Source organism: Xenophilus sp. (assembly GCF_044462705.1).
GTDB classification, from domain to species: Bacteria; Pseudomonadota; Gammaproteobacteria; order Burkholderiales; family Burkholderiaceae_C; genus Xenophilus; species Xenophilus azovorans.
Genome location: NZ_JBIQNC010000006.1, coordinates 1 through 47,628, shown reverse-complemented (window position 1 = coordinate 47,628; position 47,628 = coordinate 1). Strand labels below are relative to the sequence as shown.

General features: G+C 71.4%; 50 protein-coding genes. 17 read left to right on the top strand and 33 right to left on the bottom strand.

Annotated elements, in window-relative coordinates:
- Positions 1-86: 86 nt before the first annotated feature.
- Positions 87-1,154 carry an LLM class flavin-dependent oxidoreductase gene (locus ACIY1X_RS02545; RefSeq protein ID WP_399677758.1) on the bottom strand — a complete coding sequence of 356 codons (1,068 nt, stop codon included), beginning with the start codon at positions 1,152-1,154 and terminating at the stop codon, positions 87-89.
- Positions 1,155-1,362: 208 nt separating this feature from the next.
- Positions 1,363-2,349 carry a Bug family tripartite tricarboxylate transporter substrate binding protein gene (locus ACIY1X_RS02540; protein ID WP_399677756.1) on the bottom strand — a complete coding sequence of 329 codons (987 nt, stop codon included), beginning with the start codon at positions 2,347-2,349 and terminating at the stop codon, positions 1,363-1,365.
- Between the two features lie 260 nt (positions 2,350-2,609).
- On the opposite strand from ACIY1X_RS02540, the gene ACIY1X_RS02535 reads away from it, so the two are divergent.
- From ACIY1X_RS02535 to ACIY1X_RS02495, 9 genes are all read left to right on the top strand, one after another.
- On the top strand, positions 2,610-3,566 hold the full coding sequence (locus ACIY1X_RS02535; protein ID WP_399677754.1) for a LysR family transcriptional regulator: 957 nt from the start codon (positions 2,610-2,612) through the stop codon (positions 3,564-3,566).
- Between the two features lie 277 nt (positions 3,567-3,843).
- On the top strand, positions 3,844-4,614 hold the full coding sequence (locus tag ACIY1X_RS02530) for an enoyl-CoA hydratase/isomerase family protein (RefSeq protein WP_399677753.1): 771 nt from the start codon (positions 3,844-3,846) through the stop codon (positions 4,612-4,614).
- A gap of 4 nt (positions 4,615-4,618) precedes the next feature.
- Positions 4,619-6,760, top strand: coding sequence for an acetate--CoA ligase family protein (locus tag ACIY1X_RS02525; protein ID WP_399677752.1), 2,142 nt, complete (start codon positions 4,619-4,621; stop codon positions 6,758-6,760).
- Between the two features lie 8 nt (positions 6,761-6,768).
- Positions 6,769-7,974, top strand: a complete 1,206-nt coding sequence (locus tag ACIY1X_RS02520; protein WP_399677750.1) for an acyl-CoA dehydrogenase family protein — start codon at positions 6,769-6,771, stop codon at positions 7,972-7,974.
- Positions 7,971-8,933, top strand: a complete 963-nt coding sequence (locus ACIY1X_RS02515; protein ID WP_399677749.1) for an acyl-CoA dehydrogenase family protein — start codon at positions 7,971-7,973, stop codon at positions 8,931-8,933. Before ACIY1X_RS02520 ends, ACIY1X_RS02515 begins: the two co-directional genes overlap by 4 nt.
- A gap of 14 nt (positions 8,934-8,947) precedes the next feature.
- The gene (locus tag ACIY1X_RS02510; protein ID WP_399677747.1) at positions 8,948-9,709 is read left to right on the top strand and encodes an SDR family NAD(P)-dependent oxidoreductase; all 762 of its coding nucleotides are present in this window, start codon (positions 8,948-8,950) and stop codon (positions 9,707-9,709) included.
- A 20-nt stretch (positions 9,710-9,729) separates the two neighbouring features.
- On the top strand, positions 9,730-10,935 hold the full coding sequence (locus tag ACIY1X_RS02505; RefSeq protein ID WP_399677745.1) for an SDR family NAD(P)-dependent oxidoreductase: 1,206 nt from the start codon (positions 9,730-9,732) through the stop codon (positions 10,933-10,935).
- Positions 10,932-11,687, top strand: coding sequence for a carboxymuconolactone decarboxylase family protein (locus ACIY1X_RS02500; RefSeq protein ID WP_399677743.1), 756 nt, complete (start codon positions 10,932-10,934; stop codon positions 11,685-11,687). Before ACIY1X_RS02505 ends, ACIY1X_RS02500 begins: the two co-directional genes overlap by 4 nt.
- A 39-nt stretch (positions 11,688-11,726) precedes the next feature.
- Positions 11,727-12,641, top strand: coding sequence for a LysR family transcriptional regulator (locus ACIY1X_RS02495; protein WP_399677741.1), 915 nt, complete (start codon positions 11,727-11,729; stop codon positions 12,639-12,641).
- Between the two features lie 4 nt (positions 12,642-12,645).
- On the opposite strand, the gene ACIY1X_RS02490 is transcribed toward ACIY1X_RS02495, so the two are convergent.
- From ACIY1X_RS02490 to ACIY1X_RS02475, 4 genes are read right to left on the bottom strand one after another with little or no spacing between them, the layout of a single operon-like run.
- Complete coding sequence (locus ACIY1X_RS02490) at positions 12,646-13,866, bottom strand: CaiB/BaiF CoA transferase family protein (RefSeq protein WP_399677739.1); 1,221 nt, start codon at positions 13,864-13,866, stop codon at positions 12,646-12,648.
- Entirely contained in the window at positions 13,866-14,843 is a 978-nt protein-coding gene (locus tag ACIY1X_RS02485) for a Bug family tripartite tricarboxylate transporter substrate binding protein (protein WP_399677737.1), read from the bottom strand. Before ACIY1X_RS02485 ends, ACIY1X_RS02490 begins: the two co-directional genes overlap by 1 nt.
- Position 14,844: 1 nt before the next feature.
- Complete coding sequence (locus tag ACIY1X_RS02480) at positions 14,845-16,014, bottom strand: acyl-CoA dehydrogenase family protein (protein ID WP_399677735.1); 1,170 nt, start codon at positions 16,012-16,014, stop codon at positions 14,845-14,847.
- A complete protein-coding gene (locus tag ACIY1X_RS02475; protein ID WP_399677734.1) occupies positions 16,011-17,168 on the bottom strand; it encodes an acyl-CoA dehydrogenase family protein in 1,158 nt (385 codons plus the stop codon). Before ACIY1X_RS02475 ends, ACIY1X_RS02480 begins: the two co-directional genes overlap by 4 nt.
- Positions 17,169-17,295: 127 nt before the next feature.
- Between ACIY1X_RS02475 and ACIY1X_RS02470 the strand changes: the two genes are divergently transcribed.
- Positions 17,296-18,093, top strand: a complete 798-nt coding sequence (locus ACIY1X_RS02470; protein ID WP_245610675.1) for an IclR family transcriptional regulator — start codon at positions 17,296-17,298, stop codon at positions 18,091-18,093.
- Here the strand turns inward: ACIY1X_RS02470 and ACIY1X_RS02465 are convergent.
- Positions 18,090-18,980 (bottom strand): SMP-30/gluconolactonase/LRE family protein, encoded by an 891-nt coding sequence (locus ACIY1X_RS02465; RefSeq protein ID WP_399677732.1) that lies wholly within the window; start codon positions 18,978-18,980, stop codon positions 18,090-18,092. The genes ACIY1X_RS02470 and ACIY1X_RS02465 overlap by 4 nt on opposite strands.
- Before the next feature lie 41 nt (positions 18,981-19,021).
- Positions 19,022-19,981: a Bug family tripartite tricarboxylate transporter substrate binding protein gene (locus tag ACIY1X_RS02460; protein WP_399677730.1), complete on the bottom strand. Its 960-nt coding sequence runs from the start codon at positions 19,979-19,981 to the stop codon at positions 19,022-19,024.
- 169 nt (positions 19,982-20,150) lie between these two features.
- Here ACIY1X_RS02460 and ACIY1X_RS02455 point away from each other — a divergent pair, with 169 nt between their 5' ends.
- From ACIY1X_RS02455 to ACIY1X_RS02445, 3 genes are all read left to right on the top strand, one after another.
- Positions 20,151-20,390: a hypothetical protein gene (locus ACIY1X_RS02455; RefSeq protein ID WP_051953102.1), complete on the top strand. Its 240-nt coding sequence runs from the start codon at positions 20,151-20,153 to the stop codon at positions 20,388-20,390.
- Positions 20,387-20,713, top strand: a complete 327-nt coding sequence (locus tag ACIY1X_RS02450; RefSeq protein ID WP_038204657.1) for a cell division protein ZapA — start codon at positions 20,387-20,389, stop codon at positions 20,711-20,713. Before ACIY1X_RS02455 ends, ACIY1X_RS02450 begins: the two co-directional genes overlap by 4 nt.
- Positions 20,714-21,022: 309 nt before the next feature.
- Entirely contained in the window at positions 21,023-21,838 is an 816-nt protein-coding gene (locus ACIY1X_RS02445) for a sulfite exporter TauE/SafE family protein (protein ID WP_038204654.1), read from the top strand.
- Here ACIY1X_RS02445 and ACIY1X_RS02440 read toward each other — a convergent pair.
- The 3 genes from ACIY1X_RS02440 to ACIY1X_RS02430 are packed head-to-tail and all read right to left on the bottom strand — an operon-like array spanning position 21,835 to position 24,741.
- Positions 21,835-22,836, bottom strand: a complete 1,002-nt coding sequence (locus tag ACIY1X_RS02440) for an alpha/beta fold hydrolase (RefSeq protein ID WP_399677728.1) — start codon at positions 22,834-22,836, stop codon at positions 21,835-21,837. The genes ACIY1X_RS02445 and ACIY1X_RS02440 overlap by 4 nt on opposite strands.
- Positions 22,833-23,741, bottom strand: a complete 909-nt coding sequence (locus ACIY1X_RS02435) for a VOC family protein (RefSeq protein WP_399677726.1) — start codon at positions 23,739-23,741, stop codon at positions 22,833-22,835. The genes ACIY1X_RS02440 and ACIY1X_RS02435 overlap by 4 nt, the downstream gene beginning before the upstream one ends.
- Before the next feature lie 13 nt (positions 23,742-23,754).
- Positions 23,755-24,741: a Bug family tripartite tricarboxylate transporter substrate binding protein gene (locus tag ACIY1X_RS02430; protein WP_399677724.1), complete on the bottom strand. Its 987-nt coding sequence runs from the start codon at positions 24,739-24,741 to the stop codon at positions 23,755-23,757.
- Between the two features lie 99 nt (positions 24,742-24,840).
- Here ACIY1X_RS02430 and ACIY1X_RS02425 point away from each other — a divergent pair, with 99 nt between their 5' ends.
- Positions 24,841-25,860, top strand: a complete 1,020-nt coding sequence (locus tag ACIY1X_RS02425; protein ID WP_399677722.1) for a helix-turn-helix domain-containing protein — start codon at positions 24,841-24,843, stop codon at positions 25,858-25,860.
- A gap of 4 nt (positions 25,861-25,864) precedes the next feature.
- Here ACIY1X_RS02425 and ACIY1X_RS02420 read toward each other — a convergent pair whose 3' ends face one another.
- Entirely contained in the window at positions 25,865-26,572 is a 708-nt protein-coding gene (locus tag ACIY1X_RS02420; RefSeq protein WP_399677721.1) for a sulfite exporter TauE/SafE family protein, read from the bottom strand.
- Between the two features lie 158 nt (positions 26,573-26,730).
- Positions 26,731-28,167, bottom strand: coding sequence for an oxygen-independent coproporphyrinogen III oxidase (hemN, locus tag ACIY1X_RS02415; protein ID WP_399677720.1), 1,437 nt, complete (start codon positions 28,165-28,167; stop codon positions 26,731-26,733).
- A 185-nt stretch (positions 28,168-28,352) separates the two neighbouring features.
- On the opposite strand from hemN, the gene fnr reads away from it, so the two are divergent.
- A complete protein-coding gene (fnr, locus tag ACIY1X_RS02410) occupies positions 28,353-29,072 on the top strand; it encodes a fumarate/nitrate reduction transcriptional regulator Fnr (RefSeq protein WP_038204810.1) in 720 nt (239 codons plus the stop codon).
- A 15-nt stretch (positions 29,073-29,087) separates the two neighbouring features.
- On the opposite strand, the gene ACIY1X_RS02405 is transcribed toward fnr, so the two are convergent.
- The 16 genes from ACIY1X_RS02405 to ACIY1X_RS02330 all read right to left on the bottom strand — a co-directional run bounded on the left by ACIY1X_RS02405 (position 29,088) and on the right by ACIY1X_RS02330 (position 41,694).
- Positions 29,088-29,279 (bottom strand): 2-hydroxymuconate tautomerase, encoded by a 192-nt coding sequence (locus ACIY1X_RS02405; protein ID WP_032490131.1) that lies wholly within the window; start codon positions 29,277-29,279, stop codon positions 29,088-29,090.
- 18 nt (positions 29,280-29,297) lie between these two features.
- The gene (gene dmpH / locus ACIY1X_RS02400) at positions 29,298-30,086 is read right to left on the bottom strand and encodes a 2-oxo-3-hexenedioate decarboxylase (RefSeq protein WP_399677718.1); all 789 of its coding nucleotides are present in this window, start codon (positions 30,084-30,086) and stop codon (positions 29,298-29,300) included.
- Between the two features lie 11 nt (positions 30,087-30,097).
- Positions 30,098-31,135, bottom strand: a complete 1,038-nt coding sequence (gene dmpG, locus ACIY1X_RS02395) for a 4-hydroxy-2-oxovalerate aldolase (protein WP_399677717.1) — start codon at positions 31,133-31,135, stop codon at positions 30,098-30,100.
- Between the two features lie 20 nt (positions 31,136-31,155).
- Positions 31,156-32,079 (bottom strand): acetaldehyde dehydrogenase (acetylating), encoded by a 924-nt coding sequence (locus ACIY1X_RS02390; protein WP_399677716.1) that lies wholly within the window; start codon positions 32,077-32,079, stop codon positions 31,156-31,158.
- A 19-nt stretch (positions 32,080-32,098) separates the two neighbouring features.
- Positions 32,099-32,881, bottom strand: coding sequence for a 2-oxopent-4-enoate hydratase (gene dmpE, locus ACIY1X_RS02385; protein ID WP_399677715.1), 783 nt, complete (start codon positions 32,879-32,881; stop codon positions 32,099-32,101).
- 7 nt (positions 32,882-32,888) lie between these two features.
- On the bottom strand, positions 32,889-33,737 hold the full coding sequence (locus tag ACIY1X_RS02380; protein WP_399677714.1) for an alpha/beta fold hydrolase: 849 nt from the start codon (positions 33,735-33,737) through the stop codon (positions 32,889-32,891).
- 185 nt (positions 33,738-33,922) lie between these two features.
- Positions 33,923-35,377 carry a 2-hydroxymuconic semialdehyde dehydrogenase gene (locus ACIY1X_RS02375; RefSeq protein ID WP_399677713.1) on the bottom strand — a complete coding sequence of 485 codons (1,455 nt, stop codon included), beginning with the start codon at positions 35,375-35,377 and terminating at the stop codon, positions 33,923-33,925.
- The gene (locus ACIY1X_RS02370) at positions 35,374-35,829 is read right to left on the bottom strand and encodes a heme-binding protein (RefSeq protein WP_399677712.1); all 456 of its coding nucleotides are present in this window, start codon (positions 35,827-35,829) and stop codon (positions 35,374-35,376) included. Before ACIY1X_RS02370 ends, ACIY1X_RS02375 begins: the two co-directional genes overlap by 4 nt.
- On the bottom strand, positions 35,829-36,773 hold the full coding sequence (locus ACIY1X_RS02365) for a catechol 2,3-dioxygenase (RefSeq protein WP_399677710.1): 945 nt from the start codon (positions 36,771-36,773) through the stop codon (positions 35,829-35,831). Before ACIY1X_RS02365 ends, ACIY1X_RS02370 begins: the two co-directional genes overlap by 1 nt.
- Position 36,774: 1 nt before the next feature.
- A complete protein-coding gene (locus ACIY1X_RS02360) occupies positions 36,775-37,158 on the bottom strand; it encodes a 2Fe-2S iron-sulfur cluster-binding protein (protein WP_399677790.1) in 384 nt (127 codons plus the stop codon).
- Positions 37,155-38,219 (bottom strand): NADH:ubiquinone reductase (Na(+)-transporting) subunit F, encoded by a 1,065-nt coding sequence (locus tag ACIY1X_RS02355; RefSeq protein WP_399677709.1) that lies wholly within the window; start codon positions 38,217-38,219, stop codon positions 37,155-37,157. The genes ACIY1X_RS02360 and ACIY1X_RS02355 overlap by 4 nt, the downstream gene beginning before the upstream one ends.
- A gap of 12 nt (positions 38,220-38,231) precedes the next feature.
- Complete coding sequence (locus ACIY1X_RS02350) at positions 38,232-38,588, bottom strand: phenol hydroxylase subunit P4 (RefSeq protein ID WP_399677708.1); 357 nt, start codon at positions 38,586-38,588, stop codon at positions 38,232-38,234.
- Positions 38,585-40,156, bottom strand: a complete 1,572-nt coding sequence (locus tag ACIY1X_RS02345) for an aromatic/alkene/methane monooxygenase hydroxylase/oxygenase subunit alpha (protein WP_399677706.1) — start codon at positions 40,154-40,156, stop codon at positions 38,585-38,587. The genes ACIY1X_RS02350 and ACIY1X_RS02345 overlap by 4 nt, the downstream gene beginning before the upstream one ends.
- A gap of 26 nt (positions 40,157-40,182) precedes the next feature.
- A complete protein-coding gene (locus ACIY1X_RS02340) occupies positions 40,183-40,452 on the bottom strand; it encodes an MmoB/DmpM family protein (RefSeq protein ID WP_038204808.1) in 270 nt (89 codons plus the stop codon).
- 22 nt (positions 40,453-40,474) lie between these two features.
- On the bottom strand, positions 40,475-41,467 hold the full coding sequence (locus ACIY1X_RS02335) for a phenol hydroxylase (RefSeq protein ID WP_399677705.1): 993 nt from the start codon (positions 41,465-41,467) through the stop codon (positions 40,475-40,477).
- A gap of 29 nt (positions 41,468-41,496) precedes the next feature.
- A complete protein-coding gene (locus ACIY1X_RS02330) occupies positions 41,497-41,694 on the bottom strand; it encodes a phenol hydroxylase subunit (protein ID WP_399677703.1) in 198 nt (65 codons plus the stop codon).
- Between the two features lie 282 nt (positions 41,695-41,976).
- Here ACIY1X_RS02330 and ACIY1X_RS02325 point away from each other — a divergent pair, with 282 nt between their 5' ends.
- Both ACIY1X_RS02325 and ACIY1X_RS02320 read left to right on the top strand, forming a co-directional pair.
- On the top strand, positions 41,977-43,668 hold the full coding sequence (locus tag ACIY1X_RS02325; protein WP_399677702.1) for a sigma 54-interacting transcriptional regulator: 1,692 nt from the start codon (positions 41,977-41,979) through the stop codon (positions 43,666-43,668).
- A 6-nt stretch (positions 43,669-43,674) separates the two neighbouring features.
- Positions 43,675-44,433 (top strand): GntR family transcriptional regulator, encoded by a 759-nt coding sequence (locus ACIY1X_RS02320; protein WP_399677700.1) that lies wholly within the window; start codon positions 43,675-43,677, stop codon positions 44,431-44,433.
- Between the two features lie 23 nt (positions 44,434-44,456).
- Here the strand turns inward: ACIY1X_RS02320 and ACIY1X_RS02315 are convergent, their stop codons facing one another.
- From ACIY1X_RS02315 to ccoP, 4 genes are read right to left on the bottom strand one after another with little or no spacing between them, the layout of a single operon-like run.
- Positions 44,457-44,699 carry a hypothetical protein gene (locus ACIY1X_RS02315; RefSeq protein ID WP_399677698.1) on the bottom strand — a complete coding sequence of 81 codons (243 nt, stop codon included), beginning with the start codon at positions 44,697-44,699 and terminating at the stop codon, positions 44,457-44,459.
- 12 nt (positions 44,700-44,711) lie between these two features.
- Positions 44,712-44,984 carry a FixH family protein gene (locus tag ACIY1X_RS02310; protein WP_038204544.1) on the bottom strand — a complete coding sequence of 91 codons (273 nt, stop codon included), beginning with the start codon at positions 44,982-44,984 and terminating at the stop codon, positions 44,712-44,714.
- Between the two features lie 28 nt (positions 44,985-45,012).
- Positions 45,013-46,470, bottom strand: coding sequence for a cytochrome c oxidase accessory protein CcoG (ccoG, locus tag ACIY1X_RS02305; RefSeq protein ID WP_399677696.1), 1,458 nt, complete (start codon positions 46,468-46,470; stop codon positions 45,013-45,015).
- 11 nt (positions 46,471-46,481) lie between these two features.
- Positions 46,482-47,399, bottom strand: a complete 918-nt coding sequence (ccoP, locus tag ACIY1X_RS02300) for a cytochrome-c oxidase, cbb3-type subunit III (RefSeq protein ID WP_399677694.1) — start codon at positions 47,397-47,399, stop codon at positions 46,482-46,484.
- Between the last annotated feature and the right edge of the window lie 229 nt (positions 47,400-47,628).

Sequence of the window (47,628 nt, the reverse complement as noted above, 5' to 3'; positions counted from 1 at the left end):
GGTGACCACGGCCACCCTGCCGCGCAGGGCGTCATCGGCGAAGGGGGCGGGACTGTTCATGGACGTGCGCAGCGAATTGGGCCCGCTCAGACCGACACCGCGTTCATCGAGTCGACCTCCTTGCGGATGGCCGGGATGATCCGCTCGCCCCACAGCTCGATCTGGCGCAGCATGGTCTTCTGGTCGAAGTCGCCCAGCTGCGTCTGCAGCGCGATGTGCTTCGGGCGCAGGATGCTGATCTCCTCCAGCATCTTGTCGATCACCTGGTTGACCGGGCCCACCGGCAGGTTCTTGCGCAGCTGCTCGAAGCTCGGGTCGGTGGGCGACGGCACTTCCTTGACCATATAGCCGTCGTCGGACTGGGCGCGGCGGAACTTCAGGCTCTCGGAGATGCGGCGCTGGAAGCGCGCGTTGTCCAGGTAGGCATCGATCTCGGCCTGGTTGTCGGAGGCGAAGGCGCAGCGCAGGAAGCCGAACTTCACGTCCTCGTCGAGGCTGGCGCCGTTGTCCTGCGCCACCTTGTCCAGCCGCTCGCGCAGGGCGGCGATGGCGTCGTTGCCGTTGAGCAGCGCCGTCACGAACAGGTTGTGCCCCTCGCGCACGCCGCGCCCCAGGGTGACCGGGTTGCCGGAGGTGATCCACAGCGGCGGCATGGGGCCCTGCACCGGGCGCACGGCGATGGAGCTGGGCGGCAGCTTGAGGTACTTGCCCTCGTACTCCACGATCTTCTGCGTCAGGCCCTTGGGGATGATGTCCAGGAACTCGTTGTAGATGGCGCCCGACTCCTCGATCTTCACGCCGAAGCGCTCGAACTCGAACTCCTGGTAGCCCGAGCCGATGCCCAGCTCCAGCCGGCCGTTGGACACGGTGTCGACGAAGCCCACCTCGGCCAGGAAGCGCGCCGGGTGGTACAGCGGCAGGATGCACACGGCCGTGCCCAGGCGGATGCGCTGGGTCTTGGCCGCCATGTGCGCCACCATCATCAGCGGCGAGGGCGAGAGCGAATAGTTGTTGAAGTGGTGCTCGGCGTACCAGGCGGTGTCGAAGCCGGCCTGCTCGGCCACCACCGTCTGCTCGATCGAGTTCTGGATGACCTGTTGCGAGCTCTGGTGATAGCCGCGCTGCTGCGCCAGGATGAATACGCCGAATTCCATGGTCTCTCCGCGTCAAAGGGGGATGAATGCGATGAGGGAAATTCTCCCGGCGGGCCCTGCGATCGAGAATACGGAAGGTGCGTGGTTCAGTCCTGCAGAAAGTGCAGGAGCCAGCCGCGGCGAAGCTGCCGCAAGGGGCGCTCCTCCAACGACAAAACCGGGCTCGCGGGCCCGGTTCTCCATGGCATGCGCTGCGTGCGCGGCGCGCCTACTTGTCCTTCAGTTCCGTCATCCTCGCCAGCCCCTGCCAGATGGCGGCATCCCTCTGGATGGAGGCCGCGAACTCCTTCGCGGAGCGGCTCGGCGGCACCACCATGTTCTGCCCTTCGATCCGCTGGCGGACCTCGTCGGTCTTCTGCAGGCGGTTGATCTCCGCGTTGAGCCGGTCGATGACCGCAGCGGGCGTGCCCGCCGGCGCGAACACGCCGTACCAGCCGTCGGCCTCGAACTTGTAGCCCTGCTCCGCCAGCGTGGGCAGGTCCTGCGTGGCGGGCCAGCGCTGCGAGCCCGTCTGCCCCAGCCCCACCAGCCGGCCGGCGCGCATGTGCGGGATGGGCGACGCGATGTCGGTGAAGCCGACGCTGATGTTGTTGGCCATGATGTCGCTCACCTCGGTGACCAGCGTCTTGTAGGGCGCGTGCGGCATGTCCAACCCGTAGTGCGCCTTGATGCCTTCCATCGCGAGGTGGCCGGACGAGCCGGTGCCCCACGAGCCGTAGGCGAGCTTGCCCGGGTTGGCCTTGGCGTAGGCCACCATGTCCGCCAGGTTCCTGAAGCCCGTGCCGGGGTTGGCGACCAGCAGGATGCCCGCCGCGCCGACCTGCGTGATGGGCACCAGGTCCTTCTCCGCGTCGTAGGGCAGCTTCGGATGGATCACCGGGTTGATGAGGATGGAGGACGACGGCGCGAACAGCAGCGTGTAGCCGTCGCCCGCCGCCTTGGCCACGGTGTCGCAGGCGATCAGGCCGTTGGCGCCCGGCTTCGGGTCCACCACGATGGGCTGCTTGAGCACGCGCGAGAGCGGGTCGGCGATGAGGCGGGCGAAGATGTCGCCGCCCGCGCCGGCCGAGCCGGCGACCACCAGGCGGATGGGCCGGCCCGGCCAGGCGTCCTCGCTGGCGAAGGCACGGGCGCCGGCGCCCAGCAGCATGCCGCCCAGCAGGACGGTGCGTCGTTGGAGGGGGGTGTGGCTCATGCGGTCTCCTGAGGGGGCTGTATAAGAATCGAGGCCATCAAATGCTTTTTTCAATTCCATTTCTTTTACAATGCGGATTTCCGGAAACCGGATGCCCGGTGGCCTGCCGCAAGAAAAAATGATGGAATTCCCTGCGCGGATTTCAATTCAATTCGCTGCCCCTGAAAACGGCGTCCGCGCGGTCTGCCGAATTCTAGGGAGCCAACCGGAAACGGTTACTGCAGAAACTGCAGATCAGAACTGCGAGAACTGGAGGATGTATGGATAAGCTGCGGGCGATGGAGCTCTTCCTCTCGATCTCCCAGACCCGGAATTTCTCCGAGACGGCGCGCCGCTTCGGCATCTCGGCCACCGGGGTGTCGCGCATGATCACGGAGATCGAGGACCAGATGAAGGTCAAGCTCCTGCTGCGCTCCACGCGCCAGGTGACGCTGACCGAGTCGGGGCAGGAATACGCCCGCCAGCTGGAAGACATCCTGTGGCGCATCAAGGAGCTGCAGGCCAACGTCACCGCCATCAGCAGCGCGCCGCAGGGGCAGTTGCGGGTGCACTCCCGGGTGATGTTCGGGCTGGGGGTGCTGCCCCCGCTGGTGGCGTCGTTCCGCAAGCTGTACCCGGCCATCCACATCCAGCTCACGCTGACCGAGGCGCCGGTGGACCTGCGGCGCGACCAGTTCGACATCGACTTCCGCATCTCGCCGCCGGTGGAGGCCGGCGTCAAGCGGCGGATGCTGTTCCAGAGCGAGCGCTACCTGGTGGCCGCTCCCTCCTACCTGGCCGACCGGCTCGCGCCGCGCGTGCCGGAGGACATCCTGGCGCACGAGTGCCTCGCCTACCAGTTGCCGGGCGATCGCTACACGTGGCTGTTCAAGCAGCAGGACGCGGTCAACGAGATCGTCTTCCAGCCCCGCCACGTCAGCAACAGCGGCATCGCCCTGCTGGAACTGGCGCGCCTGGGCGAAGGCCTGGCGCTGCTGGACGACTACACCGTGCACAACGACATCCGCCTGGGCCGCCTGGTCCGGGTGCTGGACGACCATCGCATCAGCAACAAGGGCTTCGACGAGGGGATGTACGCCACCATCCTCGACACGCCCATCATCCCCGCCAAGATCCGCCTGTTCCTGGATTTCGTGGCCGAGCACGTGGCCGGGCGCGAGCTGCGCTTCGTCGCGCATGGCCGCACGGCCGGGCTGGACCCGCAGCCCGCCGGTTAATTCGGCGCGCCTGCCGCGTCAATTGAATTGAATTCCCGCAATTCAATTCAATTGAATTTCCCCGATTCCTGCATTTTCTGCAGGACACTCCCGCGGATTGGTTGGAAATCAATTCCAGCCCGATTTCTATAATCCGCCGGAAATCGACACCGAGACAAAGCCGCGCAAATCCATGCGCCCGCCCGGAGCCGGCGGGCCGCGCTCCGTTTGTCGAACACGTGTTCCCCGACCAGCCCTGCGCCGCGGCAGGCTGGCCTTCTTTTGCCTGGAGGTGCGTATGAGTGATGAGTGGGTTCGTTTGGAAGTGGCCGACGGCGTCGGCCTGGTCACGCTGGACCGCAAGCCGGTCAATGCACTGAACCGGGAGATGCGGCGCCAACTGGTGGCCACCTTCGACGCCATCTCCGAGCGCGAGGACGTCCGCTGCGCCGTGCTGACCGGCACCGGCAGCGTGTTCTGCGCCGGCGCCGACCTGAAGGACCGCCCCAACCCCGACGTCGCCGGCGACTTCCTGGAGCACAACCGCATCACCCGCGAGACCGGCAACGCCATCCGCGAATGCGCCAAGCCGGTGATCGCCGCCATCAACGGCGCGGCCCTGGGCGCGGGCTTCGGCCTGGCGGCGGCCTGCGACATCCTGTACGCCTCCGAGAACGCCACCGTGGGCATGCCCGAGATCAACGTCGGCCTGGCCGGCGGCGCCTCCATGCTCAAGACGCTGTTCGGCCGCTCCACGCTGCGCCGCATGTTCTTCACCGGGCAGCGCCTGAGCGCGCACGACCTGCTCAAGCGCAACGTCATCGAGGACGTGGTGGCCGAGAAGGACCTGCTGCCCGTGACCATGGCGCTGGCCCGCGAGATCGCCTCCAAGGCCCCGCTGGCCATCGCCTACGCCAAGCGCGCCGCCAACATGGTCGACCTGATGCCGCAGCGCGACGCCTACCGCTTCGAACAGGAGTTCACCGTGGCGCTGTCGAAGACCGAGGACGCCCGCGAGGCGCGCATGGCCTTCCTGGAAAAGCGCGCACCCGTGTTCAAGGGGCGCTGAACCCATGCCCGCCCCGCTCCAGCAAGCCCCCGGCGCCGGCCTCGACGCCTTCTTCGAGGCCGATGCCGTGGCCGTCGTCGGCGCCTCCGACGACGTCACCAAGATCGGCGGCCGCCCGGTCCAACTGCTGCGCAAGTACGGCTACGCCGGCGCCGTCTACCCGGTCAACCCCAAGGGCGGCACCATCCAGGGCCTGCCGGGCTACGCCTCGGTCCTCGACACGCCGACGGCGCCCGCGCTCGCCATCCTGGCGGTGCCGGCGCCGGCCGCGCTGCAGGCAGTGCGCGACTGCGCCGAGCGCGGCGTGCGCGGCGTGATCGTGCTGTCGGCCGGCTTCGCCGAGGCCGGCCCCGAGGGCGCCGCCCTGCAGGCCGGGATGGTGCGCGTGGCGCGCGAGCACGGCATGCGCCTGCTGGGCCCGAACTGCCTGGGCGCGGTCAACGTGGCGAACAGTCTGGTGGGCTCCTTCTCCATCGCGCTGGAGCAGAGCATGCCGCCGGCCGGCCAGGCGGGCATCGTCTCGCAGTCCGGCAACATCGGCAGCCTGACCATGCGCAACATGGCCAGCCGCGGCCTGGGCGTGAGCCGCTTCATCGCCACCGGCAACGAGGCCGACGTGGACGTCGCCGACGGCATCGCCGCGCTGGCGCAGGACGACGCCACCCGCATCATCCTGTGCTGCATGGAGACCTGCCGCCACGCCGGCCGGCTCGCCGCGGCGCTGGAGATGGCGCGCGCGCGGAACAAGCCGGTGATCGTGCTGAAGATCGGCGCCACCGAGCAGGGCCAGGCCGCCGCCGCCTCGCACACCGGCGCGCTGACCGGCTCCGACGCGGTGTTCGACGCGGTGTTCCGCCGCCACGGCGTGCTGCGCGTGCGCTCCTTCGAGGAACTGCTCGACGTGGGCCATGCCGCCGCCCTGCTCGGCCCCGAACGCCTGCCCGCCACCGACGGCGTGACGCTGGTGGCCGCCTCCGGCGGCTTCGGCATCATGATGGCCGACGCGATGGTGCAGGCCGGCATGACGCTGCCCCCGCTGGCCGAGGCCACCCGGGCGCTGATCCGCGAGGCCGTGCCGACCGCCGGCACCCACAACCCGGTCGATGCCTCGGCGCAGATGTCGGCCCGGCCCGACATCCTGCTGAAGATGCTGAGCGCGCTGCAGGGCGACGCGAGCGGCAGCACGCTGGTGCTGCTGCTGGCGCTGTCGCTGTACAACCCGCGGCTGCGCGGCGTGTACCTGGAGGCGCTCTCGAAGATCCGCGCCAGCCACCCCGACCGCTTGCTGGTCATCATCAGCCAGGGCCCGCCCGACGCGGTGGCCGAGATCAACGCGCTGGGCATCCCGGTGTTCCCCAGCATCCCGGCGGCCGCCACCGGCATGGCCGGGCTGGTACGGCTGGGCCAACTGGCCGCCCTGCCCCCAGCCGCGGCCTACAGCGGCCCGGTCGACGCGGTCGATCCAGCCGTGTTCCGCAACGAGTTCCATGCCAAGAAGGCGTTGGCCACGGCGGGCATCAGCGTGCCGCGCGAGGAAGTGGTTGCCAGCGCCGACGAAGCCGTGCGCAGCGCGCGGGCCACCGGCTACCCGGTGGTGCTGAAGATCGCCTCCGAGGACATCGCCCACAAGACCGAGATCGGCGGCGTCGCGCTGGACCTGGCCGACGACGAGGCCGTGCGGCAGGCCTACGGCCGCCTCATGGACAACGCCCGCACCCGTGCGCCCGCCGCGCGCCTGGACGGCGTGCTGGTGGCGCCGATGGTGCGCGGCGGCGTGGAGCTGATCGCCGGCGTCTCGCGCGACCCGGTCTTCGGCCCGGTGGTCATGGTCGGCTTCGGCGGCATCTACGCCGAGATCCTCAAGGACGTGGCGGTGCAGGTCGCGCCGGTGTCCGAGGAGGAGGCACTGCACATGATCCGCGGCCTGCGCATGTTCCCGCTGCTCGACGGCGCGCGCGGCCGGCCCAAGGCCGACGTGGCCGCCGCCGCGCGCACGGTGGCGCGGCTGTCGGAATTCGCCTGCCGCCACGCCGCCGACGTGGCCGAGATCGACATGAACCCCATCCTGGTCCGGCCCGAGGGCGAAGGCGTCCTGGTCCTGGACGCCCTGATGGTCCCCACCCCGCGCAACACCCCCGCACCCTGAGAGACCCCATGCACACGGAAAAGCATCCGGCCCTGGCGGCGGCGGCCGAAGGCCCGGCCGCCTATCGCCAGTACGCGCGCCAGTGGCTGCGCTCCCACCTGCCCGAGCACATGCGCGCGGACAGCCTCGACTATCGCGCCCCCACGCTGGACGAATGCCGCGCGTGGGAAGCCTCGATGTACGAGGCCGGCCTGGCGGGCATGACCTGGCCCACCGCCTACGGCGGCATGGGCCTGACGCTGCGCGAGCACCTGATCGTGAACAAGGAGGTGGGCGCCCTGCTCATGCCCGAGAGCGTGAGCTCCATCGGCAAGGAGCTGGCCGGCCCCATCATCCAGACCGTCGGCACGGAGGAACAGAAGCAGCAGTTCCTGCCGCGCATCCTGGCCATGCAGGATTACTGGTGCCAGGGCTTCTCCGAGCCCGACGCCGGCTCCGACCTGGCCCGCCTGCGGACCAAGGCCGTGCCCGAAGGCGACACGTGGCGCATCAACGGCCAGAAGATCTGGACCAGCGGCGCGGCCAAGGCCCACTACTGCCTGCTGCTGACGCGCACCGGCACGGTGGCCGACAAGCACCGCGGCCTGCTGATGTTCGCCGTGCCCATGGACACGCCCGGCATCCGCGTGGTGCCGATCAAGTCGATCGACGGCAAGGAGTCCTTCGCCGAGGTCTTCTTCGACAACGTGGTGGTGCCCGACAGCGCGCGCCTCGGCGCGCCCGACGAGGGCTGGAACGCCGCCATCCGCGTGCTGTCGATCGAGCGCGCGACCAACCGCATGTACCGCGCCTGGCGCTTCGAAGCCGAACTGCGCCACCTCGTCGCCGCCTGCAAGTCGGACCCGGCGCTGGCGAAGCTGCTGGACGACGGCCACCACCAGCGCCGCATCGGCGAGGTGCTCGGCCAGATCGACGCCCTCAAGGGCCTGGTCGAGCACACGGTGGACCGGATGACCGCCGGCGCCAGGATCGGCGCGCGCGGCTCGCTGACCAAGCTCTTCTGGTCCGAGTGCCACCAGGCCTTCATGGGGCTGGCGCTGTCGCTGGTGTCGCAGGTCACGCCGCGCTCCAGCCCGCAGGCCCGCCGCGCGCGCAAGGCCTTCGCCAACGCCTACCTCTACGCCCGCGCCGAGACCATCTACGCGGGCACCACCGAAGTGCAGCTGGACATCATCGCCCAGCGCATCATGGATCTGCCGAAGGACCTGGCATGAGCATGCAAGACAACGACCTTCAGCCCGATGAGTTCGCCCAGGCGGCGGCCGAGGCCATCGCCGACGCACAGACCCGCGGCTTCCGCGAGACGGGCCGGGTGCTGGCCGCCGCGGGCCTGTGCGGCGTGTGCGCGGCCGAGGAGGCCGGCGGCCTGGCGCTGGGCATCGAATTCGCGCTGCCCATCGTCACCGAGGCCGGCCGGCTGCGCCTGCAGTGGCCGCTGCTCGAAACCCTGCTGATCGCCAAGGCGCTGGGCACGTCGCCGCTGGCCGCCGAGCTGTGCAGCGGCGAGCGCGCCGCCACCTGGGCGCTGCAGGGCAGCCTGCAGGACGGCTTCGCGGGGCATGCGCGCCACGCGCAGCACTGCGACTGGGTGCTGGTGGCCGACGGCCGGGGCGGCGGCGCCCTGCTCGACCTGTCCAGCGTCGAGACCGAGATCGACGAGGCGCTGGACCCGGAACATCCGCAATGCTTCCTGATGCTGGAAGGCGCCAAGGTGCTCGCCGAACTCGACGCCGCCGCCTTCGCCGCGCTGCAGCGCGACCTGCAGATCCTCGTCGCCGGCTGGGTCCACGGCGCCGCCGAAGGCGCGCTCGCCACCACGGCGGGCTACATGGCCACCCGCGTGCAGTTCGGCCGCCCGCTGTCGGCCAAGCAGGCGGTGCGCCACCACCTGGCGAAGATGCGGCTGCTGCAGGAGGCCGCCGGCGCCGGCATCCGGCGCGTGCTGCGCGCCGACGAGTTCGGCGGCGAGCGCGGCACCCGGGCGGTGCTGTCCCAGGCCCTGGACAGCGCGGCCTTCGTGCTCGAGAAGTCCATCCACCTGCACGGCGGCATGGGCTTCACCTGGGAAGTGCCACTGCACCACGCCCTGCGCGAAGTGCGCAAGTTCGACGCCGCCTTCGGCGCGGGCGCCCTCGCCCGCCAGGCCGGCCGGGACTTCATCCAATCCGTGTGAGCCAAGGAACCGACATGCATCAGGACCTGCAGGGGCGCGTCGCCCTCGTCACCGGCGCGGGCGCCGGCATCGGCCGCGAGACGGCCTGCCAGATGGCGGCCCGCGGCGCCGTGGTCTGCGTGAACGACCTGAAGGATGAGTTCGTCGCGCCCGTGGTCGAGGCCATCCGCGCCGGCGGCGGCCAGGCCTTCGGCATCGTGCAGAACATCGCCAGCCGCGAAGGCATCCGCGAGGCGATCCAGCGCGCCGCCGAGCACGGCGGCGGGCGCTTCGACATCTTGGTCAACAACGCGGCCTGGGTGCGCTACCAGGCCATCCCGGACATCCTGCCGGAGACCGTGGAACGCATGCTGGACGTGGGCTTCCGCTCGGTCATCTGGAGCCTGCAGGAAGCCGTGGCGGTGATGGACCCCGAGCGCGGCGGCGCGATCGTGAACGTGGCCTCGGTCGCCGCGCTGCGCTCGGCGCCGAACTCGGTGGTGTACTCCGGCATCAAGTCGGGCATCCTGGGCATCACGCGCGCCGCGGCGGCCGAACTCGGCGCCCGCCGCATCCGCGTCAACGCCGTGTGCCCCTCGGCCGTGCCCACCGAGGGCACGCAGCGCAACCGCAACGCCGAGCGCGACGCCGCCCGCATCGCCCGCACGCCGCTGGGCCGGCTCGGCACGGTGGAGGACATCGCGCGCGCCATCTGCTTCCTCGCCAGCGACGAGGCCGGCTTCATCACCGCGCAGGCGCTGACGGTGGACGGCGGCGTCACGCTCACCAACATCTGACGCGCGCAGCAGCACCGCCCATGCAGACGGTCCTGATCACCGGCGCGGCCTCCGGCATCGGCCGCGAGGCGGCGCGGCTGTTCGCCGGCGCGGGCTGGCAGTGCGTGCTGGTCGACCGCAACGAAGAGGCGTTGGCCGCCCTGGGCCGCAGCCTGCCCTGCACGGCGGCATCGGCACACGCGCTGCGCGCCGTCGACCTGACCGACGCGCGGCAGGTCGCCACGCTGGGCCAGGGCACGCCCGCGCTCGACGCCCTCGTCAACAACGCCGGCATGTCCGACCCGTCCGGCACGCCGCTGGCCGAGCAGGACGCGGCGCAGCTTGGCCGCCTGCTGGCCCTCAACCTGGCGGCGCCGGCTGCGGTGATCGACGCCTGCGCGCCGCTGCTCGAACCGGGCGCGCGCGTCGTCAACGTGGCCTCCGGCGCCGGCCTGCATGCCATCCCCTGGCGCGGCGCCTACAGCCCGAGCAAGGCGGGCCTGATCGCGCAGACCCAGGCGCTGGCGCAGGCGCGGCCCGGCTGGTGCGTGACCGTGCTGGCGCCCGGCTTCGTGCGTACCGAACTGGTGGACGGGCTGATCCAGGCCGGCCGCATCGACCCGGCGCGCGCGGTGGGCAAGATCCCGCTCGGGCGCATGGCATCGCCCGCCGAGATGGCGCAGGCACTGCAGTTCCTGTGCAGCCCCGGCGCCCTGCCCCTGAGCGGGCAGGTGCTGGCGGTGAACGGCGGCTCCTCCATCTACGGCGGCAGCCAGGGCTTTGCGCCCGCCACGCTGGCGCCGCTGCCCCAGGACACGCCGCTGCAACTGGAAGTCTGCGGCGGCGATGCCGCCCCCTGGCAGGCCGTGGCGCCGGCCGCCGCCGGGCAACCGCACTACGCGGCTTGCCTCGACCTCTCGCCGCTGCGCGGCGGCGCAGGCAAGCTCCTGCACGCGGTGCATGCCGCCGCCGCGCGCTTCGCGGCCCGCCATGCGCAGCAGGCCAGCCTCACGCTGCTGCTGCCCGCCGTGGCCGCGGGCCGCTGGCAGGACGCCGGCGACGGCGCGGCGGCCCGCATGCTCGTGGCCACCCTGGCCTGCGAATGGGGCGGCCGCGCCCTGCGCATCAACGCCTTGCAGGTGCCGGCCGACCTGGACCCGCCCGCGCTGCACGCCCTGCTGCGCTATGTGGCCGGGCCCGCCGCGCAGTACCTGACCGGGCAGACCCTCGTCTGCGCATCCCGATGAACACCACCACCGACGACCCCCTCGACGCCGAGCGCGCGCGCATCAAGGCGCTCTTCATCGCCGAACGCGGCTACTGGCGCCCGTGGACCGAGACCATGCTGCAGGCCTGCCCCGGCTTCGTGCAGCAGTACGCGAACTACGCCGGCTACCCGGCGCGCACCGGGCCGCTGAGCGAGCGCATGGTGGAGCTGATCTACGTGGCGCTCGACGCCTCGGCGTCGCACCTGTTCGAGTCCGGCCTGCAGACCCACATGGCGCGGGCGATCGCCTGCGGCGCCAGCGAGGCGGACATCGTCGACGTGCTGCACCTGGTGGCGGTGCAAGGCGCCGCCAGCGTGTGCCAGGCCGCCGACATCCTGGCCGAACTCGCGGACCCGCCCGCGGCGGCGCCGATCGACCCCGCGCTGCAGGCCCGCATCGACCGGCTCGGGCCGGCGCACGCCCTCCCCCTGGCCGGCGTGGCGCGGCTGGATCCCGGCTACGCGCAGGTGCTGCTCGACTTCGTCGAACAGGGCCGGCCCGGCGCGGGCCTGGGCGATGCGGAGCGCAGCCTGGTGCAGCTGGCGCTGCATGCCTGCTTCACGGCCTTCAACCCGGGCGCGGTGCGCCGGATCGCCGCCACCGCGCTGTCGCAGGGCGCGGCGCCGGCCGAGCTGCTGCAGGCCGTCCAGATGGGCGCCCACCTGGCCGTCCACGGCACCGCGCTGGGCGCCCGCGTCCTCCAGGCCAGCCGCACATGCCCGCAGGAATGACTTGACGACAACGCCCCTCATGCGGTGGAGTGCGCGCCCATGAAGGCCCTCGATTCGCTTCGCATCTTCGTCGCCACGCAAAGAAAAGGCAGTCTCTCGGCGGCGGCCCGCAGCCTCAGCCTGTCGCCGGCGACCATCTCGCGGCGCATCAGCGCGCTGGAGGAGGAACTGGGCGTGAAGCTGGTCGACCGCACCAGCCGCAACCTCAAGGTGACCGAGGCCGGCCAGGCCTTCCTGGAACGCGCCGAGGTCGTTCTGGAGGCGATGGCCGAGGCGCAGCAGGCCGCGCTCGACGCGCGCCAGCGGCCCGAGGGGCGCCTGCGGGTGCACTCGCGCACCCACATCGGCCTGCGCGTGGTGGCGCCGCTGCTGCCGCGCTTCGCCCAGGCCTACCCCGACATCCGCGTGGAGATCGAGCTCTCGGAGCATCCGGTCAACCTGGTGGAGCAGGACTTCGACATCGACATCCGCACCGGCAAGTCGGCCGACTCGGGCTTCGTCATCAAGCGCCTCCTGTCCAGCGACGAGGTGCTGGTCGCCAGCCCCTCCCTGGCCCGGGCCTACGCGCGCCTGCGGCACCCGAGCGAGCTGCCGCAGCTGCGCTGCCTGACCTACCGCCGCGAGCACGAGCAGACGACCTGGCGCTACATCGACGCGGCCCAGGGCGGCCAGGAGCAGGAACTGGCGATCCAGGGCGTGCTCAGCGCCAACAACGGCGAGCTGCTGCGGCTGGCCGCCATCGGCGGGATGGGGGTGGCCCTGCTGTCGGAGGCGACCGTGCGCAGCGACCTGCGGGACGGCACGCTGGTGCGGCTGCTGCCCGACTACCGCTTCGCCGTGCGCGGCTTCTCCAACGGCATCTTCGCCGTCTTCCGCCACAGCCGGACGCTGCCGCTGAAGGTGCGGGCCTTCGTCGACTTCGTGGCCGACGCGCTGAAGAACGAAGGCGCCTAGGATCTCAGACGACGCCGGCCTCGCGCAGCGCCGCGAGCTGCACCTCGCCGAGGCCGAGCGCGCCGTACACCTCGCGGTTGTGCTGGCCCGTGCGCGGCCCGGTGGCGGGCGGCGGCGCGGGCCCGCGCCCCACGAAGCGCGGCACCGGCGCCGGCGCCGGCACGCCTCCGAATTCCTCGTCCGGCAGGTCGATGAAGGCGCCGCGCTCGCGCATGTGCGGGTCGGCCTGCAGGTCGGCGATCGAGAACACCTTGCTGTAGGGCACGTCCTCCCTGTCGAGCAGCGCGGCCAGCTCGTCGAAGGTCCGGGCGGCGCACCAGTCGGCCAGGATCCGGTCCAGCGCCTCCAGGTGGCGCAGGCGCGCCGCGTTGTCGCAGAAGCGGTCATCGCTCAGCAGGTCCTCGCGGCCGATCGCGCGGCAGATGCGCGCGAAGATCGGCCCGCCGGTGCCCACCAGCGTGAACCACACGCCGTCGGCCGCGCGGAACACGTTGGAGGGCGCGGTGTAGGTGGCGCGCGAGCCGGTGCGCCCGCGCACCACGCCGCCGATGCGGTGCTCCGCCGCCAGCGGATCGAGCAGGCGCGCCATGGCCTCGGTGGCCGAGAGGTCGATCTCGGCGCCCCTGTACTGCTGCGGCGGCGACGCGTTGCGCTCGGCCAGCGCGGTGCTGATGGCGAAGGCGCCGAACAGGCCCGCCACCACGTCGCCCAGCGGATAGTTCATGTGCTGCGGCGGGCCGCCCGGCTCGCCGGTCAGGTGCGTGAAGCCGCTCATCGCCTCGAAGATGCGCGCGAAGCCGGGACGCCGCGCGTAGGGGCCGGTCTGGCCGAAGCCGGTGAGGCGCAGCACGATCAGGCGCGGGTTGGCCGCATGCAGCGTGCCGGTGTCCAGGCCCCATCCGTCCAGCGTGCCGGTGCGGAAGTTCTCCACCAGCACGTCGAAGCTGGCGACGAGCCGCAGGAACAGCGCGCGGCCCTCGGGCTTGCGCACGTCCAGCGAGATGCCCTTCTTGCCGCGGTTGGCGGTCTTCCAGAACAGCGGGTGGCCCTCGTGCACTGGCGTCAGGCCGCGCAGCGGATCGCCGCCGGCGGGCAGCTCCAGCTTGACCACCTCGGCGCCCATGTCGCCGCACAGCGTCGCGGAGAAAGGCGCCGCCAGTACGGTCGCCATGTCCAGGATGCGCACCCCGCGCAGCGGGCCGCCTCCCTGCGATTGCCCTTCCATCAGTTGCCCTTCAGGTCCACGCGCCCGAGCACCGGGTCCCAGGCCTTGCGGTCGGCCGCGATGCGCCTGTCGTACGCCGCCACCGACGGGTCCAGCGGCGCGGCGCCCAGCTTGGCCAGCTTGTCCCGGAGCGAAGGCAGCGCCATGGCCTTGGCCAGCGCGGCGCGCAGCGGCGCCAGGGCGGCGTCGGGCGTGCCCTTGGGTGCGACGATGCCCATCCACAGGCCGCTGTCCAGGCCCTGCAGGCCCAGCTCGGCGAAGGTGGGCACGTCGGGCACGGAGGGCGAACGCGTGCGGCCGGTCTGCGCCAGGATGCGGATCTGGCCGCCGTTCATGTAGGGCAGCGTGCCGCCCAGGTTGTTGCACATCACCGGGATGTGGCCCGCCATCACGTCGCTCACCGCCGGCGCGTTGCCCTTGTAGGGCACATGCTGCAGCCGGGTGCCGGCCTGGTGGTTCACCATCTCGCACACCAGGTGCGACGGCGTGGCCACGCCGGCGGACCCGAAGGACAGCTGGCCCGGCTTGGCCTTGTCCGCGGCGACGAGGTCGGCCAGCGTCCGGTAGGGCGTCGCCGCGTTCACGGCGATGACGTTGGGCAGGTCGGCCACCAGGCCGACGGCGGTGAAGTCGTCCACCGGATGCCAGTTCAGGCCCTTGTGGACATAGGGCAGGAAGATGTTGGTCAGGCCCGCCATCAGCAGCGTGTAGCCATCGGGCGCGGACTTGGCCACCAGCTCCGAGCCGATCAGGCTGCCGGCGCCGGCCCTGTTCTCCACCACGACCGGCTGGCCCAGGGCCTTGCCCATCTCCAGCGCCACCTCGCGCGCCACCAGGTCGGTGCTGCCCCCCGCCGGGAAGGGCACCACCAGCTTCACCGGGCGGTCGGGAAAGGCGGCCGCGGCCAGCGATGCGGCCAGGCCCAGCGCCAGGCCGGCGGCCAGGCGCGCAAGCGTCTTCTTGAGCGAATGCGTCATGTCAGTCTCCAGAGGTTCTTGGTTCCAGGTTTCGCGAGAGAAAGCGCCGGCCCAGCGTCGCGCGGTGCAGCTCGGAGGCGCCGTCGTAGATGCGGAAGGGCCGCAGCTCGCGCAGGATCAGCGCGACGGGCGAGTCGTCCTCCGACATGCCCAGCGCGCCGCACATCTGCGCCGCGCGGTCGGCGATGCGGTTCAGCGCCTCGGAGACGAAGACCTTGGTCATCGCCGACTCGGTCTTCACCGCAAGGCCCTCGTCCATGCGGCGCGCGCAGTCCAGGCTCATCAGGCGGCTGGCATGCAGGTCGATGTGGCAGTCGGCCACCATGGCCTGGATCTGCTGCAGGTCGGCCAGGCGGTCGCCGAAGGACGAACGCTCGCGCACGTAGGCCTGCGCGGCTTCCAGCGCGCGCCGCGCGCGGCCCATGAGCCGCAGGCAGTGCGACAGCCGCGCCGGCTCCAGCCGCTGCTGCGCGTACACGAAGCCCCGGCCCACCTCGCCCAGCACCGCGTCGGCCGCCACGCGGCAGGCGGTGAAGCGCAGCTCGCCGTGGCCGCCCACCGCATACGGGTCGATGGCCCGGATGGCGCGCACGCATTCCAGCCCGGGGTTGTCCATGTCCACGATGAACTGCGTGGGGCCCTCGCCGGTCTGCGCCAGCACGATGCAGAAGGCCGCGCCCACCGCGCCGGTGATGAACCACTTGTGGCCGTCGATCACCCACCCGCCGCCCTCGCGCCGCGCGGTGGTGCACAGCATCGACGGGTCGGAGCCCGCGCCCGGTGCCGGCTCGGTCATGGCGAAGCAGGAGCGCATGCGGCCTTCGGCCAGCGGCCGCAGGTAGCGCCGCTGCTGCTCCGGCGTGCCCTGGCGCAGCAGGCTGATCATGTTGGGCTGGTCGGGCGCCGCGCAGTTGAGCGCGGCCGGGCCCAGGTAGCTGCGCCCGGCCTCCTCGAACACCGCGGCGCGCTCCACCCAGGACAGGCCCAGCCCGCCCTGCTCCACCGGCATCTGCGGCAGGTACAGGCCCAGCTCGCGCGCGACGGGACGCAGCTGCGCCAGCGCGGCGTCCAGCGCCGCCGGGTCGTGCACGTGCGCCTTCGATTCGAGCGGGATGCAGTGCCGCTCGACGAAGCGGCGCACCCGCGCGACGAGGTCCACCCGGCCGCTCATCGCCCGTCCGCCTCGCGCAGCGCCAGCCTGGCGATGTTGAGCTGGTGGATCTGGCTGGTGCCCTCGTACAGGCGGAACAGGCGCACGTCGCGGTAGTAGCGCTCGATGGGGCTGAAGTCGGCCACGTAGCCGGAGCCGCCGAACATCTGCACCGCGCGGTCGGCCACGCGGCCGCACATCTCGGAGGCGAAGTACTTGCACATGGAGGCCTGCAGCGCCACGTCCTCGCCGCGGTCGCGCGCGCGCGCCGCCTCCAGGATCATGGAACGGGCCGCGAAGATCTCGGTGCGGCAGTCGGCGATCATGGCCTGCACCAGCTGGAACTCCGCCACCGGCTGGCCGAACTGGCGGCGCCGCGCAGTGTGCGCGATGGCCAGGTCGAGCATGCGGATGGCCGGCCCGGTGCACAGCGCCGCCAGGTGCAGGCGCTGCTTGTTGAGCACCTTCATCACCGTCTGGAAGCCGGCGCCCTCGCGCCCTCCGATGAGCTGGCCGGCGTGCACGCGGCAGCCTTCGAAGCGCACGTCCGACACGAAGGAGCCGGCCTGGCCCATCATGCGGTAGGGCTCGCCGGTCGAAAGACCCGGGCCGCGCTCGACCAGGAAGGCCGACACGCCCTTGCTGCCCCGGGTGCCCTCTTCCGTGCGGGCGATGACGGTGAACACGTCGGCCACCGGCGCGTTGGTGATGAAGCGCTTGCTGCCGTCGAGGACGTAGTGCTCGCCCTCGCGGCGCGCGGTGGTCTGCACGTTGCTCGCCTCCGAGCCGGCCTCGGGCTCGGTGAGCGCCAGGCAGCCGGTGAGCTCGCCGCTGGCCATGCGCGGCAGCCAGCGCCGCTTCTGCGCCTCGGTGCCGTCGGCCACCAGCGCCTCCGAGCCGATGCCGGTGTTGGTGCCCACGCGGGCGCGCAGCGCCACCGACGACTGCGACAGCTCCATCGCGCACAGGACCAGTTCCTCGGTCGTGAGGCCCAGGCCGCCGTAGGCCTCGGGAATGCTCCAGCCGAAGTAGCCCTTGCGGCGCAGCTCGTCCACCACGTCGGGCGGGATGTCGTTGTCGCGGCTGACGCGCTCTTCCAGCGGATGCCAGCGTTCGCGCACGAAGGCGCGGATGTCGCCCAGCAGGGCTTCGATGCGGTCGTCGTCTCGGATCATGGTGGGCGCGACTGTATGGAGAAGGTCCACAATCACCGGCACTGCGTTTCAACTATTGAAATTCCGATCCGCTTCCATGGCCCGCCCCGCCCAGAATCGCCGCCAGGCCCACCCTCCCCACCAAAGCATGAAGGACCACCAGGACCTGAGGCGCCTGCGCGATGAAGACCCCTACTTCGCCGGCACGCTGGCCAAGGGGCTGCTCATCCTGCAGACCTTCGTGAGCGATCCGCGCGCGCACGCCAACAGCGAATTCGCGGCCAAGCTGGGGCTGTCGCGCCCGACCGTCTCGCGCCTGTGCCGCAGCCTGCTCACCATGGGCTTCCTGGACCATGACGAGCGCCTCGACCGCTACTTCATCGGCCCGGCCGCGGTGGCGCTGGGCTACCCCTACGTGATCAACACGCCCATGCTGGGCCTGGTGCGGCCGGCCATGCAGCAGCTGGCCGACCGCATCGAGGGCGCGGTGTCGGTGGGCGTGACCATGGACCTGGACGTGGTCTACCTGGAGACCTGCAGCCACGAGGACGGCACCCTCAAGCGCCCCGGCGTGGGCGCGGTGCGCGGCATCGTGGAGACCGCGATGGGCCGCGCCTGGCTGGCCCAGCTGCCGGCGGGCGAGCGGCAGGCCTTCCTGGCGCGCGCGAAGCGCGAGCGTCCCGACGAAGTCGCCCGCTGCGGCGAAGGCGTGCGCGAAAGCCTGGCGCACTACGCCAGGCGGGGCTTCGCGATCAACCTGGGCGACGCCGGCTTCGGCGTGCTGGCGGTGGGCGTGGCGGCCCGCATGCGCTACGGGCCGCGCCGGCTGCTGTTCAACTGCGCGGTGCCGGGCTTCCGCTGGAAGAAGGCGCAGCTGCTCGAGACCATCGGCCCGGGCCTGCTGCAACTGGTGAGCGCGGCGGACCGGCAGTCGGGGCTGCGCTAGGCGGCAGCACCCCGGTAGCGCTGCGGCGCCAGCCCCGCCGCGGGCAGGTCCTCGATCAGGAACAGGCCGCCGTCCTGCGGCTGGCGCCCTTCCAGCCGGGCGCTGCGCGAGATGGAGGTGAGGTACAGGCGGTCGAGGCGCGCGCCGCCGAAGCACAGGCTCGTGGGATAGGTCGGCGGGGCCTCGATCAGCCGCTCGATCCGCCCGTCGGGCGCCACGCGGGCGATGCGCGCCGCGCGGGCCAGCACCGTCCACAGGAAGCCCTGCGCGTCCACCGTCGCGCCGTCCGGACCGCAGTCGAATTCGCCGGTGGCGAGGAAGAGGCGCTTGTTGCGCAACGGCCCGTCGGGGTCGTAGTCGTAGGCCCAGATGACGCGCTCCAGACTGTCGCCCACGTAGAAGGTGCCGCCGTCGGGGCTGAAGCACGGGCCGTTGACGAAGCCGTTGTCGTCGGCGAGCTGCTCGATGCGGCCGTCGTCGGCGCGCAGGCGGTAGAGCCCGCCGCGCACGCGCTCCCCGGGCGCGCGCCCCATGTGCATGGTGCCGGCGACGAAGTGGCCCGCGGGGTCGCACTTGCCGTCGTTGAAGCGCACCTGGGGGTCGTCCACCGGGATCGTGCCCAGTTCCCGCAGGGAGCGCGTGGCGAAGTCGTAGCGCGCGAAGCTGTTGCGCAGCGCCACCACCACGGCGTCGCCGCCGCACGGCGCGATGGAGCCGACGGGCGCCGGCAGGTGGTGCCGCTCCGGCGCTCCGCTGCCGGGATGCAGCCGCCACAGGCGGCCGGCCAGCGCGTCGATCCAGCACAGCGACTGCGCGTCCTCCAGCCAGCACGGGCTTTCGCCGAGCTGGTCCTTCGTCTCGCCGATTCTGCGGATGCGGACGTTCATGGCGTGAGGCTGCCGGCCATCGAACGCAGCCGGCGGCCGCGTCAATGCATCTGCTTGGGCAGGTTCAGGCGCTGCAGGATCGGCACCCAGCGCTCGGCCTCGGCCTGCACGTACCGGCCGTACTGCTCCGCCGTGCCGCCCCGCGGCTCCATGCCCATGGCGCGCGCGCGCTCGATGAACTCCGGGTCGGACAGCAGCCGGTTCACCTTGCGGTTCAGCTCCTCGACCGCGCCGCGCGGCGTGGCCGCCGGCGCCGAAAGGCCGTACCAGAGCAGCGCCTCGATGTCGTAGCCCTGCTCCTTGAAGGTCGGCGCGTCGGGCATCTGCGGCATGCGCTTGGCGTCCATGACGCCCAGCACGCGCATCTTGCCGGCGCGGATGTGCGAGAGCGGCCCGGTGATCGAGGTGCCCTGGATGTCGATCTGGCCGCCCAGCAGCGCCTGCAGGCCGGGCGTGTCGCCGTTGAAGGGGATGTGCGTGGTGCTGATGCCGGCCATGCCCTCGAAGGCGACGGGCGCCAGGTTGGTCAGGATCGAGGCCCCGGGCGAGCCGCGGTTGATCTTGCCCGGGTTGGCCTTGGCGTAGGCCACCATGCCCTTGATGTCCTTGTACGGCAGGTCGGTGCGGCCCACGACGATGGTGGGCTGGTAGGCGACCTGAGTGACGGGCACGAAGCTCTTCGCCGGGTCGTAGGGCAGCTTCTCGTACATCACCGCGTTGGTGACGAGGGTGCTGAGCGAGGTCAGCAGCACGGTGGTGCCGTCGGGCCGGGCCTGCGCGACGTAGCTGGCCGCGATGATGCCGCTCGCGCCGGGCTTGTTCTCGACGATGGTCTGGGTGCCCTGCCGGGTCAGCTCGGCCGCCAGCAGCCGCGCGTACTGGTCGGTGCCGCCGCCGGCGGCGAAGGGAACGACGATCCGGGTGGCCTGCTGGGCCTGGGCGGCGCCGGCGAAGGCCGCCAGTCCCACGACCAGGCAGCCAAGGTATTTGGGGAGGCGCATCGGCCTGTCTCCTGACTTCGATGTAGATCAAATTCAGTCTAAGCGGCGCCCCCGGGTGCCATGCGGACAGGAAATGAAAAGATGCTTTGTAGATTCTGCACGCATCCGCCGCTGCCACGCGCCGCCGCCAAGGGGGGCGTCCGGAAGCAGCCACCTACAATGCCGCCCCATGCCCGCCCCCAGCCCCATCGATCAGATCGCCGAGCGCGTGGAACGGCTGCTCGTGCGCCACGAGGAGATGCAGCGCACCAACGCGCTGCTGACGCAGCAGGTCGACGCGCTGACGCGCGAGCGCGATGCGCTCAAGGCGCGGCTGGCGGCGGCGCGCACCCGCATCGACGCGATGCTCGAACGGCTGCCGGCCGAAGACGGCGGCGCCCCCGACCTTCATCCCGACGACACGCCGTGAAACAGATCGAAGTGCAGATCATGGGCCAGAGCTACCTGCTCGGCTGCCCCGAGGACGGCGAGGCGCAGTTGCGCGAGGCCGTGCAGCGCGTGGACGCCGCCATGTGCGGCATCCGCGACGCCGGCAAGGTCAAGGCGCGCGACCGCATCGCGGTGCTGGCCTCGCTCAACATCGCCTTCGACCTGGCGCAGCGCGAGCGCGAGCTGGCGGCCGCGCCGGCGCAGGCCGCTACTGCCGGCGACCCGGATGCGGATGCGCAGCGCGCCGCCCAGCTCGTCCAGAAGCTGGACCAGGCCCTGGCCGGCGACGGGCTGCTGCTGTAGGCCGCCGCCGCGCACACGCCGGCGCGTCCTTGTCAAGCCTGTACGCCGCGCGCCCCGCGGGTAAAATCGAGGGCGTCTGCGGTGCATGCCGGGCTTTATATTTCCTTGAACCAATGCTCTACGGAGCCCGGGCTTGGTACATCGCTTGGCAGGCGTGATCGTCTCGCGTCAGACGAACCCAATGCCTTGCTGCCCTCGCCCACCTGAACCCTGCGTTCAGGATGACGGTCCGGTGGCACCAGCAGACACCTTCTTCCCACGGCCCGCCCCTCGATGGCGGGCCGTTTTCTTGTGGAGAGCGCCCCGCACATGCCGATCGAACCGCTGCTCGTCGTCGAACTCGCCCTGCTCGGCCTGGCCACCGGCTTCCTGGCCGGCCTGCTGGGCATCGGCGGCGGCATGCTGATGGTGCCCTTCCTCACCTTCATCCTCGGCCACCGCGGCGCACCGGCCGACCTGGCGGTGAAGATGGCCATCGCGACCTCGATGGCGACCATCATCTTCACGTCCGTCTCCAGCGTGCGCGCGCACCACAGGCGCGGCGCGGTGCGCTGGGACATCGTGGCGCGCCTGGCGCCGGGCATCGTCCTCGGCAGCCTGCTGGGCAGCCTGGGCGTGTTCGCGCTGCTCAAGGGGACGGCGCTGGCGATCTTCTTCGCCCTGTTCGTCGGCTTCTCGGCCACGCAGATGTTCCTGGACAAGAAGCCCAAGCCGACGCGGCAGATGCCGGGCACCGGCGGGCAGCTCGCCGCGGGCGGCGTGATCGGCTTCGTCTCCGGCCTGGTCGGCGCGGGCGGCGGCTTCATCAGCGTGCCCTTCATGACCTGGTGCAACGTCGCCATCCACAACGCGGTGGCGACCAGCGCCGCACTGGGCTTCCCGATCGCGGCCGCCAACGTGGCCGGCTACGTCGTCTCCGGCTGGTCGCTGCAGGGCCTGCCGGCGGGCTCCTTCGGCTACATCTGGCTGCCGGCGCTGGTGGTCATCGCCGTGTGCAGCGTGCTGATGGCGCCGCTGGGCGCGAAGGCGGCGCATGCGCTGCCGGTGTCCAAACTCAAGCGCGTGTTCGCCAGCATCCTGTACCTGCTGGCGGCGTACATGCTCTGGAAGGGCCTGAGCGGCTAGGACGCCGGCAGGAAGAATTCCGCCAGCGTTTGGGCGAACCACCCGGGCGCGTCCAGGTGGACGAGGTGCCCGGCGCCGTCGGCATAGGCGCGCTGCCCGTGCCGGCCCAGCAGGCGGCATGCCTCGTCGAACAGGGCGGGCTCGACGATGCCGCTGAGCAGCCGGTCGGCCTCCATCACCAGCGCCGGCTGCCGCACCCGCGCCAGGTGGTCCGCGTGGCCGAAGCCCGTGTTGAGCCGGCCCTGCACCACCTCGCACGGCGCGTTCACGTCGACCTCCGACAGCGCGATCGCCATCTCGCGGGCCGCGCCGGCCGGATAGAAGTCCGCCACTGCGGGCTGCCTGCCCTCTTCCTCGTAAGCGGCCCACGCCGCCGTCAGGCGGGGCTCCGAAGCCGCAGGCCCCAGCAGCCGGCGAAGGCGCTCCAGCGTGCGGGCGCGCTCCTGCCGCGTCGCATGCACCTTCGGCCGGATGACCGGCATGGCGGCGATGCGCGCCGCCAGGGCCCCGACATCGCCCTGCGCCGCCTCCATCGCCTCCACCACGCGGGCGAAGCCGGGCCGCATCCAGTGCGCGTCCCAAGCAGGCGCCTCCGTGACGAACAGCGGCGCATCCTCCAGGCAGATGGCGCGCACGCGCCGCGGGTGATGCACGGCGAGCCACAGCGCGATCAGGCCGCCCAGGGAATTGCCGCTGATGCAGGCCGGCTCGTCGAAGGCATCGGCCAGCAGCGCGGCCACGTCGCGGCCGTAGTCCGGCACGGCATAGCGGCCGTCGGCCGTGGGGCTGGACAGCCCGTGCCCGGCCAGCGACACGAGATGGACCCAGAAGCGCTCCGCCAGCGGCGGCGCCACCGCCGCGAAGCCGGACCACGGGTCCATCAGCCCCGGCAGCAAGACCAGCGGCGGGCCGTTGCGCGGGCCGCGCACGCAGTGCGCCCGGCGCCCTCCCTCCAGCGCCACGAAGGCGTGCTCGAAGCCGGGCGGCGGCGCCGTCATGCCGGCGCTTCGGAGAAGGCGTAGGCCACGCCGCAGCCGAAGGCCGGCGGCACCAGCAGGCCGGAGCCGGCGCGCACGAAGGGAACGCCGTTGCCGGACATCACCCGCGCCGCCTGGTCCAGCGAATCGACCTGGACATGGATGGACGAATGGCACGGCATCGCCACGTCGCCGAGCGCGTCCCGCAGGTGCTCGGCAAAGGCGCTGCGCCGCATGACGACGAAGCGCAGCGGGCCGCGCCGCACCTGCAGGCCGCCGGCCCCGGCCGCCACGCTCTCCTGCCCGTAGATGCGCTGCAGCATCGCCGGGCTGGCCTCGAAATCGGCGTCGTCCACCGCCACGGTGCAGGCCGTCCAGTGCCGCGCCGTGTTCGCGTGGCGCCGCCAGGCGGGCCGCTCGTAGTGCGTGAAGTCCAGCATCTTCGCCGCGTTGAAGGGATAGACCCACGGATGCGACTGCGGCACGACGACCTCGAAGTGGATCAGGTCGCGCTGGCCCGTCTCCGGGTCCTGCCAGTCGAAGCGCTGCCCGATCACCGGCGAGAAGTCGAAGCCCTGCGCGGTCCACCACGCTCGCAAGGCCCTCAGGTCGGCCGGGCTGACCACCAGCATCGCGAAGCCCTGCGGACCGCCCAGCACCTCGCGCATCGCGGGCATGGCGTGCGGCACGTCGCAGTAGGCCAGTTCGAGCATGTTGGTGGTGTCGGGCACCAGCGGCTCGAACAGCACCAGGTGGTTGCCGCCGCGCCCGCCGGTGCGGCCGCCGCCCATCGGGTCGTTGGTGCGGTAGGGCGAGGTGGTGAAGCCCAGCCGGCCCATCGCCGCGCGGGCCGCGGCCAGGTCGTCCACCTTGAGCATGAGGTGGTCCAGGTCGAAGTGCGGCACGGGGCCGGGCTGCGTCTGCATGGGTCCGGCTCCGTCAGTCGAGCTGCAGGCCCAGCGCGCGGGCCACGGGGCCGAAACGCTGCAGGTCGGCCTCCATGCGCTGCGCCATCGCGGCCGGCCCGCGCTGCGCCACGGGCTCGAAGCCGAAGGTGGCGAGGCGCTCGCGCACGCCGGCGTCGTCCAGCGCGGCCGAGAACGCGCTGTTCAGCCGGTCGATCACCGGCTGCGGCGTGCCGGCCGGCGCCGCCACCGCGAACCACACGCCGAAGCTCATGTCCCGGAAGCCCAGCTCCGTCAGCGTCGGGATGTCGGGCATCGCGGCCAGCCGCGCCGGCGCGGTGCTCGCCAGCACCCGCGCGCGGCCGCTGCGCGCGAACTGCAGGAAAGGCGCGATGCCGTCGAAGGCCAGGTCGACGTCGCCGGCCATCGTGCCGGTCGCCAGCTCGGAACTGCCCTTGTAGGGGATGCGCGTGGTGCGCACGCCAGCCGACTGGTCGAACAGCCCCTGGGCGACGTGGGCGAGCATCGCCGCGACGCCGGCGTTGACCTTGCCCGGCTCGGCGCGGGCGCGCGCCACCAGGTCGGCCACGCTGCCGATGCCGGAGTCGGCGCGCGTCACCAGCACGATCGGGCTGGCGATGGTCAGCGTCACCGGCGCGAAGTCCTTGCGCGGGTCGTAGGGCAGCTTCCGGTAGAGCGCCTGGTTGAGCACGTAGGTCTGGTCGATGCTCCACAGCAGCGTGTAGCCGTCCGGCTGCGCCTTGACCAGTTCCTGGGCGCCGATCAGGGAGTTGCCGCCCGGCTTGTTGTCGACGACCACGCTCTGGCCGAGCTGCTCTTCCAGCTTGCGCGCCACCACGCGGGCCGTCACGTCGCCGCCGCCGCCGGCGGGAAAGGGCACGATCATGCGCAGCGGCCGGCTCGGGTAGTCCTGCGCGCCGGCCGGCGGCGCGGCGAAGGGCAGCGCGATGCCGATCGCGAGGGCGATGCGCCACCAGACGCGGGATGAGAGGGGCTTCACCGTTTCTTGACCTCCAGGACGACAGCAGGCATCGTGTCTGCTGCGAGCGACTATAGGAACGGCCACGCGATCGTCACGATGCAGAAGCAACGGACTTTGGTGCAGAAGCAACCGCCCCATCTCCTGACCGAGGCGCAGTTCGACGCACTGGTCGCGCACTCGCGCTGGCGCGGCGGCTTCGCCTTCGGCGGCAACGTGTACGACGCCGACGCGCGCTGGCCGCTGGGCGGCGGCCGCGTACGCTACCTGCGCGTGGAGCCCTTCGCCGGCATCCACGCCCTGTACTGCGAGTTCGACGTGGGCAGCGACATGCAGGTCACGCTGGCGCCGCGCGACGACGTGCTGGCCTCCTTCTTCCTCGACGGCTGCCTGTCGGGCAGCACCGTCGGCACCGGGCAGGACGACCTCGAGTTCCGTCCCTGCCACACCATGGTGCGCATGCCCAACCGCGCCGGCGGCTACGCCATCCGCATTCCCGGCGCGCAGCGGCACCGCTTCGTGCAGATCCGCTTCGAGCGGCCGCGCCTGCTGGAGTGGCTGCGCACCACCGGCGCCGGGCTGTCGCAGCGCACGACCCGCCTGCTGGGCGAGGAGCGCCCGCTGGTGCTGTGCAACGCCGCCTGGAGCGCGGCCACCGGGGCGGCGCTGCGCGAGCTGTCGGCATGGAACAGCGACGACGCGGCCTTCGCGCCGCGCTTCATGGCCCGTTCGGTCGAGCTGATGACGCTGCTGTCGCGCGAGTTCGAGTCGCTGCTGGAGGGCGCGCGCAGCCGGCCGCCGTCACGGACGCCCGGCGCGGGCCGGGTGCAGGCCGCCCGCCGGCTGATCGACGCCAGCCCCGGCGAGGCCTGGAGCGTCGACGCCCTCGCCCGCCGCCTGGCCTGGAACGCCACCAGCCTGCAGGGCGCCTTCCGCCGCGACACCGGGCTGAGCGTCCACCGCTACGTGAAGGCGCAGCGGCTGGCGCTGGCCCAGCGGCTCCTGCGCAGCACGCGCCTGCCCATCGCGGACGTGGCGGCCGAATGCGGATGGTCCTGCGCCGGGCGCTTCGCCCAGGCCTTCCAGCAGCATGCGGGCGTGGCGCCGGCGGCCTTCCGCCGCGGCGACGGGCCGCCCTGAACCCTCAGCCCAGGCACCAGGCCATGAAGGCCCGGCCGGAGGGCGTGCCGTGCAGCAGCATCCACAGCGCGCTGGCCGCCAGCGCCCCGCCGGCGATGCGTACGCCCCATTCGCCGCGCAGGGTGGCGGCGCCGGCCTGCGCGCCGCGCCAGCCGGCGTTGGCCAGGCGCAGCCAGAGCCAGGGCCCCGCCAGCAGCCACAGGCCGCTGCCGAGCGCGAACAGCGCCATGCTGCCGGCGCCGGCCCAGGCGTCGCCCGCCAGCGCCGCGACGAGCAACGCCGACCAGAGCAGCCCGCAGGGCAGCAGCGACCACAGCGCGCCCAGCAGCAGCGGCCCGCTGCGCGTGGCGCCCAGGCGCCGCACCTGCCGCCAGACGCCGCGCGCCGGGCGGTCCAGCCAGACGGGCTGGCGCGCCCGCAGCAGCAGCGCCAGGCCCAGCACCAGCGCCGCGACGTGCAGCAGCGTCCACAGCGGCTGCAGCGCCGCGACCTGCCCGCCCAGCCAGCCCAGCCCCTGCACCGTGGCCGCTGCCAGCGCGCCCAGCGCCGAGTAGCCGGCCAGCCGCCCGGCCTGGAAGCCCCACAGCGCCCGCCCCCGGTGCGCGCCGGCCGCCTGCCCCAGCCCGGCGCAGGCCGCGCCGCACATGGCCACGCAGTGCGGACCGCCGGCCAGGCCCATCAGGAAGACCGTCGCTGCCAGGGAGACGTTCATACCAGCGATGCGCCCCTCGCCCGGCCCGCCACACTCCGAAGGCCGCGGAGCAGGCCATGCGGGAACACGCGCGGAACCGGCTTGGCCGGGCCGCGGCGTGTGCCCCCTGGAAGGGGGTTGGCGAAGCGGAACGAAGTCCGCGAAGACTGGGGGTGCATTCAAATAATCCGCGAGAAGCGCGAGCGCGCCCGGTCGGCCTGCAGGTAGCGGTCGAACACCATCGCGATGGCGCGCACGAAGAACCAGCCGGTGGGCGTGACCTCGATGGCGTGCGCATCCACCCGCACCAGGCCCTCGTCGGCCAGCGACTGCAGCGCCTCCAGTTCGGCCGCGAAATGGCGCCGGAAGTCGATCAGGTGCGCCGCGCCCACCGCCTCGAAGTCCACCCGCCCCTGGCACATCAGGGCCATGATGACGGTGCGCCGCAGCAGGTCGTCGCGCGTCAGGGCCAGGCCCCGCACCACGGGCAGGCGGCCCTGGCCGATCAGGTCGTAGTACTCCTCCAGCGACTTGGCGTTCTGGCTGTAGGTGGCGCCCACGCGTCCGATCGCCGACACGCCGAGGCCGATGATGTCGCAATCCGGCTGCGTGCTGTAGCCCTGGAAGTTGCGGTGCAGCCGCCCCTGCCGCCGGGCGACGGCCAGCGTGTCGTCGGGCAGCGCGAAGTGGTCCATGCCGATGTAGCTGTAGCCGGCCTCGGCGAAGGACGCGATGGCGCGCGAGAGCATGTCGACCTTGGCGCCGGCAGGCGGCAGTTCGGCGGCGTCGATGCGGCGCTGCGGCTTGAAGCGCTCGGGCAGGTGGGCGTAGGCGTACAGCGCGATGCGGTCGGGTCGCAACTCGCCCACCTGGGCCAGCGTCCGCTCGAAGGACTCGGCGTTCTGGCGCGGCAGGCCGTAGATCAGGTCGACGTTGATCGAGCCGAAGCCCAGGCGCCGCGCGGCCCCCACCAGGGCGAACACCTCGGCCGCCGGCTGCACGCGGTGCACCGCCTTCTGCACGTCCGGGTCGAAGTCCTGCACGCCGAAGCTCAGCCGGTTGAAGCCCAGTTCGGCCAGGCGGGCCAGCCGCGCCTCGTCGACGGTGCGCGGGTCGACCTCGATGGAGTATTCGCCCTGCGGCGCGAGGGCGAAGGCCTGGCGCAGCATGTCCATCAACTGCCCCAGCTCGCCGTCGTTCAGGAAGGTGGGCGTGCCGCCGCCCAGGTGCAGCTGGCTGACCGGCGCGCCCTGCCCCAGGTGCTCGACCTGCAGCGCGATCTCGCGGCGCAGGTACTGCAGGTACTCGCGCCCCTTCTCGTGCCGCTTGGTGACGATCTTGTTGCAGGCGCAGTAGTAGCACAGCGAGTGGCAGAAGGGGATGTGGACGTACAGCGACAGCGGCAGGCCCGCCGCGCGGCCGGCCTGCCGGCGCTGGGCCAGCGCCTGGGCGTAGTCGTCGGCGCCGAAGGCCTCCACGAAGCGGTCGGCCGTGGGATAGGAGGTGTAGCGCGGGCCGGGCACGTCGAAGCGGCGCAGCAGCGCCGGGGACAGCGCGGGCTCGGCGGCCGCCGCAGCGGGGGCGGCGGGAGAAGGGTGGAGGGTCAGCGGACTCATCGTGGCGGCCGGGGTGGGCAAAGCTCCCGTGGCGGGGTACCCTCGCACTGTGCGGCGGTTGGGCTTCGGCTTGTTTGACCTGGATCAATCCGCTGGAGGATTGCGCGCGCACAATGCCGTCGAGGGCCGCGGATCCGCGCCTCGTGCCCGTCGGCGCCACCGTCGGACCGACTCACCTGATGACCATGACGCCCGAAAAGATCAAAGTCGCCTGCTCGAACTGCAACCTGCGGGAGCTTTGCATGCCGGTGGGCCTGCAGCCGACCGAACTGGAGCGCATCGACGACCTCGTGGCCACGCGGCGCAAGGTCAAACGCAAGGAGACGCTGTTCCGCAACGGCGAGCGCTTCTCGGCGCTCTACGCCATCCGCACCGGCGTCTTCAAGACCCAGGTGACGGCCGAGGACGGGCGCGACCAGGTCACCGGCTTCCAGATGGCCGGCGAGATCATCGGCCTGGACGGCATCGTCAACAACCACCACACCTGCGACGCCGTGGCGCTGGAGGACGCGGAGGTCTGCGTGATGCCCTTCGACCGCATCGAGGAGCTGTCGCGCGAGGTCACGGCGCTGCAGCGCCACGTGCACCAGATCATGAGCCGCGAGATCGTGCGCGAGCACGGCGTGATGCTGCTGCTGGGCAGCATGCGCGCCGAGGAACGCCTGGCCGCCTTCCTGCTCAACCTGGTGCAGCGCCTGCACGCGCGCGGCTTCTCGGCCAGCGAACTGGTGCTGCGCATGACGCGCGAGGAGATCGGCAGCTACCTGGGCCTGAAGCTGGAGACCGTGAGCCGCACGCTCTCCAAGTTCGTCGAGGACGGCCTGGTCGAGGTGAACCAGCGCCACGTGCGCATCCTTGACGCGGATGCGCTCAAGCGGCTGGTGAACCCCACCGTCTGCGCCTGATGCGGCGCCTGCCGGCTAGCGCCCCAGTTCCTTGGCGCTGACGCCGGCGATGCCCCAGTTCTCCTTGGGCACCTCCTGGATCCAGACGCGCACGTTGGCCATCGGCGCGCCGGTGGCCTCCACCAGCGCCTGCGAGACCTTCTCGATCACCGCCTTCTTCTGCGCCTCGGTGCGGCCTTCGATCATGTAGATCTGGGCGAAGGGCATGGTCGTGCCTCCCTGCGCTCAGGCGAAGCGCAGCCCGACGCTGCCCATGCCCTGCACGCGCAGCGTCACCGCGTCGCCGGCCTCCACCGCCACCGCCTCGGTGGCGCCGCCCGAGAGGATCAGGCTGCCGGCAGGAATCTCCCTGCCCTGCCGGCCCAGGTGGTTGGCCAGCATGGCGACCGCGGCGGCCGGGTGGCCCAGCACCGAGGCGCCGGCCCCCAGCGCCACCGGCGCGCCGTTCTTCTCCAGCACGATGCCGACGGTGCGCAGGTCCACCTGCTCGGGCCGCAGCGCCCGGCCGCCGACCACGAAGCGCGCGGCCGAGGTGTTGTCGGCCACCACGCTCTTGAGGTCGAACTTGAAGTCGCGGTAGCGGCTGTCGATCACCTCGATGCCGGGCAGCACGAAGTCGGTGGCCGCGAGCACGGCGCCGATGTGGCAGCCCGGCCCCTTGAGCGCGTGCTTGAGCACGAAGGCGATCTCGGGCTCGACCTTGGGGTGGATCAGCCCGGCCGTCTTCACCGCAGCGCCCTCGGGCACGCTGAACGCGTCCACGAGGAAGCCGAAGACGGGGCTGTCCACGCCCATCTGCTTCATCTTGGCGTGCGAGGTCAGGCCGGCCTTCAGGCCGACCACGCGCGCACCGCGGGCCAGCTTGCGCGCGAGGATCGCGTCCTGGATCGCGTAGGCGTCGTCCCAGTCCATGCCGGGATGCTCGTCGGTGATCTTGGGCGTGTCCCGCGCCTCCAGTTCGCAGGTCTCCAGGTGGGCGGCGAGCTGGTCGATGGTGTTCCTGTCGAGTGCCATGCGCCTCCCCTTCAGGCAGCCAGCAGGCCGCGTTCGCGCGCCAGGGTCAGCGCGGTGTCCTCGATCATGTCCTCCTGCCCGCCGACCATGCCGCGCCGGCCCAGCTCCACCAGCAGCTCGCGCGCGGGCACGCCGTACTTCTTCTCGGCGCGCTTGGCGAACAGCAGGAAGGAGCCGTACACGCCGGCATAGCCCAGCGTGAGCGCATCACGGTCGATGCGGATCGGGAAGTCCATGATCGGCACCACCAGGTCGTCCGCCACGTCCTGGATCTTCCAGAGGTCGACGCCGGTGACGATGCCCATGCGCTCGCACACGGCCACCAGCACCTCCATCGGCGTATTGCCGGCGCCGGCGCCCAGGCCGGCCGAGGCGGCGTCGATGCGGTTGGCGCCGGCCTCGATGGCGGCGATGGAGTTCGCCACGCCCATCGCGAGGTTGTGGTGGCCGTGGAAGCCCAGCTCGGTTTCGGGTTGGAGCGCGGCGCGCACGGCGGCGATGCGCTCCTTCACCTGCTCGGGCAGCAGGTAGCCGGCCGAGTCGGTCACGTAGATGCAGTTGGCGCCGTAGCCTTCCATCAGCCTGGCCTGCTTCACCAGCCCCTCGGGGCTGTTCATGTGCGCCATCATCAGGAAGCCGACCGTGTCCATGCCGAGCTTGCGCGCGGCCGTGATGTGCTGCTCGCTCACGTCGGCCTCGGTGCAGTGGGTGGCGACGCGAATGGTGGCGACGCCCAGGCCGTGTGCCATCTTCAGATGGTCCACGGTGCCGATGCCGGGCAGCAGCAGGGCCGACACCTTCGCCTGCTTCATCAGCGGGATGACGGCGCCGAGGTACGCCTCGTCGGTGTGCGCCGGGAAGCCGTAGTTGACCGAGCTGCCGCCCAGTCCGTCGCCGTGCGTGACTTCGATCAGCGGGATGCCGGCGGCGTCCAGGCCGCGGGCGATGTCCTTCATCTGCTGCAGGCTCATCTGGTGGCGCTTGGGGTGCATGCCGTCGCGCAGCGTCATGTCGTGCAGGGTGACGCGCTGGCCTTCAAGTTGGCTCATGGGGTTCTCTCCTCGTGGGTTCAGGCGGCGGCGGCTTCGGCGGGCTGCAGCGCCAGCCGGCCGGCCAGCAACGCCTCGGCAAACATCTCGGCGGTGCGCGCGGCGGCGGCGGTCATGATGTCCAGGTTGCCGGAGTACTTGGGCAGGTAGTCGCCCAGGCCCTCGACCTCCAGGTAGATGGAGACGCGCTGGCCGTCGAACACCGGGCCGTTGACGATGCGGTAGCCGGGCACGTACTTCTGCACCTCGCGCAGCATCTGCTCGACGGAGGCGCGGATCTCGGCCTCGCGCGGCGCGCCTTCGACCAGGCAGTGCACGGTGTCGCGCATGATCAGCGGCGGCTCGGCCGGGTTGATGACGATGATGGCCTTGCCCTGCTTGGCGCCGCCCACCTGGGCCACGGCGCCGGCGGTGGTGCGCGTGAACTCGTCGATGTTCTTTCGCGTGCCGGGGCCGGCGCTGCGCGAGGAGACGGTGGCGACGATCTCCGCGTAGTCCACCGGCTGCACGCGCGAGACGGCGCGCACCATCGGGATGGTGGCCTGCCCGCCGCAGGTGACCATGTTGACGTTCATGGCGCCGGAGTCCAGCAGGTCCGCCAGGTTGACGGGCGGCACGCAGAAGGGGCCGATGGCCGCGGGCGTGAGGTCGATCATCAGCGCACCGCGCTCGTTGACCTTGCGGCTGTTCTCGGCATGCACGTAGGCGCTGGTGGCGTCGAACACGATCTGCACGCCGTCGGCCTCCAGGTGCGGCAGCAGGCCGTCCACGCCTTCCGCCGTCGTCTTGATGCCCAGTTCGCGGGCGCGCTTGAGCCCGTCGGATTCGGGGTCGATGCCCACCATCCACACCGGCTCCAGCACCGGGCTGCGCTGCAGCTTGGCCAGCAGGTCGGTGCCGATGTTGCCCGGCCCGATCAGGGCGCACTTGATCTTCTTGCTCATGGGGAGTCCTTCGTTGGAATCAGATGAAGCGCACCGAGCAGCCGCCGATGCCGCCGATGGTCACGCGCAGGTTGTCGCCGGCCTTCACCGGCACCATCGCGGCGAGCGAGCCGGACAGCACGACCTCGCCGGCCTCCAGCGCGATGTCGAGCGCGCCGAGCGTGTTGGCGAGCCAGGCCACGGCGTTGGCCGGATGGCCGAGCGCGGCGGCGCCGGCGCCGGTGGCGACGATCTCGCCGTTCTTCTCCAGCACCATGCCGCAGGTGCCCAGGTCCACCTCGCGCGGATCGACCAGCCGGTCGCCCAGCACGAACACGCCGCAGCTCGCGTTGTCGGCCACGGTGTCCTGGATGCGGATCTTCCAGTCGCGGATGCGCGAGTCGACGATCTCGAAGCAGGCCATCACGCCCTCGGTGGCGGCCAGCACGTCGGCCGCCGTCACGCCCGGGCCCTTGAGCGTCTTCTTCAGCACGAAGGCGATCTCGCCCTCGGCCTTGGGCTGGATCAGCGAGGCGGCGGGCACGGCCTCGCCCTCGTTGTAGACCATGCCGTCGGTGAGCCAGCCGAAGTCGGGCTGGAACACGCCGAGCATGTCCATCACCGCCTGCGAGGTGACGCCGATCTTCTTGCCGACCACGCGCTCGCCGGCCGCCAGGCGGTGCGAGAGCATGCGCTGCTGGATGGCGTAGGCGTCCTCGATGGTGAGGTCGGGGTGGCGGCCGCTCAGCGGCTCGATCGCGCGGCCCTCGCGCAGGGCGGCGTACAGCTCGTCGCCGAGCGCGTCGTGGAGTTCGTTGCTCATGGTGGTGTCAGTCCGCAAGAGGATGGGGTTCGTCGGCGGCGGCTTCGGCCAGGAAGTCGCCGACCAGCCGCGCGAAGCGCGCCGCGTGCTCGATCTGCGTCCAGTGGCCGCAGCGGCCGTACACGTGCAGCTGCGCGCGCGGGATCCAGTCGGCGAGGGTCAGCGAGGTCGCGAGCGGGATCACCCGGTCCTCGCGGCCGTGCACCACCAGCGTCTCGTGCGGCAGGCGGCGGATGTCGGCCTCGCGGCTGGCCAGCGCATCGACCCAGCGCTGGCGCGGGGCCGGAAACATGGCGGCGAAGGACTCCTGGACACCGGGCCGGATGCTGGCCTGGTAGCGAAGCTGCGCCAGTTCGTCGTTCACGAGGCCGCGGTCGAAGGCGAAGATGTCCAGCAGCGCACGCATGTTCGCGATCGACGGCGTGTAGCCCCACACCGCGTCCAGCCCCGGCGTGATGGCGAAGGGCACGCCCACGCTGCCCATCAGCACCAGCCGCCGTACGCGCGCCGGGTGGCGGATCGCCAGTGCCAGCGCCAGTCCGCCGCCGAAGGAGTTGCCGACCAGGTCGGTCCGCTCGATGTCGAGCGCGTCGAGCAGGCCGACCGCCTGACGCACCCAGGCGTCCATGCCGTAGGCGAAGCCCGGCGGCCGCTCGGTGTAGCCGAAGCCCACCATGTCCGGCGCGATCACGCGGGCGCGCCGCGCCAGCTCGGGCATCACCAGCCGCCAGTTGGCCCAGGCCGACACGCCGGGCCCCGAGCCGTGGATCAGCAGCACCGGCGCGCCCTGCCCCAGGTCGTGGTAGTTGGTGCGCAGGCCCGCCGCATCGACGCTGCGCGCGATCTCAGGGTTCATGTCAGTTCTCCACGGCGCGGCGCACCACCCGCAGGGCATGAAACGGGCGTTTCAAGCCGACGAGCGCAGCGAAGTCCTCAGGGCACCCGAGGAACTGGCTTGGCCAGGCCGCTGGGTGCGCCCCCCTCCAAGCCGAAGGCGCCAGAGAGGGGGGAGCCGCGAAGCGGCCTGGGGGGTGTTTCATTTCAGAGCTTGATGCAGACATTCTTCTGCTCCGTGTAGAACTCCAGCGAGTGCACCCCGCCCTCGCGCCCGATGCCCGACTGCTTGGCACCGCCGAAGGGCGTGCGCAGGTCGCGCAGGAACCAGGAGTTGACCCAGGACAGCCCCACCTGCATGCGCTGCGCGACGCGGTGCGCACGCGCCAGGTCGCGCGTCCAGATGGCGCAGGCCAGGCCGTAGGCGTTGTCGTTGGCCTTGGCGAGCACTTCCTCCTCGGTGTCGAAGGGGGCGATGTGGCAGCAGGGCCCGAAGATCTCTTCCTTGATGACGCGCGCCGTCTCGGGCAGACCGGTCCAGATCGTGGGCTGCACCCAGGCGCCGCCCGCCAGCTGCGCGCCCATGTCGGGCACGCCGCCGCCGGTGACCACGGTGGCGCCCTCCTCCGCCGCCAGCCGGTAGTACGACAGCACCTTGTCCTGGTGTTCCTTGCTGATCAGCGGCCCCATGCCGGTGGCGGCATCGTCGGGCACGCCGAGCTTCAGCGCCTCGGCCTGCTGCTTCAGCGCGGCCACGAAGCGCTCGAACAGCGGGCGCTGCACGTACACGCGCTCGGTGCCCAGGCACACCTGCCCGCAGTTGGCGAACACGCTGCGCATGGTGCCCTCGATGGCGGCGTCGAAGTCGCAGTCGTCGAAGACGATGGCCGCGTTCTTGCCGCCCATCTCCAGGCTCACCGGCCGCGCGCCCTGGGCGGCGGCCTTCATGATGACCTCGCCGGTGCGCGTCTCGCCGGTGAAGGTGATGGCGTCCACGCCGGGGTGCGTGGTCAGGAACTCGCCTGCCGAGTCCGGCCCGAAGCCGTGCACCACGTTGTAGACGCCGGGCGGGATGCCGGCCTCGTTCATCACCTCGCCCAGCAGCGCGGCGGTCTGCGGGGTCTCTTCCGAGGGCTTGACCACCACCGTGTTGCCGCAGGCCAGCGCCGGGCCGACCTTCCAGGTCATCAGCAGCAGCGGCAGGTTCCACGGGCAGACCACGCCGACCACGCCCACCGGCGTGCGCCAGCCGTAGTTGATGGCGCCGCGGCCGTCGGGCGTGGCGGTCTCGAAGAACTCGGTGGGCACGTTCTTCACCACGTCGGCGAAGACCTTGAAGTTGGCCGCGCCGCGCGGGATGTCGATGTGGCTGGCGAGGCTGCGCGGCTTGCCGGTGTCCTGGCATTCGGCGGCCAGAAACTCCTCGAAGCGGCGGTGGATGCCGTCGGCCACCGCGTACAGGCGCTCCACGCGCTCGGCCACGCTCATGCGGCCCCAGGGGCCGGCCAGCGCGGCGCGCGCGGCGGCCACGGCGGCATCGACCTCGGCGCGGCCGGCCTCGTGCACCTGCGCGACCACCTCGCCGGTGAGCGGCGAATGCTTGTCGAACAGCCGGTCGGTGGCGGCGTACTCGCCCTGGATGAAGTTCAGGATCTGTTTCATGTTGCGTCCTTGTCAATGAGCCCCAGCACCGCAAGGCCGGCGCGGGCGATGGCCTCGTCCTGCGCCTCGCTGCCGCCCGAGACGCCGATGCCGCCGATACGCTCGCCGCCCTCAAGCACCGGCAGCCCGCCGCCGAAGGCGACGAAGCGCGCCCGCCGCAGCAGGCCGTCGCGCACCGCGGGCGAATGGCCGTCCAGCGCCGCGTGCCACCGCGCGGTGGGCAGGCCAAAGCTGGCGGCGGTGTAGGCCTTGTCGATGGCGATCTCCACCGAATGCAGCGGCGCGCCGGGCATGCGCACGAAGGCGGCGAGCAGCCCGGCCGGATCGACCAGCGCGATGTTCACGGCCGCGCTCAGGCGCGCGGCTTCGGCCGCCGCCGCGCCGGCCGCGGCATGCGCGGCCTGCCAGCCGATGCAGCGCTGCGGCACGCTGTGGCGCACGGCGGCGTCCATCAGGTGTAGACCTCGGTGAAGGACGGCACCAGGTCGCCCGTGTGATAGAAGATGCCGCTGCCGAGCATGTCCTCCGTCCAGGTGGTCACGGGCCGGTCGCGCTGCGCCAGGTAGCCCAGGCCGGCGAAGGTCTCGTTGCGGTTGCCGCTGGGGTCGAAGAAGTAGATGGTCTCGCCGCGCGTGATGCCGTGGCGCGTGGGCGCGACGTCGATGCGCACCTTGTTCTTGGCCATCACGTCGGCCGCCTTGAGCACGTCGTGCCAGGAGTCGAGGAAGTAGGCGATGTGGTGCAGCCCGCTGCGCGGCCCGCCGACGAAGGCGATGTCGTGCGGCGTGGTGGTGCGCGCCATCCAGGTGGCGGCCTGCATGTCGCCGTTCGGGCCGACCAGCACCTGCTCGGTGAGGAAGAAGTCCAGCGCCTCGGTCATGAAGCGCGTGTTGTCGGCCACCGTGTTGACGCCGGTCTCCGGGTTCAGCTCGCACATCAGCAGCGCGTGGTCCAGCCAGTGAGCGCCGGCGCCCTTCAGGCCGTCGGGCCACGGGTCGGGGTTGGTGGAGCCGACCTCGGTGCCGACGAATTCCTTCATCGCGTACAGGCGCATCTCGTGCCCGCTGGGCAGCCTGAACTGCAGCATGCGGCCGGTGGCCGGCAGCGAGCCCTCGGGCAGCATCTCGGTCTTCACGCCCCAGGCCTCGATGCGCTCGCGCAGCGCGTCCAGGTCCGCGTCCTTCTCGACCTTGTAGGCGATGTGGTTCAGGCCGGCCTGGTCGGACGGCGTGAGGACGAGCGAGTACTTGTCCCACTCGTCCCAGCACTTGAGGTACACGTTGCCGGCCTTGTCCTGCATCGTGGTCTTCAGGCCCAGCACCTTCTCGTAGTGCTGCACGGCGGCCGCCATGTCCATCACCTTCAGGCTCGCGTGGCCTATGCGTAGAACGCCCATGTCATGTCTCCTTGGGTTGGGTCGTGGGTGGATGCGCGCGCGCCGGGATGGCACTGGCGCCGGAAAAGGGTTTGACGAGCCGCCCGGCGACCTCCAGCCGCACCGCGGCGGTGGGCGCCACGCGGCAGGCCAGGGTGTAGCCCTGCGCCTCCTCGTCGGCGCTGACGTGGGCGCGGCTGACCGGGCCGAGGGCGCGCACGCTGCCCTCGACGATGCGCACCTTGCACACGCCGCAGCCGCCGTTGACGCAGCCCACCGGGATGCCGCGCCGCCCCAGGCGCAGCATGCCCCTGAGCAGGCTCTCGTCGCCGGCGCAGGCGTAGCACTCGCCGGTCTGCGCGACGTGCACCTGCAGCGTGGGGCGGGGGCTGAACTGCACCGTCAGACTCGCTTGAACAACGGGCTGCGCGCACCTTGCGCGTCGGCCGCCGAGATGAACTTCTCGGTGTAGATGTCGCGCTCGAAAAGGCGCCCCTGCATCAGCGTGGCGATGCAGGCCTCGATCATGGCCGGCGGGCCGCACAGGTAGGCCTTGTGGCCGGCGAAGCCGCCGTCGAAGTGCGCCTTCGCCGCCTCGTGCACGAAGCCGCGCGCGCCCGTCCACGCCGAGCCCTCGGGCTCGCCGGACAGCGCGGGCAGGTAGTGGAAATTCGGGTGCGCCTCGGCCAGCGCGCGGAACTCGGCGTCGTAGTACAGCTCCTCGCCCGTGCGCTGGCCGTAGACCAGCGTGATCGGCTCGGTGCAGCCGGAGGCCAGCAGCTCCAGGATCATCGAGCGCGGGCTCGACAGGCCCGAGCCGCCCGCCATGAACAGCATCGGCAGCGCAGCCGAGCGGCGCACGAAGAAGCGGCCGTAGGGTCCGGCCAGGCGCAGGCGGTCGCCCTCCTTCGCCGATTCGTGCAGCCAGGTGGTGCCGGCGCCGCCGGGCACGTGGCGCACGTTCAACTCGATGCGCGCCGCCTCGCCGTTCGCATCCGGCGGGTTGGCGATGGAGAAGGCGCGGCTCTGCCCCAGCCCCGGGATCTCGAGCTGCACGTACTGCCCCGCCTGGAAGCGAATCGGCTTGTCCAGTTCCAGGTGCAGCGCCTTGATGGTCGGCGTGAGCGCCTCGATGCGCACCAGCGTGGCCGCGAAGTCGCGCACCGGGATGACGGCGGCATCGGGCTCCTCGTCGATGTCGGCCTCGATGGTGGCGTCGCACTGCAGCGTGGCGCAGCAGGCCAGCGTCTTGCCGTCGTCGCGCTCGAAGTCCATCAGCGCGAAGGGGTTGGCCGCGCCGTGGTCCACCTCGCCGTCGCACACCTGCACCTTGCAGGTGCCGCACAGGCCGTGGCAGCAGGCATGCGGCAGGTAGATGCCCTGGCGCAGTGCGGCGTCGAGCACGGTCTGGCCCTCCTCCACGTCGATGGTCGCGCCCAGGGGCTCGATGGTGAGCTGGTAACTCATCGCGGCCTCCGCTCAGGAGAACGATCCCTCGATGCCCGCCAGGCCCGGCGTGCGGAAGCGGATCGCGTCCTTGTGGCCCAGGCCGTTCTCGGCCAGGCTCTTCGCCGGGTCGGGCGTCCAGGGCTGGCCGGACCTGAACCACTGCACCTGCGACCAGTCGATGCGCGCGAAGTCCGGGTGCTCGCCGTAGATGCCGGGCAGCACCTGCCCGGCCAGCGCGCCGAAGGGCATGTCCGGCGGCAGCGGCAGGCAGAAGGGCGCGCAGAACATCAGGTGCTCTTCCCAGCCGATGTACAGCAGCGGCGCGGGGAAGTTCTCGCGCACGTCCTTGGCCGGGAATTCGTAGGGATGCAGGGCGACCGTGCTCATGCCGCACCTCCCTCGCCGGCGGCCGGCTGCGCGTCGCCGCGCCAGGCGGCGAAGTTCTTCTGGTCCTCCGAGCCTTCGAAGTCGAAGTTGTCGCGGCCCACGTTCAGCTCGTACCAGTCGAGCACCGCCATCAGCGGGTCGAAGCCGGGCTGCGTCGGATCGACGCCCTCCTTGAAGCAGTGGCCCTGATAGATCTGGTGCACCGGCAGCCAGGACTGCACGTACTTCTCGGGCTCCTGCTCGAAGATGTGCTGGCAGCCGTCGCTGCAGAAGTGGTACTTGTCGCCCAGGTAGCTGGACTCGCGGTAGCAGATCCGGCTGGCGTCGCCCGGCTCGGTGAAGAGCATCGGGATCTGGCAGGTGGTGCACAGCATCGGCAGCGTCTTGTTGTAGAACCGCTTGCCGGCCTGCTGCTGCGCGCGGTAATGCAGGAGGCGCGGGCGGTAGTACCTGTCGAAGGTCTCGGGGTACTTCTGCGACAGCCAGTCCAGCTCCTCGTCGCTCGGCACCCAGGTGTGGAAGGGCGCGGCGGCGGCGTAGTTGTAGAAGGTGTTCCAGGCCTGGTGGCTGATGTGGTCCTTGCCCTCGCAGGCGGCCTTCCAGCCCGCGGGCTCGCGGATGCCGTAGCGCGCCAGGTCCCTGAACAGCGCGCCGCCGTTCTGCTCGGCGTACATCTCCCAGGCTTCCTTCCAGCTCATCACGCGCTTGGGCAGCATGTAGTCCTGCATCATGGCCACCAGCGTCAGCACGCGGTAGCCGCGCCAGAACCACTTGTCGATCCACTTCTGCACGATCGGCACGTTGGCCGGGTCCTGCTCCAGCATGAACTTGATGCACTCGATGCCCAGCGTCATGTGGCGCGACTCGTCGCTCTGCGCCGAGAAGCCGAAGGTGACGGTGGACATGTCGCCGTTGTGCGCCGCGCCCGACATGAAGGGCACGAACAGCAGGTTGGTCAGCACGTACTCGAAGCTGAAGCTGACGGCGGTGAGGAACTCGAAGGGCCCGGCGGTGAGCGCGTCCTCGAAGAAGGACTTGGGCACCGAGAGGTACCACACGCGGTCGAACCAGTGGTTCGCCTGGTGCATGCCGTTGAAGTACTTGTTGTAGTGGCTCAGCGCATGCGTCTCGGTCTGGAAGTGGCGCAGCTCGTCGATCGACTGCATCTGCGCCGCCACCCGCGCGCCGGCGCCGGTGAAGTGCCGGCCCACGTGCGCGAAGCCGCGGTGCGCGTAGTACTCCAGCGGCGTCACCCCCTGGATGAAGAGCTTCAGCGCGTTGACGTAGCGCGCGTCGGCCACGCCGAGCTGGCCGTTGTTCTGCGCGAAAGCCTCGATGACGGCGTAGAGCTTCTTCTCCTTCTCGCCCTGGTACTTCCAGTAGGCGTCCATGGTCAGGCGGAAGGGGTCCTCCCACTTGTCCCAGTCGTGGATCCTGATGCCTTCGTAGCGGTCGTAGGGGAAGACCTTGTCCATCGGCTGGTAGCTGGTGTCCCAGGCCAGGCCGCGCGTCATGGCGGCGTAGCGCTCCTTCAGGCCCAGCTTCTTCTTGGCGACGCGGGTGTCCATGCGTGTGTCTCCTGTGATGTGTGGGTTCAGTGCCTCCAGCTCAGGGTGAGCTGGTCGTCGTCCTCGTCGATGTGGCCCGAGAGGGTGACGAGGTTGACGTGGATCTGCTGCAGGTCGTAGGCGCGGCCGGTCTGCTCCTCGATCGTGGCGCGGCGGATGGTGAGCCGGCCGGGGGCGTCGATCTTGACCAGGCCCGGCGTGTGCGCCGCGCTGGCATCGGGGTTGTCGGCCAGGATGGCCTCGACCACGGGGCGCGCTTCCTCGTTGTCCTGGAAGGCGATGAAGACGTTGGAGATGCTGCTGCTCATGGCGTGCTCCTCAGACGGCCAGGCCGGCCTTGCGGGCGCGGGCGTCGAGCGCCTCGCGCACGGCCTGCAGCGCGCCGGCGCCCTGCTCGCCCAGCGCCAGGTCGGCCACCGGCGCCAGCGCGGCCTGTGCGGCCTGGGCGTAGGCGGCATACCAGCCGGAGATCAGCGCCAGGTTCTCCGGCGACTCGGCCGCCGCCACCTTGACCACCGCGTCGATCCAGCGCGCGCTCTCGTCGTGCCACTCGGGCATGAAGGCGGTGAGCATCGCCACCGCGGTGCCGCCCTGCAGCGCCAGGTGCTCGTCGACGAACTGGCCGTAGACGAGCGGGTACAGCAGGCCGTCGAGCGCCAGGTTCTGCGCCACGAACAGCTCGAAGGGGTCCTGCAGCACCAGCGTGTCCTCGACATAGCGGCGCAGCACCTGCCAGCGCGGCGCCTGCAGCCAGTCGTTGCGGCCGGCCTCCAGCACGCCGGGCTCGTCCATCACCAGGCCCAGGCGCGTCAGGTACTGGGCCACGCCCAGGTGGTCCATCGCGTGGAACATGGCCGGCGCGGTGAAGGCGGTGCCGTAGCCGCGCGCGCACACGTTGCAGTTGTTCATGTTGCCGCCCCAGGCCACGTGGCGCAGCGGCATCAGCACGGCGCAGGCCCTGGCGCGCAGCGCGTCGGACATCTTGCCCACCAGGCCGCGCGACTCGACGAACTGGTAGTTGGACTCCATCGCGTCCTGCTGGCGCGCGCGGGCCATGGTCCAGGTGGCGTAGTAGTACTGGCGCGGATCGCGCAGCGCGTACCAGTCGGCCATGCGCACCGCCGTGCGGCCGGTGTCGAACAGCTCGAACTCCGGCTCCCAGGTCGGCCGGTAGTGGAAGTTCGCCGCGGGCTGCGCGCCCAGCGTGGCCTCGAGGTAGCGCGACGCGGGCTTGTCGCCCGTGTAGGCCGCCACGCGGGCGAAGGTCTGGCGCAGCGGCTGGATCTCGCGCGCCTGCAGGTCGATGTTCATGGGGCGTTGTCTCCTCGGGGTGAAGGGATTCAGTCGTCGAGCTGCTGCACCCGGTGCGTGCGGCAGAAGGCCTCGAAGTCCGGCTCGGGCAGCAGCAGGTCCACCGACAGCTCGGGCCAGCCGAGCGAGAACGCGAACTCGACGAAGCCGTTGTCGCGCCGGCTCAGCACGCGCACGAAGCGCTGGCTCAGGTCGCAGGCGGGGGGGTCGGTGGCAGGGATGGACATGGCGTTCTCGTGAGGTCGGCGTGCGCAGCCTGTTTTGCACGGTGCGTGCCAGTCACCCGAAAATGTCGATAAATTGAGGGTTTGCCCCTAGGAATCGGCCTGTCCCGGCCGGCATCGGCGGCGTTTCGGCGGATCGCACCCGCCGGCGCGGCGTGATTGCTGCGCAGCAGCATGATGATTTGATGAAGCCCCGCCGGGCGGCTGCATGAAAAGATCAATCCGGAGCTGTCGAGGGATTGCCCCGGGTGGACGGTTCGGGTCAATTTATCGATACTTTCCGACATGCCGCCGCCGATCCCGCCCCTGCCCTCCGACGACGACCTGCGCCGGCTGGTGCACTTCTCCACCGTCGACGGTCGCATCTGGCTGTCGGGCCAGCGCATGCTGCTGGTCCACGCGGCGGCCATCCAGGCGCTGCGCCGCGAGCTGATGGCCAGCATCGGCCCGGCCCACACGCGCCGCCTGCTGATGCGCGCGGGCTACGCGTCGGGCGAGCGCGACGCGCTGCTGGCACGGCAGGTGCGCCCCGACGCCCCGCTGTTCGACGCCTTCTCGGTCGGCCCGCAGCTGCACATGCTCGAAGGCATGGTGCGCGTAACGCCGCGCGTGTTCGACCTCGACGAGGCGGCCGGCCACTTCCACGGCGTCTTCCAGTGGGACCACAGCTGGGAGGCCGAGGTGCACCAGCGCGACTTCGGCCCGCAGGACGCCCCCGTGTGCTGGATGCTGCTGGGCTACGCCTCGGGCTACACCAGCGGCTTCTTCCGCCGCCCGGCGCTGTTCAAGGAAGTGCAGTGCACCGCCTGCGGCGCCGAGCACTGCCTGATCGAAGGCCGTTTCGTGCACGAGTGGCCCGACGGCGAGCAGCTCGCGCGCGACTACGACCCCGACTCGATGCTGGTGCGCCTGGACGAGCTGCAGTCGCAGGTGGAGGCGCTGCGCACGCAGCTCGAGCCGGCCGACGAACAGGGCCCGCTGCTGGGCCGCTCACGCGCGTTCCAGGAGACGGTGGCGCTGCTGCGCAAGGCCGCGCCGACGCAGGTGACGGTGCTGCTGACCGGCGAGACCGGCGTGGGCAAGGAGCGCTTCGCCCGCGCCCTGCACGCCATGGGCCCGCGCGCCGACAAGCCCTTCGTGGCGGTGAACTGCGCCGCGCTGCCCGCCGAGCTGATCGAGAGCGAACTCTTCGGCGCCGAGAAAGGCGCCTACACCGGCGCCACCGCGGCGCGCGTGGGCCGCTTCGAGCGCGCGCACGGCGGCACGCTGCTGCTGGACGAGCTGGGCGAGCTGCCCCTGCCCGCCCAGGCCAAGCTGCTGCGCGTGCTGCAGCAGGGCGAGGTGGAGCGCCTGGGCGGCAGCCAGCCGCGCAAGGTGGACGTGCGCGTGGTGGCCGCCACCAACGTCGACCTGGAGAAGGCGGTGGAGGAAGGCCGCTTCCGCCGCGACCTGCTCTACCGCCTGAACGTCTACCCGATCCGCATCCCGCCGCTGCGCGAGCGCGTGGACGACATCGAGCCGCTGGCCATGCACCTGCTGCACCAGTACGCCGCCGCGCACGGCAAGCGCGTGGCCGGCTTCACCGACCTGGCGATGACCGCGATGCGCCACCACGACTGGCCGGGCAACGTGCGCGAGCTGGAGAACCTGATCGAGCGCGGCGTGATCCTGGCCGTGCACGGCGAGCTGGTGGACGCGCCGATGCTGTTCCCCCAGGCGCCCTCGGCCGACGCCCTGACGCTGAACGCCGCCGGCCAGCTGGAAAGCCCGGCCGTGTGCGCGCCCCCCGCCGGGCTCTACGAGGCGCTGCAGCGCAGCGGCCTCACGCTGGACGCGATGGAGGACGCCCTGATCCGCGAGGCCGTGCAGCGCGCCGGCGGCAACCTGGCCGCGGCGGCGCGCGCGCTCGGCATCACGCGCCCGCAGCTGAGCTACCGCCTCTCGCGCCTGCAGGAGCGCGCGCGCAACGCCTCCTGACACAACATGGCCAAACGTTCATTCCTGCCCCTGCGGGCCCTGCCCGCCAACGACGCGCCGGACACCAACGGCTCCCGCACGCTGATCGAGCAGACCTACGCCACGCTGCGCGACGCCATCATCGAAGGACGGCTGGCGCCCGGCAGCAAGCTGCGCATCGAGCACCTGCGCGTGGCGCACCAGGTGGGCGCCGGCACGCTGCGCGAGGCGCTGACGCGGCTGGTCAGCGACGCGCTGGTCAGCGCCGAGGGCCAGCGCGGCTTTCGCGTGGCGCCCATCGCCATCGAAGAGCTGGAGGACATCACGCGGCTGCGCGTGCACATCGAGACCGAGGCGCTGCGGCTGTCGATACGGCACGGCGACGCGGCCTGGCGCAACGCCCTGACGGCGGCCTACGAGGCGTTGTCGGCCGAGGAGCGGCCGATCGCGCCCGGCCGGCGGCGCCAGTGGGAGGTGCTCAACCTGCGCTTCCACGAGGCGCTGCTGTCGGGCCATGCCTCGCCGTGGACGCTGCACGTGCTGCGCCTGCTGTCGCGCCACAGCGAGCGCTACCGCAGCTACGCGATGGGCCTGCCCGGCAGCGAGCGCGACGTGCACGCCGAGCACCGGGAGATCTACGAGCTGGCCATCGCCGGCCTGGAGGCGCGCGCCGCGCTGGCGCTGGAGGCCCACATCTGGGCCACGCCGCACGTGCTGCTGCGGGCGCTGCGCGAAGGCACGGTGGTGCTGCCCGGCAGCGCGCCGGCGGCGCTGCGGCAGGCCTGAGAAGGTGTGAACCGAAGACGCGCTCAGGGCGCCTGGTTGATCTCGGCCGACGAGCGCGTCAGCAGCAGCGCCAGGGCGCCCGACAGGGCCGTCACGGCCCAGAAGACGAAGAAGGACAGCGCGTACACGAGCTGGCGGCTCGGCGGCAGCGCCCGGCCGAACCACTGCAACTCGCCGGGGTCGACACAGGCGAACACCAGGAACTCGAGCACGCAGGCCGCCAGGAAGGACGACCAGCCCACAGCCATCACGCGGCGCGCCTGCATCGCGGGGCCTCCTCAGGGCTTCGCCGGCGGCAGGTCGCGCGCCGGCGTCATGGCGTGGTTGCGGCCGGTCTGCGCCGGCAGCATGGCCTTGGCGCCCAGCGTGCGGTTGATCTCGACGCCGTGGCGGTAGTAGTCGGCGTCCACCACCGGATCGGCGCCGTGCACGGCGATCCACGCCGTCACGCAGCCCGCCACCACCACGGCGGCGGGACCGCCCACCACCATCCACATGATCGGGTGGCGCCACCAGGGCGAGGCGCCTTCGTCGGTCTTCTGGTCGGTCATTGCAGCAAGCCTTTCTTGAAAGCGGAATTCAGCGCGGCACCAGGAACACGGCCTTCTCGGAGACCTGTGCGCCGCCGCCCTCCTGCCGTACGTCGAAGTGGATGGCATGCGAGCCGGGCGCAGCGCTGCCGTCCATGATCTGCAGGCGCACCGCCACCCAGCGCGAGTCCGCGGGGCCGATCTCCACCTGCGTCTCGCTCGCCACGGCCAGCCCGTCCAGCCCGCGCGCGTCGATGCGGTAGCGCTGCGGCCGCTCGGTGGCGTTCATGATCTGCAGCCGGTAGACGTTCTCCAGCCGGCCGCCCTCCACCGGCCGCGCCAGCGAGGCGCGGTCGCGCACCACGTCCACCTTCAGCGGCGTGCGCACCACCAGGCTGCCCAGCAGGCCCGCCACCATCACGGCCAGCACGCCGGTGTAGATCAGCACGCGCGGCCGCAGCACGCGGCGCAGCAGTTGGCGCGGCGTCCAGCGCGCGGCCATGCCGTTCTGCGTGTCGTAGCGGATCAGGCCGCGCGGATAGCCCACCTTGTCCATCACCGAGTTGCAGGCGTCCACGCACAGGCCGCAGCCGATGCACTCGTACTGCAGGCCGTCGCGGATGTCGATGCCCACGGGGCACACCTGCACGCACAGGCTGCAGTCGATGCAGTCGCCCAGGCCGGCGGCCTTCGCGTCGGCGTCCTTGCGGCGCGGGCCGCGCGGCTCGCCGCGCTGCGGGTCGTAGCTGACGATCAGCGTGTCGCGATCGAACATCGCGCTCTGGAAGCGCGCGTAGGGGCACATGTACTTGCACACCTGCTCGCGCATGAAGCCGGCGTTGCCGTAGGTGGCGAAGCCGTAGAAGAAGACCCAGAACACCTCCCACGAGCCCATCTGCGTCTGCAGGAAGGCCATGCCGAGGTCGCGGATGGGCGTGAAGTAGCCGACGAAGGTGAAGCCGGTCCACAGCGAGATGCCGATCCAGACCAGGTGCTTGAACCACTTCTTGACCAGCTTCTCCATCGACAGCGGCTCGCCGTCCAGCCGGATGCGGGCGCTGCGGTTGCCCTCGATCTTCTGCTCCACCCACATGAAGATCTCGGTGTAGACCGTCTGCGGGCAGCTGAAGCCGCACCACAGGCGCCCCGCCACCGCGGTGAACAGGAACAGCGACAGCGCGCAGATGACCAGCAGGCCCGCCAGGTAGATCAGGTCCTGCGGGTACAGCACCAGGCCGAACAGGTAGAAGCGCCGCGCCGCCAGGTCGAACAGCACCGACTGCCGGTCGCCCCACTGCAGCCACGGCAGGCCGTAGAAGACCAGCTGCGTGGCGAAGACCATGATCCAGCGCCAGCGCGAGAACAGGCCCTGGATGCTGCGCGGATAGACCTTCTTCGAGGCGGCGTAGAGCGCGCCGTCCGCCTCCTGCGGCGCGGCGGCGATGGGGATCACCCTGCGCGCGGCGCGCGGCGCCGGCGCGCCCTGCTGCTGGCCGGACTCGTCCATGACGCCCGCCCTCAGCGCGCTGCGACCGGGCGGTTCGACAGGCCCCAGACGTAGGACGCCAGCACCTGGATCTGGGCCTCGGTCAGCCGGCCTTCCTGTGCCGGCATCTCGCCGTGCCGGCCGTTGGTGATGGCCGAGATGATGGCCGCCTCGCCGTAGCCGTGCAGCCAGATGTTGTCGGACAGCCGCGGCGCGCCCAGCGCCGGGTTGCCGCCGCCGGTGGGGCCGTGGCAGGCCGCGCAGGCCGCGAACTTGCCCTTGCCCAGGCCGGCGCGCACCGAGTCGTGCGGGCTGTTCGACAGGCTCAGCACGTAGTTCGCCACGTTCTTCACGTCGTCGGCAGTGCCCACCGCGGCGGCCATCGGCGGCATCAAGCCCTGCCGGCCCTTGGTGATGGTCTCGACGATCGCGGCCGGCTCGCCGCCGTACAGCCAGTCGTTGTCCGTCAGGTTGGGAAAGCCCCTGCTGCCGCGCGCGTCGGAGCCGTGGCACTGGGCGCAGTTGTTCATGAACAGGCGCTCGCCGATGGCCTGCGCGGCCGGGTCGGCGGCCATCTGCTCGACCGGCATCGACGCGAAGCGCTGGTACACGGGCGCCAGTTCGGCCTCGGCCTTCTTCACCTCGGCCTCGTACTGGCCGGTCGAGGTCCAGCCGAGCTGGCCTTCGGCCTTGCCCAGCCCCGGGTAGAAGAACAGGTAGGCCAGCGAGAACACGATGGTGATGACGAACAGGCCCATCCACCACATCGGCATCGGGTTGTTGGCCTCGCGCAGGTCGCCGTCCCACACGTGGCCGGTGGTGTTGTCGGTGCCGGCGGACGGCGTGCGCTTGCGCGCCGTGAGCCACAGCAGCAGCAGACAGCCAAGGATGCCGAGCACCGAGGCGCCGGCCACGTAGTTCGACCAGAAGTTGCTGACGAAATCGCTCATCGTGTTCTCTTTTGAGTGCGTTCGGCCTGCGTCATCCGAAGGCCGCGGAGCAGGCCATGCCAGCGACATCCGCGGAACCGGCTCTGCCGGGCCGCAGGATGTGCCCCCTCGAGGGGGTTGGCGAAGCGGAACGAAGTCCGCGAAGCCTGGGGGTGATCCACATGTCAGTCTTGCTCGAAGGGCAGGCGCGCGGCCTCCTCGAAGCGTTCGCGGTTGCGGCCCGCGTAGG

Excerpts from the sequence above, each read along its gene's own strand:
- ACIY1X_RS02545 (WP_399677758.1), bottom strand. The coding sequence starts at position 1,154 with ATGGAATTCGGCGTATTCATCCTGGCGCAGCAGCGCGGCTATCACCAG.
- ACIY1X_RS02540 (WP_399677756.1), bottom strand. The coding sequence starts at position 2,349 with ATGAGCCACACCCCCCTCCAACGACGCACCGTCCTGCTGGGCGGCATG.
- ACIY1X_RS02535 (WP_399677754.1), top strand. The coding sequence starts at position 2,610 with ATGGATAAGCTGCGGGCGATGGAGCTCTTCCTCTCGATCTCCCAGACC.
- ACIY1X_RS02530 (WP_399677753.1), top strand. The coding sequence starts at position 3,844 with ATGAGTGATGAGTGGGTTCGTTTGGAAGTGGCCGACGGCGTCGGCCTG.
- ACIY1X_RS02525 (WP_399677752.1), top strand. The coding sequence starts at position 4,619 with ATGCCCGCCCCGCTCCAGCAAGCCCCCGGCGCCGGCCTCGACGCCTTC.
- ACIY1X_RS02520 (WP_399677750.1), top strand. The coding sequence starts at position 6,769 with ATGCACACGGAAAAGCATCCGGCCCTGGCGGCGGCGGCCGAAGGCCCG.
- ACIY1X_RS02515 (WP_399677749.1), top strand. The coding sequence starts at position 7,971 with ATGAGCATGCAAGACAACGACCTTCAGCCCGATGAGTTCGCCCAGGCG.
- ACIY1X_RS02510 (WP_399677747.1), top strand. The coding sequence starts at position 8,948 with ATGCATCAGGACCTGCAGGGGCGCGTCGCCCTCGTCACCGGCGCGGGC.
- ACIY1X_RS02505 (WP_399677745.1), top strand. The coding sequence starts at position 9,730 with ATGCAGACGGTCCTGATCACCGGCGCGGCCTCCGGCATCGGCCGCGAG.
- ACIY1X_RS02500 (WP_399677743.1), top strand. The coding sequence starts at position 10,932 with ATGAACACCACCACCGACGACCCCCTCGACGCCGAGCGCGCGCGCATC.
- ACIY1X_RS02495 (WP_399677741.1), top strand. The coding sequence starts at position 11,727 with ATGAAGGCCCTCGATTCGCTTCGCATCTTCGTCGCCACGCAAAGAAAA.
- ACIY1X_RS02490 (WP_399677739.1), bottom strand. The coding sequence starts at position 13,866 with ATGGAAGGGCAATCGCAGGGAGGCGGCCCGCTGCGCGGGGTGCGCATC.
- ACIY1X_RS02485 (WP_399677737.1), bottom strand. The coding sequence starts at position 14,843 with ATGACGCATTCGCTCAAGAAGACGCTTGCGCGCCTGGCCGCCGGCCTG.
- ACIY1X_RS02480 (WP_399677735.1), bottom strand. The coding sequence starts at position 16,014 with ATGAGCGGCCGGGTGGACCTCGTCGCGCGGGTGCGCCGCTTCGTCGAG.
- ACIY1X_RS02475 (WP_399677734.1), bottom strand. The coding sequence starts at position 17,168 with ATGATCCGAGACGACGACCGCATCGAAGCCCTGCTGGGCGACATCCGC.
- ACIY1X_RS02470 (WP_245610675.1), top strand. The coding sequence starts at position 17,296 with ATGAAGGACCACCAGGACCTGAGGCGCCTGCGCGATGAAGACCCCTAC.
- ACIY1X_RS02465 (WP_399677732.1), bottom strand. The coding sequence starts at position 18,980 with ATGAACGTCCGCATCCGCAGAATCGGCGAGACGAAGGACCAGCTCGGC.
- ACIY1X_RS02460 (WP_399677730.1), bottom strand. The coding sequence starts at position 19,981 with ATGCGCCTCCCCAAATACCTTGGCTGCCTGGTCGTGGGACTGGCGGCC.
- ACIY1X_RS02455 (WP_051953102.1), top strand. The coding sequence starts at position 20,151 with ATGCCCGCCCCCAGCCCCATCGATCAGATCGCCGAGCGCGTGGAACGG.
- ACIY1X_RS02445 (WP_038204654.1), top strand. The coding sequence starts at position 21,023 with ATGCCGATCGAACCGCTGCTCGTCGTCGAACTCGCCCTGCTCGGCCTG.
- ACIY1X_RS02440 (WP_399677728.1), bottom strand. The coding sequence starts at position 22,836 with ATGACGGCGCCGCCGCCCGGCTTCGAGCACGCCTTCGTGGCGCTGGAG.
- ACIY1X_RS02435 (WP_399677726.1), bottom strand. The coding sequence starts at position 23,741 with ATGCAGACGCAGCCCGGCCCCGTGCCGCACTTCGACCTGGACCACCTC.
- ACIY1X_RS02420 (WP_399677721.1), bottom strand. The coding sequence starts at position 26,572 with ATGAACGTCTCCCTGGCAGCGACGGTCTTCCTGATGGGCCTGGCCGGC.
- hemN (WP_399677720.1), bottom strand. The coding sequence starts at position 28,167 with ATGAGTCCGCTGACCCTCCACCCTTCTCCCGCCGCCCCCGCTGCGGCG.
- fnr (WP_038204810.1), top strand. The coding sequence starts at position 28,353 with ATGACGCCCGAAAAGATCAAAGTCGCCTGCTCGAACTGCAACCTGCGG.
- ACIY1X_RS02405 (WP_032490131.1), bottom strand. The coding sequence starts at position 29,279 with ATGCCCTTCGCCCAGATCTACATGATCGAAGGCCGCACCGAGGCGCAG.
- dmpH (WP_399677718.1), bottom strand. The coding sequence starts at position 30,086 with ATGGCACTCGACAGGAACACCATCGACCAGCTCGCCGCCCACCTGGAG.
- dmpG (WP_399677717.1), bottom strand. The coding sequence starts at position 31,135 with ATGAGCCAACTTGAAGGCCAGCGCGTCACCCTGCACGACATGACGCTG.
- ACIY1X_RS02390 (WP_399677716.1), bottom strand. The coding sequence starts at position 32,079 with ATGAGCAAGAAGATCAAGTGCGCCCTGATCGGGCCGGGCAACATCGGC.
- dmpE (WP_399677715.1), bottom strand. The coding sequence starts at position 32,881 with ATGAGCAACGAACTCCACGACGCGCTCGGCGACGAGCTGTACGCCGCC.
- ACIY1X_RS02380 (WP_399677714.1), bottom strand. The coding sequence starts at position 33,737 with ATGAACCCTGAGATCGCGCGCAGCGTCGATGCGGCGGGCCTGCGCACC.
- ACIY1X_RS02375 (WP_399677713.1), bottom strand. The coding sequence starts at position 35,377 with ATGAAACAGATCCTGAACTTCATCCAGGGCGAGTACGCCGCCACCGAC.
- ACIY1X_RS02370 (WP_399677712.1), bottom strand. The coding sequence starts at position 35,829 with ATGGACGCCGCCGTGCGCCACAGCGTGCCGCAGCGCTGCATCGGCTGG.
- ACIY1X_RS02365 (WP_399677710.1), bottom strand. The coding sequence starts at position 36,773 with ATGGGCGTTCTACGCATAGGCCACGCGAGCCTGAAGGTGATGGACATG.
- ACIY1X_RS02355 (WP_399677709.1), bottom strand. The coding sequence starts at position 38,219 with ATGAGTTACCAGCTCACCATCGAGCCCCTGGGCGCGACCATCGACGTG.
- ACIY1X_RS02350 (WP_399677708.1), bottom strand. The coding sequence starts at position 38,588 with ATGAGCACGGTCGCCCTGCATCCCTACGAATTCCCGGCCAAGGACGTG.
- ACIY1X_RS02345 (WP_399677706.1), bottom strand. The coding sequence starts at position 40,156 with ATGGACACCCGCGTCGCCAAGAAGAAGCTGGGCCTGAAGGAGCGCTAC.
- ACIY1X_RS02335 (WP_399677705.1), bottom strand. The coding sequence starts at position 41,467 with ATGAACATCGACCTGCAGGCGCGCGAGATCCAGCCGCTGCGCCAGACC.
- ACIY1X_RS02330 (WP_399677703.1), bottom strand. The coding sequence starts at position 41,694 with ATGTCCATCCCTGCCACCGACCCCCCCGCCTGCGACCTGAGCCAGCGC.
- ACIY1X_RS02325 (WP_399677702.1), top strand. The coding sequence starts at position 41,977 with ATGCCGCCGCCGATCCCGCCCCTGCCCTCCGACGACGACCTGCGCCGG.
- ACIY1X_RS02320 (WP_399677700.1), top strand. The coding sequence starts at position 43,675 with ATGGCCAAACGTTCATTCCTGCCCCTGCGGGCCCTGCCCGCCAACGAC.
- ACIY1X_RS02315 (WP_399677698.1), bottom strand. The coding sequence starts at position 44,699 with ATGCAGGCGCGCCGCGTGATGGCTGTGGGCTGGTCGTCCTTCCTGGCG.
- ACIY1X_RS02310 (WP_038204544.1), bottom strand. The coding sequence starts at position 44,984 with ATGACCGACCAGAAGACCGACGAAGGCGCCTCGCCCTGGTGGCGCCAC.
- ccoG (WP_399677696.1), bottom strand. The coding sequence starts at position 46,470 with ATGGACGAGTCCGGCCAGCAGCAGGGCGCGCCGGCGCCGCGCGCCGCG.
- ccoP (WP_399677694.1), bottom strand. The coding sequence starts at position 47,399 with ATGAGCGATTTCGTCAGCAACTTCTGGTCGAACTACGTGGCCGGCGCC.